25 protein-coding genes, 2 tRNA genes and 1 pseudogene are annotated in these 44,530 nt (G+C 55.4%); 11 read left to right on the top strand and 17 right to left on the bottom strand.

The window, feature by feature from the left end:
• Window positions 1-310 precede the first annotated feature (310 nt).
• Window positions 311-1,000 (top strand): thiol:disulfide interchange protein DsbA/DsbL, encoded by a 690-nt coding sequence (locus tag CSQ89_RS06200; protein ID WP_099405315.1) that lies wholly within the window; start codon window positions 311-313, stop codon window positions 998-1,000.
• A gap of 190 nt (window positions 1,001-1,190) precedes the next feature.
• Here the strand turns inward: CSQ89_RS06200 and CSQ89_RS06205 are convergent, their stop codons facing one another.
• From CSQ89_RS06205 to CSQ89_RS06230, 6 genes are read right to left on the bottom strand one after another with little or no spacing between them, the layout of a single operon-like run.
• The gene (locus CSQ89_RS06205) at window positions 1,191-1,526 is read right to left on the bottom strand and encodes a Na+/H+ antiporter subunit G (protein WP_233202974.1); all 336 of its coding nucleotides are present in this window, start codon (window positions 1,524-1,526) and stop codon (window positions 1,191-1,193) included.
• Entirely contained in the window at window positions 1,523-1,792 is a 270-nt protein-coding gene (locus CSQ89_RS06210; protein ID WP_099405316.1) for a K+/H+ antiporter subunit F, read from the bottom strand. Before CSQ89_RS06210 ends, CSQ89_RS06205 begins: the two co-directional genes overlap by 4 nt.
• Window positions 1,786-2,274 carry a Na+/H+ antiporter subunit E gene (locus CSQ89_RS06215; RefSeq protein ID WP_099405317.1) on the bottom strand — a complete coding sequence of 163 codons (489 nt, stop codon included), beginning with the start codon at window positions 2,272-2,274 and terminating at the stop codon, window positions 1,786-1,788. The genes CSQ89_RS06210 and CSQ89_RS06215 overlap by 7 nt, the downstream gene beginning before the upstream one ends.
• Window positions 2,271-3,857 (bottom strand): monovalent cation/H+ antiporter subunit D, encoded by a 1,587-nt coding sequence (locus tag CSQ89_RS06220; protein WP_099405318.1) that lies wholly within the window; start codon window positions 3,855-3,857, stop codon window positions 2,271-2,273. The genes CSQ89_RS06215 and CSQ89_RS06220 overlap by 4 nt, the downstream gene beginning before the upstream one ends.
• Window positions 3,854-4,195, bottom strand: a complete 342-nt coding sequence (locus CSQ89_RS06225) for a Na+/H+ antiporter subunit C (protein ID WP_099405319.1) — start codon at window positions 4,193-4,195, stop codon at window positions 3,854-3,856. The genes CSQ89_RS06220 and CSQ89_RS06225 overlap by 4 nt, the downstream gene beginning before the upstream one ends.
• A complete protein-coding gene (locus CSQ89_RS06230; RefSeq protein ID WP_099405320.1) occupies window positions 4,186-7,008 on the bottom strand; it encodes a monovalent cation/H+ antiporter subunit A in 2,823 nt (940 codons plus the stop codon). The genes CSQ89_RS06225 and CSQ89_RS06230 overlap by 10 nt, the downstream gene beginning before the upstream one ends.
• A gap of 445 nt (window positions 7,009-7,453) precedes the next feature.
• On the opposite strand from CSQ89_RS06230, the gene CSQ89_RS06240 reads away from it, so the two are divergent.
• Window positions 7,454-7,873: a VOC family protein gene (locus CSQ89_RS06240; RefSeq protein ID WP_099405322.1), complete on the top strand. Its 420-nt coding sequence runs from the start codon at window positions 7,454-7,456 to the stop codon at window positions 7,871-7,873.
• 102 nt (window positions 7,874-7,975) lie between these two features.
• Here CSQ89_RS06240 and CSQ89_RS06245 read toward each other — a convergent pair whose 3' ends face one another.
• A complete protein-coding gene (locus CSQ89_RS06245; RefSeq protein ID WP_099405323.1) occupies window positions 7,976-18,190 on the bottom strand; it encodes a retention module-containing protein in 10,215 nt (3,404 codons plus the stop codon).
• Between the two features lie 725 nt (window positions 18,191-18,915).
• Between CSQ89_RS06245 and CSQ89_RS06250 the strand changes: the two genes are divergently transcribed.
• The 3 genes from CSQ89_RS06250 to CSQ89_RS22400 all read left to right on the top strand — a co-directional run bounded on the left by CSQ89_RS06250 (window position 18,916) and on the right by CSQ89_RS22400 (window position 20,892).
• Window positions 18,916-18,991 (top strand) — tRNA-Lys (locus CSQ89_RS06250).
• A gap of 23 nt (window positions 18,992-19,014) precedes the next feature.
• A tRNA-Lys gene (locus CSQ89_RS06255) sits at window positions 19,015-19,090 on the top strand.
• A gap of 1,631 nt (window positions 19,091-20,721) precedes the next feature.
• Window positions 20,722-20,892, top strand: a complete 171-nt coding sequence (locus CSQ89_RS22400) for a hypothetical protein (RefSeq protein WP_158228914.1) — start codon at window positions 20,722-20,724, stop codon at window positions 20,890-20,892.
• A gap of 296 nt (window positions 20,893-21,188) precedes the next feature.
• Here CSQ89_RS22400 and CSQ89_RS06270 read toward each other — a convergent pair whose 3' ends face one another.
• The 7 genes from CSQ89_RS06270 to CSQ89_RS06300 all read right to left on the bottom strand — a co-directional run bounded on the left by CSQ89_RS06270 (window position 21,189) and on the right by CSQ89_RS06300 (window position 33,090).
• The gene (locus CSQ89_RS06270; RefSeq protein WP_099405325.1) at window positions 21,189-22,547 is read right to left on the bottom strand and encodes an efflux transporter outer membrane subunit; all 1,359 of its coding nucleotides are present in this window, start codon (window positions 22,545-22,547) and stop codon (window positions 21,189-21,191) included.
• Entirely contained in the window at window positions 22,544-24,484 is a 1,941-nt protein-coding gene (locus CSQ89_RS06275; RefSeq protein WP_099405326.1) for a MacB family efflux pump subunit, read from the bottom strand. The genes CSQ89_RS06270 and CSQ89_RS06275 overlap by 4 nt, the downstream gene beginning before the upstream one ends.
• Entirely contained in the window at window positions 24,484-25,623 is a 1,140-nt protein-coding gene (gene macA, locus CSQ89_RS06280) for a macrolide transporter subunit MacA (RefSeq protein ID WP_099405327.1), read from the bottom strand. The genes CSQ89_RS06275 and macA overlap by 1 nt, the downstream gene beginning before the upstream one ends.
• A 263-nt stretch (window positions 25,624-25,886) precedes the next feature.
• Window positions 25,887-26,573, bottom strand: coding sequence for a TVP38/TMEM64 family protein (locus CSQ89_RS06285; RefSeq protein ID WP_158228915.1), 687 nt, complete (start codon window positions 26,571-26,573; stop codon window positions 25,887-25,889).
• A complete protein-coding gene (locus tag CSQ89_RS06290; protein ID WP_099405329.1) occupies window positions 26,557-30,402 on the bottom strand; it encodes a non-ribosomal peptide synthetase in 3,846 nt (1,281 codons plus the stop codon). The genes CSQ89_RS06285 and CSQ89_RS06290 overlap by 17 nt, the downstream gene beginning before the upstream one ends.
• Window positions 30,375-32,198 carry a cyclic nucleotide-binding and patatin-like phospholipase domain-containing protein gene (locus CSQ89_RS06295; RefSeq protein WP_139022860.1) on the bottom strand — a complete coding sequence of 608 codons (1,824 nt, stop codon included), beginning with the start codon at window positions 32,196-32,198 and terminating at the stop codon, window positions 30,375-30,377. The genes CSQ89_RS06290 and CSQ89_RS06295 overlap by 28 nt, the downstream gene beginning before the upstream one ends.
• A gap of 124 nt (window positions 32,199-32,322) precedes the next feature.
• Window positions 32,323-33,090 carry a glycosyltransferase family 2 protein gene (locus tag CSQ89_RS06300; protein WP_186293305.1) on the bottom strand — a complete coding sequence of 256 codons (768 nt, stop codon included), beginning with the start codon at window positions 33,088-33,090 and terminating at the stop codon, window positions 32,323-32,325.
• 80 nt (window positions 33,091-33,170) lie between these two features.
• On the opposite strand from CSQ89_RS06300, the gene waaC reads away from it, so the two are divergent.
• Window positions 33,171-34,136, top strand: a complete 966-nt coding sequence (waaC, locus tag CSQ89_RS06305) for a lipopolysaccharide heptosyltransferase I (protein WP_099405332.1) — start codon at window positions 33,171-33,173, stop codon at window positions 34,134-34,136.
• Window positions 34,137-34,143: 7 nt separating this feature from the next.
• Entirely contained in the window at window positions 34,144-35,403 is a 1,260-nt protein-coding gene (waaA, locus tag CSQ89_RS06310) for a lipid IV(A) 3-deoxy-D-manno-octulosonic acid transferase (RefSeq protein WP_099405340.1), read from the top strand.
• A gap of 32 nt (window positions 35,404-35,435) precedes the next feature.
• Here the strand turns inward: waaA and CSQ89_RS06315 are convergent, their stop codons facing one another.
• A complete protein-coding gene (locus CSQ89_RS06315; protein ID WP_099405333.1) occupies window positions 35,436-35,879 on the bottom strand; it encodes a DciA family protein in 444 nt (147 codons plus the stop codon).
• A gap of 62 nt (window positions 35,880-35,941) precedes the next feature.
• Here CSQ89_RS06315 and CSQ89_RS06320 point away from each other — a divergent pair, with 62 nt between their 5' ends.
• Entirely contained in the window at window positions 35,942-36,865 is a 924-nt protein-coding gene (locus CSQ89_RS06320) for a M23 family metallopeptidase (protein ID WP_158228916.1), read from the top strand.
• 144 nt (window positions 36,866-37,009) lie between these two features.
• Window positions 37,010-39,721, top strand: coding sequence for a preprotein translocase subunit SecA (gene secA, locus CSQ89_RS06325; RefSeq protein WP_099405335.1), 2,712 nt, complete (start codon window positions 37,010-37,012; stop codon window positions 39,719-39,721).
• A 137-nt stretch (window positions 39,722-39,858) separates the two neighbouring features.
• Here secA and CSQ89_RS06330 read toward each other — a convergent pair whose 3' ends face one another.
• Complete coding sequence (locus CSQ89_RS06330) at window positions 39,859-40,464, bottom strand: response regulator transcription factor (RefSeq protein ID WP_099405336.1); 606 nt, start codon at window positions 40,462-40,464, stop codon at window positions 39,859-39,861.
• 17 nt (window positions 40,465-40,481) lie between these two features.
• Window positions 40,482-42,809: a PAS domain-containing sensor histidine kinase gene (locus CSQ89_RS06335; protein ID WP_099405337.1), complete on the bottom strand. Its 2,328-nt coding sequence runs from the start codon at window positions 42,807-42,809 to the stop codon at window positions 40,482-40,484.
• A 161-nt stretch (window positions 42,810-42,970) separates the two neighbouring features.
• Here CSQ89_RS06335 and CSQ89_RS06340 point away from each other — a divergent pair, with 161 nt between their 5' ends.
• Window positions 42,971-43,966: a DctP family TRAP transporter solute-binding subunit gene (locus tag CSQ89_RS06340; RefSeq protein ID WP_099405338.1), complete on the top strand. Its 996-nt coding sequence runs from the start codon at window positions 42,971-42,973 to the stop codon at window positions 43,964-43,966.
• 437 nt (window positions 43,967-44,403) lie between these two features.
• Window positions 44,404-44,530, top strand: a pseudogene (locus CSQ89_RS06345) (IS701 family transposase); the annotation flags it as partial.

A 44,530-nucleotide genomic window follows, 5' to 3' on the forward strand; every position in this document is an offset into this window, starting at 1 on the left:
CCTACCATCGCCGACAAGCCCGTTGCTGTCGCCGCGCCAAACGTGCTCAGCAAATAGTCGGTGTACAAATCGAGTTCTTTGTTCTTCATGGCGACAGGTTATCGTATGCACTGCGTAACATCAGTTAAGAACCTGTTTATGATCTGTCGCGAGCAGCTGTCAGCAGGGTGAAGCGCAGCGCAGAAACCGGAATGTACTTTTGTACATGAGGCTTTCGAGCAGCACATGAGCCCTGATCACAGCTGCGCAGTAAGATCGTAAACAGGTTCTAAGCCATCAGTAGCGTCCATTCTTTCTTACAGGAGTCACTATGCGGATTGCCAAGCTTTTCACCCGTCTTATCGCTACCGGCCTGGCGCTGGTTGCATTCAACAGCTACGCCGAACCGCGCGCCGGCGTTGACTTCGACTACATGCCCAAAGCCATGTCAACAGAGGCACCTGGCAAAATCGAAGTGCTTGAATTCTTTTGGTACGGCTGTCCACATTGCTACCATCTGGAGCCTATGGTGGCGGCTTGGGCCAAAACCCTACCCAAGGATGTTGTATTACGGCGTGAACATGTAATGTGGGATGGGCGTAGTGACATGGCAGGCCACGCAAAAGTATTCAATGCGCTGAAGTCTATCAAGCAATCCGATGCCGTCACCCCCGCTGTTTTCAAGGCGATACAGGCGGACCGTATAGAACTGCGTGACGAAAAGGTCTTGTTTGATTGGGTTGCCAAACAGGGTGTGAACCGTCCACAGTTTGAAGCTGCCTACAAGGGCTTTGGTGCACAGGCGCAGCTTGCGCGCGCCACCCAGCTGACACGCGACTACGGTATTGATGGCGTGCCGACCTTCATCATCAACGGCAAGTACAAGACATCGCCCTCCAAGACGGATGGCGACGAGAAACGCTTTTTCAAGATCATGGATGAGCTGATCGCCAAGGAACGCGGTGCCACCAGTGCCCCGAAAGAAGCAGCCGCGAAGAAAGAACCCGCGGTGAAGAAATAAACACGCCTTTCACCTATTAAGAACCTGTTTACGATCTGTCGCGAGCAGTCGTCAGCGGGGTGAAGCGCAGCGCAGAAACCGGAATGTACTTGGGTACATGAGGCTTTCGAGCAGCACATGAGCCCTGATCACGGCTGCGCAGCAAGATTGTAAACAGGTCATGAAAAAAGCGCCCAACCGGGCGCTTTTTTCATGACCTGGGTTCATCCGGCTCGGGCGGCCGCAGATCAGGTGACTGTCGCATCGCGGCTTTAACCAACATATGGGCCGATACCGGCGCAGTCAGAAACAGAAACATTGTAATCAACAGTTCATGCAGGCTGATCGTCCCCTGTAGCGAAAAATACAACATTGATGCAATCAATACGCAGCCGACACCCAGGGTGCTGGCCTTAGTGGGCCCATGCAAACGGCGCAAGAAGTCGGATAGTTTGAACAACCCCCATGAGCCGATCAAGGCGAAGGCTGCACCCAGCAGTAGTAATAGGCTGATCGCGATATCGAGCCAGGTTGGCATGGCATTCATTCAGCAATATCCCCACGGTTAAGGAACTTGGCCATGACCACGGTGCCGACAAACCCCAGCATGGCAATCATCAAGGCGGCTTCGAAGTAGAGTGTGGTCTGGAAATAGATACCGAGCAGAATCAGCAGCGCGAGGGCATTCACCGATAGCGTATCAAGCGCCAGAATGCGGTCTGCAAGGTTGGGGCCACGCAGCAGCCGACCAAAGCAGAGCAGCAACGCAAGGCAGAAAATCCCGATGACAAAGGGCAGAACCGTGCTCAGCATCCGAATATCTCCAATAAGGGGCCTTCGTAACGGGCCTGGATGCAGGCAATCAGCATGGCCTCATCTTCCACATGCAGAGCATGCACCAGCAAATGGTGACGGTCTTCCGTCAAATCAGCCGACAACGTACCTGGCGTCATGGTGATGATGCTGGCCAGGGCAACGATACCGTGCGGATCTCGAATCTTCAGCGGCACCCAGACAAAACGCGAACATAGCTTGCTTTCACGCCCCAGAATCTGCCGTGCAACGGTGAGGTTGGACAAAATCACGTCCCACAACACAATACCCAACAGCCGCAACAACACACGCGGCTTGCGCAGACGTGGACGATCGGGCTGGTAGCGCTGGGTAAAGTAGGGAATAAGCATCGCAAACACAAAGCCCAATGCCAGCTGTCCCGCCGAAATACTGCCATTGAGCAGCAACCACACAACAAACAGCACCAGACTCAGCACTGGGGCTGGAAAAAATCGTTTCATTGCGCACCCCCTTTGCTCAATCCCGCCTCGCGCATTTCCTTACGCACATCAAAACGTGCAGGTACTGGCTGCTTGCTCATTACCGCTTCGATATAAAGATACGGACCAAACAACTGGGTTGCGGCAGCCTGGCAATAGCGATTAAAAGGACCGGCCAACACGCCGGTAGCCACCGCTACCCCTATCAACAACCATAGTGCCAATTGGGCGCTGAAAGCATGCAGGGGGCCACTACTACATGGCACCGAAGCATCGTCCGATGCCCAGAACAAGACACTTCCCGCCCGCGCCAACGCAAGAATACTAAGCAAGCTACCCATCAGCACCGCAGCCCAAATCCATCCAACCGACTCATGCGACAAAGCAGCCCGCAGCAATAGTGCCTTACCCAGGAAACCGGACAATGGCGGCAAACCAGCAGCCACCAAAGCACAGATGAAAAACGGTAACCCAAGTCGATGGCGGCCAAAATCAAACGCAGCCGGCTGCAAAACGTCGCCATTCACACCACGCGCCGATACGACTTGATCCAGCAACAGAAACAGCGCCGCACACGCCAACGTACTGCCGGGTAAATAGTAGAGGCCAGCAGCTAACGCCGCAGGGTTACCCACGCCAATCGCCAATAACAACGTCCCCGCCGAAGCAATCAGCAAATACGCGATCAACCCGCGCAGCTGGCGCGCCGCCAACGCACCCAGTGCACCCAACAAGAGCGAAACCATGGCCAGCGGCACCAGCCAGGGTTGTGCCACTTCGGCCAACGCACCCGCAGATACGCCAAAAATTAGTGTAAATACCCGCGCAATCGCATATACCCCGACCTTGGTCATGATGGCGAACAACGCCGCCACCGACGCAGTGGCACTGCCATAGGTATCGGGCAGCCAGAAATACAGAGGCAACAACGCCGCCTTGACCGCAAACACCACCAATAGCAGTAAGGCGGCCGACTGCGCCAGCAGCACATTTTCCGGCCCCAGCTGCAGCACGCGCAGCGCCAAATCGGCCATATTCAAGGTGCCAGTCAATCCATACAACAGGGAGACCGCAATCAGAAAGAGCGCCGATGCCGCCAGATTGAAACTCACATAATGAATCGATGCCTTCAAGCGCGCTGCACCAGCACCATGCAGCAGCAAGCCATAAGACGAAATCAGCAGCACTTCGAAGAACACAAAGAGATTGAACAAATCACCCGTCAGAAAAGCGCCATTGAGGCCCATCAGCTGAAAGTGCACCAAACTGTGGAAATGCGCGCCGCGCTGCTCATCTCTGCCCCGCGCATGCAACAGGCAAGCCAACGCCAGTACGCTGGTCAGCCCCACCAGCAAGGCGCTAAGGCGATCAAGCACCAGTACGATGCCAAACGGAGCATGCCAATTGGACAGCAGGTAGGCATTGATGCGGCCGCTGCCAGCTTCGGCAAACAACCCCGCCGATATCACCACCAACAACAGCATGGACAGCAGGCTCAGGTTAGGCACCCAGCTGCGCCACTGCCGCTCAATGTAGAGCAGCAAACTACCGCTCAGCAGAGGCAGTACAACCGGCGCGATAATCCAGTGAGGCCAACTACTCATTGCGGCTCCTGGGCATCGACATGGTCCGAACCGGTTTCGGCGCGCGTCCGCAGCGCTATCACCAACATAACGGCCGTCATAGCGAAGCTGATCACGATAGCCGTCAACACCAGGGCTTGCGGCAAGGGGTCGGCATAGTGTTGCAACGTGGGGAGGAACTTGCCATCCATGATGGGCGCAGCGCCCACCGTGGCCCTGCCCATCAAGAAGATGAACAGGTTGACGGCATAGGACAGCAACGTCAGGCCGACAATGACATCAAACACCCGTGCACGCAGCAGCAGATAGATGCCACCGCCGGTCAAGGTTCCCACAGCCAGGGCGAGCATCATTTCCATAATGGTTTCTCCGCACCAGCAGTCAGCCGGGCAATGGCAGCCAACATCAACATCGTGGCGCCGGTAACAGTCAACATCACACCCAGGTCGAAAAACATGGCGCTGGTAATGGGCACATGGCCGAAAAGGGGTATCAGTGGGTAGTCATAGCTACTGGTAAGGAAAGGCGCTCCCAGCAGCCAGCTGCCCATACCTGTCATCCCCGCTATCAGCAAGCCTGCTGCAATCCAGGGGCGGAAATCACCCGAACTGCGCATAGCCATCCAGCGCTGCCCGTTGGCGACATATTGCAGGATGAGAGCAATAGCCAGTACCAAACCGGCTACAAAACCACCCCCCGGCTGGTTATGCCCACGCATATAGATGTAAAGCGCCACCAGCACCGCCAGCGGCAGCAACATTCTTGCCACCATGGCCAACATCAGGGGATGCTTGTCGCGGGTCGGCTCACCCGGCTGAGGGGTGTAATCCACCGGCACAAAATCCCGCAGCAAGGCAGAGATAATCAACGCAGCAATGCCCAGCACCGTGATTTCGCCCAAGGTATCGTAACCACGAAAGTCCACGATGATCACATTCACCGCATTCGCCCCACCACCCAACGCCGGGGCATTTTGCAGGTAGAACGGCGCGATCGAATCAAAAGGACGGGTCAAGACGGCATACACAATGCCGGTTACACCCAACCCGGCTGCACTGGCAACCAATCCGTCACGCCACTTACGCCAAGCCTGCCCCTCGGGTTTACTGTCCTTGGGTAGCCAATTGAGTGCCAACATCATCAGAATCGTCGTCACCACCTCTACCGAAAGCTGGGTCATGGCAAGGTCCGGTGCGGAGAAATAAACAAAGGTCAACGTAACCGTAAGGCCCACTGCGCCCAGCAAAATCAAAGTAAGCAGGCGTTGGCCAAAATGCAGCACAACCGACACCGTACAAACCATGCCAATCAGCCAAACTGCAACGAAAGCCGGGCTGACAGGCGTTGCCGATGGCATGTGGCCCATAGGTAACCAACCGTTCAAAAGATAAGGCGCCAAGCCCGCCAAAATCGTGATAACCACAAAGCACAACAGATAGCGCTGCAAACTACCGTTTTGCAAGACCGCCGTCAGCCATCGCGCTCCTCGCACCAACGCATTGATGCCTCGCTCAAACCCACCCCGTCCATTCACCCTGCCCAGCATGGGTGTGCGTTCGAGGGTGTGGAGGTTCACCCGGCTCTGCCAAAGGAAGTACAACGCCACGCCGCCGAACAACGCGATGGCGCTTAGCATCAAGGGAAGGTTGAAACCATGCCACAACGCAAGGGAATAGTCGGGCAATGCCGCATAAGGCCCTCCATGCAGGGTGGCTTGCGCACCGATCGCCAACAAGGGGCCAATGGTCAGGGCAGGCAGTACCCCTACCACAAGGCACACCAGGACCAGCAACTCCACGGGCAAGCGCATACCCCATGCCGGCTCGTGTGGCTGGGTCTTCGCGACTACCGTAGACCGAGGATTATTGAAAAAGGTGTCGTGCACAAAACGTACGCTATACGCCACGCTGCATAACGCGCCCAGCGTCGCCCCGATTGGCAAGGCCCACTGCGCCAGGGTAGGCAAATCGGGCCGAATGGTCTGGGCGAGGAACATTTCCTTGGAAAGAAAGCCATTGAACAACGGCACACCTGCCATGGCGGCGCTGGCCAGCATGGTGAGCGTCCCCGTGATCGGCATGAAGCGCATCAAGTGATTCAAATTACGCATGTCTCGCGTGCCGGTCTCGTGGTCGACAATGCCGGCAGACATAAACAGGCTGGCCTTGAAACAGGCATGGTTAAGGATATGGAACACTGCGGCAACGATGGCCAGCGGCTGGTCCAGCCCCAACAACAATGTGATCAACCCCAGGTGGCTGATGGTGGAATAAGCCAGCAGCCCTTTCAAATCGTGCTTGAACAGCGCAACGTAAGCGCCGATCAGCATGGTGGCCAATCCTGTCGTCGAGACGATCCAGAACCAGGGCTCGGAATGCCCCAAGGCCGGGTAAAGCCGAGCAAGCAGAAACACACCCGCCTTCACCATGGTGGCGGAGTGCAGATAAGCCGACACCGGCGTTGGCGCAGCCATCGCGTTAGGCAGCCAGAAATGGAAAGGGAACTGTGCACTCTTGGTGAAAGCGCCCAGAAGGACCAGCAGTAGCGCCGGTAGATACAAGGGATGGGCACGAATCTGCTCGCCCGACGCCAGCACGGCATCCAGCGAATAGCTACCTACGATATGCCCCAACAATAACGCCCCGCCCAGCAGTGCCAAGCCCCCCGCGCCGGTTATCGTCAGCGCCATCCGCGCACCGGATCGTGCAGCCGGCTCCTTTTGCCAATAACCAATCAGCAAGAAGGAGCTAAGACTGGTGAGCTCCCAAAAGACCACCAGCAAGATCAGGTTGTCGGCAATCACCATGCCCAGCATGGCGCCCATGAACAACAAAAGAAACAAGAAGAAGCGTGCCGGCGGGTCGCTCTTGCTCAGATAGTGCGCGGCATAGAGTACGACCAACGCACCGATGCCGGTAATCAACAAGGCAAACAGCCAAGCCAGCCCATCCATTCGGAAACCCAGTTCCAACCCCAATTGCGGCACCCACGGCACAGACCAGCGCAGCACATCGCCACCAAATACGGTGGGTGCAGTACTCAATAACAGCGCCAATGCCCCCAACGCCGTACCACCCGCCAGCCATGCGGCGTTACGGCGCGCCACATTGGGCACAAAGCTCATCAGCGCGGCTCCAATAAAGGGCAGCGCTGCCAATAGCAGCAGGTTCATTCGGGTTCCTTGGCAAGCAAACGGGGTAACAAGATGGCGAGTGTGAATAGACAAGACAATCTGCCCGGCTCATCCAACCGGGTATCTAACTTAACAAGAGCATCGCCCTGCTCCAAGCCCGGGCAAACCATAACAACGAAAGCCTGTAGACGGGTTTTCATCTTTGCTGACAGAGTGAACTCTACTTTGTAGTCTTCTATTTCTTTAGTCAAAAGCGCAGCAGATTCTTTTCACGGGAGCGAAAAATATCATTTTATTCATAAAGATAAACACCCTCCCGTTGCATCCCCACACTCAAACGAGCGGGTAACATTCACTCGATAGAACCACATAACTTAAAGACCCGGGGTGCCTCAAGGTTAGAATCAACACTCGTGCTTTTTCAGCGATTTATGCGCTGAAATGAATAGGCTTGATTCATCTACGACGTTTAAGGTGCTGAAAAATGAAATATCTCCACACAATGGTACGGGTAACCAATCTGGATGAATCCATAAAATTCTATCGGGATGCGCTTGGGCTAGAGATAATCAAGCAAAAAGACTATGAATCAGGTCGATTCTCGTTGATCTACCTTGCCGCGCCAGGCGATGAAGATGCGCAAGTCGAACTGACCCACAACTGGGACCCGGAAGTCTATACCGGCGGCCGCAACTTCGGGCACCTCGCCTACGCAGTGGAAAACATATACGAAGCCTGTCAGCGCCTGATGGCCCACGGTGTTGTCATCAACCGACCACCACGCGATGGGTATATGGCCTTCGTGCGTTCGCCAGACAATATTTCGGTAGAGCTGCTTCAGACAGGCGACCCTTTGCCCAAAACAGAGCCTTGGGCTTCCATGCCCAATATTGGCAGCTGGTAACACACCGTCAAAAAAAATCCGGCTTAACCTTGCCGGATTTCTTTTTCAAAGTCTGCTGCGCATTAGCAATACTGCGCTAAAAACGCCCGCACAACAGCCTGCCTAATCGGTAATCAGCCGATTATTACGTAGCAAGTCCTGAATAATGGCGTTGTCGTTCAACAACCGAGCACCCGCGTCATTGACCGTCAGATCAACACTTTGCAACACGATGGATTGGTTTTCCTTGCTGCTGTCGTACACCCCGTTAGCAAAACCACCATCACTGCTGACATGCACAACCGTACGACCATTGCTGTATTCAAAATGCAGGTAATTGCTAAGGTTACCGGCGCTCTCACCCAAATGGTCTTCACCCTGCAACAGATCGCGCAGGTCTAGTTTGTCACCCTCAGCCTTTCTGAAATCCATCACCAAGTCTGTTGCGCCGGTTACCAAGTTAATCCCGGGCAATACACCAAAGTCGTTACCCCTACCTGCCGGTGTAGCGCCTGCACTGGATGCCTGGTCACCCAAGGTCCACGCAAAAACATCCGCACCAACATCACCACGCAGCACATCGTTGCCAGCGCCACCTTCCAACCTGTCATTCCCAGCACCGCCTCGCAAGCCATCCATACCTTTGCCGCCATACAGATAGTCATCATCCCGGCCGCCATACAACAAGTCGTAACCATCACCACCAATCAATGCGTCATTTCCACCACCACCATTGACGATATTCGCCCAACGACTACCTTCCGGCACCCAGGCTGGGGCGAACAAGAACGACCCATTGTTCTGCAGCAACTTTCCTTCACCATCATCCGTTGCAATCAATGCATGGTTCCGGATCTCGATAAAGGCATGGCCGCTGTCGGTGCTGCTACCGGCATACACCACATCGTTGCCTTCACCTGCCTCCACATAATCATCGCCAGCACCGGCATCGATTACCTGTACACCATCAGCTGAATTCGGAACGAAGAACCTAAATCGGTCTTGTGCAGGGTTTGCCCCCAATGCAGCTCCTGCCAAGTTCAAAGTGAAGGCGTTATTGCTGATACCTGACGGTGAATCATTCTCACCATAATGGTCACGTATCACATCATTGCCATTCGAACCCCAAAGCACGACCTGGTCATCAATTCCCTTGATATTGATCGTCAACACAGCCGTACTGGTCATGCCGGCTGCGTCGGTGATCGTGTATTTGATCCGGTCACTGATCGTTTCACCAGCTCGCAATGCATGCGCCCGCGCGTTATCTTTGTCGAGGGTATAGGTATAGGCACCATCGGCATTGATACGAATCGTGCCATAGCTGGTAGCGATATCTTTACTCAAATCAGCACTTCGACCATTAACCAATTTGGCTGTCAGCACTTCACCGTCCACATCCGAGTCATTGCTAAGCAGATTCCCCTGCACCTTATAAAGGACCGAATTCTCCACCACGGTTGCTGAATCATCCCTCGCTTCCGGGGCGTCGTTTACGCCCGCCACGCCAATGGCAATGGTGGTGGTATTGACCTTGCTCACCCCCGTCGCGGTCTCAGTGCTACGGCCTTCCAATTCCAGGTTGTAGGTGCCATTGAAGTTGACAGGTGCCGTCAACTTCAATGTGGCCAGATTCCACCTTGTGATATCAACACTGGTGCCGCCTGTCGTCGCGGTGAAGGTATGGGTGCCATCTGTCAGCACCGTTCCTAACAAGAGGTTCTTAGCAATCAAGGCACCCAGCGTTTCCGAGCCATCGGTATCGATCAATCCATATTGCAACGCACCCAGCTTGATGGACGAATCTTCCATGCCCTGATTCACTTGCGGGTAATAGCCCCCCACCCTGTCCGCGCCCAATACCGGGTCATTGTGCAGCCCACCTACCGTATTCAACTGCCCCAAAGAGCTATACAACCTGAAATTGGTGGTATTCAGCTCCTGGGCTGTGCCGCCATCCACACTCAGGGAAGGTCGAAAGGCGCCAACCCCGCTGCCGTTGTAAACCGCCCAATCAATAGTGTAGTAACCACTTACCGTGGGTCGTAATTCGCTGCCAGCGATATTGCCCCAGCTATCATACGGTCGCGCCAGTATTTCCGTGCCGCCAACCCGCAACAACCCCGTGTCGTCCTGATAAGCACTGAAGGTGTAGCTCTTGCCCGCTTCCAGATAGATCAGTCCAGAGATACGGCAAGCACCATCGGCAGGAATTACGGCGCTTTTCGGGGTAGCCGAAATAGTGCTAGTCCCTGTTTGTGCTGCGTTCAACAAATCCAATAGCCGCTGCACTTCGGGAACCGTGTCGACATCAGCTGGACTCACATTGGCCAGCGAGTTGTACTGGCTAACAGTCAAACCATTGCCAGCAGGCGGTGCACCACTATTGCCGGCCCCCACCGCCCCACCAGTCAAGCTTGCCCCATCGGCAACCGGCGCAATATCAACACGCATCGTTGCACTGGCCGAATCCACACTACCGTCGTTGGCAACATAGGTGAACCGTGCATAGTCCGCCTGCTTGTTCCCAACACCGCTGCCGCCAAAGCTATCCGCCCCCGACTCATTCGCATCAGGCATAAAACGAACTCTGCCCGCATCAAACATGGTATTAGACAAACTCTTGCCGGCCGTCACCGCAAGCCAGTTTGTCCCATCGGTCGAGTACTGCAGCAGGCCATCACTCGGCACGCTCGTGACTTTGATCAACAGATTGGCCGCCGCCGTATCCCTATCCGCCACATTGAAATGGGCCCAGCTGAGCACAAGCGGCGTATCTTCCGTGCCACTCACCATGCCGCCACCCGCCGTCGGCGCATCATTCACCGCAGTCACATCGATGGATATCTTATTAGGTACCGTGTCATAGGCATTGGCTTGGTCTTGTACCGAAAAAGTGAAGTTGGCATAGTTGCTGCCGTTGCCATTCGCCGCCGGTGTAAAGACCAGATTACCTAGCTGCGCCACCGCAATGACCTGGCCAGCCGTCACCGAGACGTTATTCAAGGTTAACGCGCCGGCTGTCGGTAGCGTATCAATCCGCACCGCTTTCAGGCTATCGCCAGCATCCACATCTTGGAAACCAAAGTCCCCGGCGGCGAAGGTTTTGCTGCCATCTTCTTGGATGACGACGAGCTTATCTGCACCGGTCGGTGCGTCGTTGACCGCGGTGACATTGATAGTGATCGTCTGCGGTACCGGATCAAAGGCATTCGCCTGGTCCTGTACCGAGAAGGTAAAGCTGGCGTAATCGTTACCGTTGCCATTCGCCGCCGGCGTAAACACCAGCTTGTCCAACTCCGCCGCCGCGATCACCTGCTTTGACGTTACCGCCACGCCATTCAAGGTGAGCACGCCGGCAATCGGCAGTGCGTCGATTCGTACTGCCTTCAAGCTATCGCCAGCATCCACATCACTAAAGCCAAAGTCCGCTGCGGTGAACGCTTTGCTGCCATCTTCCAGAATCGTGACAGACTTGTCCGCACCAGTCGGCGCATCATTCACCGCAGTCACATCGATGGATATCTTATTGGGTAGCGTATCAAAGGCATTGGCCTGGTCCTGTACCGAGAACGTGAACTTGGCGTAATCGTTGCCGTTGCCATTCGCCGCCGGCGTAAACACCAGCTTGCCCAACTCCGCCGCTGCGATCACCTGCTTTAACCTTACCGCCACGCCATTCAAGGTGAGCACGCCGGCAATCGGCAGTGCGTCGATTCGTACTGCCTTCAAGCTATCGCCAGCATCCACATCACTAAAGCCAAAGTCCGCTGCGGTGAACGCTTTGCTGCCATCTTCCAGAATCGTGACAGACTTGTCCGCACCAGTCGGCGCATCATTCACCGCAGTCACATCGATGGATATCTTATTGGGTAGCGTATCAAAGGCATTGGCCTGGTCCTGTACCGAGAAGGTAAAGCTGGCGTAATCGTTGCCGTTGCCATTCGCCGCCGGCGTAAACACCAGATTACCTAGCTGCGCTACCGCAATGACCTGGCCAGCCGTCACCGATACGTTATTCAAGGTGAGCACGCCGGCAGTCGGCAGTGAGTCGATTCGTACCGCCTTCAAGCTATCGCCAGCATCCACATCTTGGAAACCAAAGTCCCTTGCCGCGAATGTCCTGCTGCCATCTTCCAGAATCGTGACAGACTTGTCCGCGCCAGTCGGTGCGTCGTTGACCGGTGTCACATGGATAGAAATCGTGTTTGGCACCGGATCAAAGGCATTCGCCTGGTCCTGTACCGAGAAGGTAAAACTGGCGTAATCGTTGCCGTTGCCATTCGCCACCGGTGTAAAGACCAGATTACCTAGCTGCGCCACCGCAATGACCTGGCCAGCCGTCACCGATACGTTATTCAAGGTGAGCACGCCGGCAGTCGGCAGTGAGTCGATTCGTACCGCCTTCAAGCTATCGCCAGCATCCACATCTTGGAAACCAAAGTCCCTTGCCGCGAAGGTCCTGCTGCCATCTTCCAGAATCGTGACAGACTTGTCCGCGCCAGTCGGTGCGTCGTTGACCGGTGTCACATGGATAGAAATCGTGTTTGGCACCGTATCAAAGGCATTGGCCTGGTCTTGTACCGAGAAGGTAAAGCTGGCGTAATCGTTGCCGTTGCCATTCGACGCCGGCGTAAACACCAGCTTGTCCAACTCCGCCGCCGCGATCACCTGGCCAGCCGTCACGGCCATGCCGTCCAAGGTCAAGCTACCCGCAGCCGGTAGCGTATCAATCCGTACTGCCTTCAAGCTATCGCCAGCATCCACATCTTGGAAACCAAAGTCCCTTGCCGCGAAGGTCCTGCTGCCATCCTCCAGAATCGTGACAGACTTGTCCGCACCAGTCGGCGTGTCATTGACCGGTGTCACATGGATAGAAATCGCGTTTGGCACCGTATCAAAAGCTTTGCTTTGGTCTTGGACCGAAAACGTAAACTTGGCGTAATCGTTGCCGTTGCCATTGTCAGCCGGAATGAACACCAGCCTGGCCAAATCCGAAGCGACAATTACCTGCCCTGCTGCAACTAATGCGCCCCCCAACTGCAAACGGCCCACCATCGGCACTGCAATAATTTTAACCGCCCTTAAGCTGTCACCTGCATCCACATCACTAAAGCCAAAGTCTGCTGCGGTGAAGGTCTGGCGGCTATCCTCCAGAATCGTTACGGACTTGTCCGCACCAGTCGGAGCGTCGTTCATACCCTGGATTTTCACTTCAATGGCCTGCGATGCCGTGCCATCAATACTTCGAACTGTCAGCGTCTCAGTTACGGTGTTAGTGCTACCTAGCGATTGGATGGCGCGGTTGTCCGCGGTGTAGCCCCAATCACCGGTTGTGGCGTTGAAAGTAAAGCTGCCGTAGGTGCCCGCCAGACTGGTTGGCGGCTGGAACACGTCTTCGCCGTTATCCACATCAACTACGGTCAACTTGCCCTTCGCCGATAGCTGACCATCTTCCGTGATACCCCCGGTATCAGTGCCACTGATACTGGCGTGATCGTTGCTGCCCGTCACCGTGACATCAATCACACGCGTGGCGCTACCATCCAGGCTAGTAACCGTCAGGGTGTCGTGAACCACTTGTCCCTGCGTCAAACCCTGTGTTGCTGCCTTGCTGTTATCCAAGGCATAAGTCCAGGCACCGGTGCCGCTATTGAAGGTAAAGGTGCCATAGCTACCATTGAGGCTACTTGGCGTTTGGAAGGTATTCTGACCATTGTCGCTATCGCTGATCGTCAGCGTGCCACTGGTTGTGGCGGTGCCTGTACTGGCGTTACCGACGCCGCCTGCTTCCACCACATTGCCGCTGGCGCTGCCAGCAATCGTCGGCACGTCGTTGGTGCCCATGATAGTCACGACAACTTGATGCGGCGTGCCATCCGCAGACAGAACGGTAAAGACCTCTTGCTTGGTCTCACCTGCCTTGAGATATTGCACGGCGCTATTGGCGACGTTGTAGGTCCAGCTGCCGCTGCTGGTGATGTTCAAACTACCCAGTGCACCCGCGCTAGCAGTGACACTTGTGGTCTGGAAGCTGGATTGGCCTGCATCTGCGTCGTTGACAGTGAGCGTGCCGCTGTCGGTCAATGTCGGCGAGGCTGCGTCTTCCGTGACGGCACCGACGGCATCTCCGATGATTACTGGGACATCATTGGTACCGGTAATGGTAATTTCAACACTGGACTGCGTACCGTCCACACTTTCCACCATAAAGATTTTGGTGATCGATTGCCCTTCCACCAGATCTTGTACCGCCTTGGCCGTATTGTTGAGCACGAACTGCCAGTTGCCATCCTTATTCACGCTGAACGTGCCGTAGGTATCAACCTCTGTTCTCGGCTTCAGCGCTGCTTCTCCTTGGTCAGCATCAACAACGGTCAACTTGCCACTGCTCATCAAGACGCTGTCCTCTATGACAGCTCCTGCGACTTGGTCGCCCACACCCTTGCCGATCACCGCACCATCATTCATTCCTGTAATCGTAACCACAATGTCTTGGGTCGCCGTGCCATCCAAACTATGTACCACCAGCGTATCCGTCACCTGCTGCTTATCACCCAGGAATTGGATCTTGCTGTTATCCGCGGTGTAGCTCCATTCGCCAGTCAGGGGGTTGAAGGTAAAGGTGCCGTAGGTACCTGCCAGACTGGTTGGTGTCTGGAATACCGCTTCCCCATTGTCCACATCGCTCACCGCCAATACGCCTGATGTCGACAATGCCCCATCTTCCAACACATCACCGGTAGTGACGCCGTGGATACTGGCGTTGTCGTTGCTGCCCGTCACCGTGACATCAATCACTTGCGTGGCGCTGCCATCCAGGCTAGTAACCGTCAGGGTGTCGTGAACGACTTGTCCCTGCGTCAAACCTTGCGTTGCGGCCTTGTTGTTATCCAAGGCATAAGTCCAGGCACCGGCACTGCCGTTGAAGGTAAAGGTGCCGTAGCTGCCATTGAGGCTGCTTGGCGTTTGGAAGGTGTTTTGACCACTGTCGCTATCGTTAATCGTCAGCGTGCCACTGGCTGTGGCGGTGCCTGCACTGGCGTTGCTGATGCCGCCCGCTTCCACCACATTGCCGCTGGCGCTGCCGCCAATCACAGGCTTGTCGTTGGTACCAGTAATCGTGACAACGATTTGATGTGGCGTGCCATCTGCCGTCAGCACCGTAAAGGTTTCCTGCTTGGCCTCACCAGCCTTGAGATATTGCACGGCGCTATTGGCGACGTTGTAGGTCCAGCTGCCGCTGCTGGTGATGTTCAAACTACCCAGTGCACCCGCGCTAGCAGTGACACTTGTGGTCTGGAAGCTGGATTGGCCTGCATCTGCGTCACTGATACTGAGCGTGCCGCTGTCGGTAAGCTGGCCGGTTCCGTTTACCGCGATGTCTTCTGTGACTGCACCAGCAGCTTTACCCGTAATCACTGCATCATCATTCAACCCCGCTACATTAATTGTTACTGTCGTAGTCGTGCCATCCAACAAGGTAACGCTGAAAACCTCGACCTTGCTGTCCAAACCACTGAGGCTTTGCACCACCGTGCTGGTATTCGCTAGGCTGTAGGTCCATTGACCATTCGGTGCAATATTCAGGCTGCCATAGGTACCTGCCAGTGTTTCAGCCACAAAGGCGGCTCCACCTGTAGCTAAAAGCGTCCCTGTGCTGGTAAGCGTGGTGTCTTCCTGCACCACGCCACTACCGACCGTGGCACTTTCTGCAGTCCCGACGATGACAACGGTGACACTGGATGGCGTGCCATCCAGGCTTTCTACGGCGAAGGTCTGGGTAACCGTTTGCCCCCCCGCCAGGCTTTGGACTTCGATAGCGGCATTGTTGAGCGTGAATTGCCAGTTACCGGTCTTGTCCACCGTGAAGGTGCCATATGCGTTGGTGATGCTGGCTGGTTTCAGCTCCGCTTGGCCGCTATCCACATCGCTTACCGTCAGCTTGCCACTGCTTACCAGCGTAGTGTCTTCCGTCACCGAACCGGTGTTCTTGTCGCCCACACCTGCACCGATCACGGCACCGTCATTGGTGCCGTTGATGGTAATGGTGACGCTGGATGGGGTACCGTCCAGGCTTTCTACGGCAAAGGTCTGGGTGACCGTTTGACCCGCCGTCAGACGCTGGACTTCGGTAGCGGCATTGTTGAGCGTGAAGTTCCAGTTACCGGTCTTGTCCACCGTGAAGGTGCCGTAGGCATTGGTGATGCTGGCTGGCTTCAACTCCGCCTGACCCTGGTCTGCATCGGTTACCGTCAGCTTGCCACTGCTTACCAGCGTGGTGTCTTCCGTTACCGAACCGGTGTTCTTGTCACCCACACCTGCACCGATTACGGCACCGTCATTGGTACCGTTGATGGTAATGGTGACACTGGATGGCGTGCCATCCAGGCTTTCTACGGCGAAGGTCTGGGTGACCGTTTGCCCTGCCGCCAGAAGCTGGACTTCGGTGGCGGTATTGTTGAGCGTGAAGTTCCAGTTACCGGTCTTGTCCACCGTGAAGATGCCATAAGCATTGGTGATGCTGGCTGGCTTCAACTCCGCCTGACCCTGGTCTGCATCGGTCACCGTCAGCTTGCCACTGCTTACCAGCGTGGTGTCTTCCGTTACCGAACCGGTGTTCTTGTCACCCGCGCCCGCGCCAATCACTGCGCCGTCGTTGGTACCGTTGATGGTAATGGTGACACTGGATGGCGTGCCATCCAGGCTTTCTACTGCGAAGATCTGGGTGACCGTTTGCCCTGCCGTCAGACTTTGGACTTCGGTAGCGGCATTGTTGAGCGTGAAGTTCCAGTTGCCGGTCTTGTCCACCGTGAAGGTGCCGTAGGCATTGGTGATGTTGGCTGGCTTCAACTCCCCTTGGCCGCTATCCGCGTCGGTCACTGTCAGTTTGCCACTGCTGACCAGCGTGGTGTCTTCCGTCACCGAACCGGTGTTCTTGTCGCCCACACCTGCACCGATCACGGCACCGTCATTGGTACCAGTAATGGTGATCGTGATGCTGGACGTATTGCCATCACTTAGAGAGATGGTAAACGCCTCATGGCGTACCTCGCCTTCTCCCAGCAACTCTGCACGGTTATCTAGTACATAGGCCCACTTGCCTGCTGCGTCGATGGTCAAGCTGCCATATTGACCCGTTGAGTTCGCCGCCACAAACGCCAGACTCGGGTTATCCACATCGGTGGCCGTCAGGTTGCCTGTCGCACTCAGCTGGATATTCTCAATCACGCTACCGCTACCGTGGCTAATCACGGGTAAGTCATCAACCGGGGTCACATTGATATCAATCGTCGCGGTGGTCGTGCCACCTTGGCCATCCGATACCGTGACCGTGAAGCTGTCCGTACCGTGGTAGTCCAGAGCTGGGGTATAGGTCCAGTTGCCGTCGCGATCGACTGTCACGGTACCGTGATCTGGGTCGCTGCCTTTGCTATAAGTCAGCGCATTGCCGTCGACATCTGTCGCCACGACCTTGCCGGATACCGGTTGGTCTTCCGTAGTAGCGACTTGGGAATGGTTTGTTACGGGCGCCGTATTGGTATTGACCGGAGTAACCGTAATGCGGACTGTGGCGGTGCTGGTGTGGCCCAGGTTATCGGCTATGGTGTAGTGAATCGTATCGGTGCCGACAAAGTGGCGTGCGGGGGTATAGCGCAAGGTGCCATCGTTGTTGACCGTCACCGTCCCATTTGCCGCGATCGGTTGGCCGGCAATGATCATCACACTCCCACCAGTACTGCTGTCGTTACCCATGACGTTGATGTTGATCTGGCTATCCTCGCTCACCGTGGCGGTATCGTCATAAGCCTTCAGTTCTGTAACAAACCGAGCAGGTGCAACTTCGGCAAGCTCGGAAATCACCATGGCCGCACCTACACGTGGCGATATCGGTGGCAAAGTTGCTGTGCTGCTGCCCTCACTAAGTCGTAGCAGCCGGACAAATCCGTGCGCATCATTCCCTTCCCCGCCAGCAAGGCCTGCTGCCGTCGGGTCGACTTCAAGGGAAATATCCCGCCCTTCGTTCAATGCCTGGATGATCTTGTCGACATCGGCTCTCAGTTCGCTCAATGCGGCCTCACTGGCATCGACCGGGGCTTGCCCAAGCAAATTGGCGTCAATCAACAAGGTACGCTCGGCAGCGACATGCAGGGATTGGCCTTCCGGCAAACCCAACTCCAATAGGGCGCCAGCAGCGGTAATGATCTGCTCGCCTTCTTGCACCGCTTCGCCAACTTTCAGCTGGCGTTGATCACCTTTACCGTCGATAGCCCAAGCCTGACCTTGCAGTTGAACCACAACACAACGCGCTTGCGCGTGAACTTGATCGGCGGCCATAAACGACTCCTGCAAAGGCAATGACTTGAAAGACCGCAGATGCTAGCAAGCACTATCAGGCGTCGATACTGTCCTTCAGTACAGGCGGTTACGTCGCCCACGTCATCAAGCCTGTATTCAATCTGGATATAATTTATGTCTAAATAAGTAGTTATAAACAGGTTGCCATTGCAGATTGACCACACTTGGTTTTCTATTAAGGGGGTAAATATCAATTACATTGATTCTGTTTAATTCAGAATAATCAAATACCTACGCCAATATTGAATAGTGACTGCCACCAACCAACCATGATTTCCATAAATTGCTGCTCCCACCAGCTATTATTCCGACGGCATTGAAAATACTCCCGTTGGGCAAGCTGTTTCGCTCAAATTTAAACCACTAACTAACTTCATTAATACGGGAAATCCCCCTGCTTATGAGTGTGCGCAATTCGCTACGCAGCGCGCTGACCATCAGGGTGGCCGATACGCTCAGATCAGATTTCTATCTAAACCTCATCACGAATTTGCATTCATTGAATACAAACGCTTCGTCATATAAAAGAAACTGCTGCTTCTCATTGCAGGCTGACTACCTACAGGCGGGAAATGCATTTAACTTGGAATGTCATGTGAGCAGCAAACAAAGGGCAAATGGGTCTTCCCCAGCCACGTCATCATCCTTGCCGAACAAAGTAGTTGACGCAAAAAAAAACGTCGATATAATGCGCGGCTCCTTTCGGGTCGTTAGCTCAGTTGGTAGAGCAGCGGACTTTTAATCCGTTGGTCGCAGGTTCGAGTCCCGCACGACCCACCAAAGGAACTTCAGCGGTAAATCTTGGGGCGTTAGCTCAGTTGGTAGAGCAGCGGACTCTTAATCCGTAGGTCGTCAGTTCGAATCTGACACGCCCCACCAAGTATCTACGCGGCTCCCAGCTTGTTTTCAGGCTCGGAGCCGCGTTCTATAAAAACACCCTCTGTTCTACAATTATTCCGCTGCTGTGCTTTTATCTACGTCAGAACATAGATACTGGGGCCGTTGTCCCCGCCTCGGTTACAGACAAGTAGCAGCCTTCACACGCCAGTCTCGATACTGAAGGCTGACGCCTTTCGGGCCTTATCAAGCCAGTAATCAGAACAATTCATAAGTCAGCACTCTGCCGTCGCTGAGTTGTACCTACTGCGCACGGGCTGTCAGTGGCGATTCCTGCCGCAAACCTTCCCCAAGTAGCAAAGTGTTTATGCCCACTGGGGCAAATTGGGCCTGCAAGACTAGCCTGCTACGTGTGCATAGTCTGTTGGTTGCAGTTTATCGACCGCAGAAAATAGGGCTTACAGCTTTATCTTTTGGACGCTCATGAGGAGGATTTGGTCCGAACTTGCCGGAACTCAAATCGTGCCCCAGCTGTCGGAATAGCTCTGCGGGGAGTATCTGTGTAGCGGCATTGCATAATCACGCGTCATCAGTGGACGCCACCAAGGACGTCGATACGGTACTAGGGGATTCGCCAAGTGAAAGACATTGGCTGCCTTACCTACACTTGTCTCCCGCCAATACAGTGTATTGGCACAGCTAAACGGTGGGAGATGTCATGCATGAACTGAATCTATCTGAACGAGAGCAAGTAAGCGGAGGAAAATCCACTGGCACCATATTTTGCTCGATCTACAGATGTAGGGTTGTAAATACCAAGCGAAATGGCGCTATGGCGCAGTCAGGCAGTTCATCAAAACCAGGACAGGAAACCCGCCCCCTAAAAATTCCTGTTTAGAACCTAACCATCGCGGCCACTTCTCGCTCTAGCGCGCTCGCGTCGCCTATCTGTTCCAATACCGCCAAACGCCGCCAGCCAGGTCTTTGCTTTCACATAGATTTCTATATTTAAGCTTAGCGACTTCACTGAGGAGAGCCTGATTGGCTGCGTCCGTTGCGGCGCGCAATTCACGCTGATTTACGTGTCTCAATCCTGCTGGCTGCCGCGGCGATAAGGGCCTCACGTCCTTCTACGGGGCGGCAGCTTATCAACAGTCGAGAATAAGACTTGCAGCCTTAGTTTCTGGTCACGCATGAAGGATTTCTTGGGGGACTAGGGAAATTCCCACCATGCCTCATAAAAGCTAATAGATCCGCAGGTGGCGCTTGCATGGGCGCTAGTCACAACAGGATGGCTTACAGCGTATCGGGACAGATGCCCCATTGAAGCTCTCAATTTGCCGCACCTACACTCACGCCCCGTCAATAGCACCCTGTTGACGCGGTCTAAACAAGCAGAGCAAACAGAAAGAGATTCAATGCAAGTACTTAACCACCAGGACCTTGAACAAGTAGGCGGCGGAACGTTTGCTTATGAGAGAGTGATGAGCGCATCTTGTGACGAAGTCGTAAAAACCATAGGGCAAACAGAGTTACCCAATGAGCTGAAACAGTGGGTACTGACAGACATAACGCAAAAGCTCAATCTTTCTTGTCCCCAAGCTACTTTCACTGTAACTAATTCCGCAGCTTAAATAAGTCGCAGCGGCAGAAATCGTATTTAGGAGCGCAAAATGCAAGAACTAGACTTGATGGACATTGATTATGTTTCCGGTGGCATGTTCAGCGATACCGGATTCGGTGCAGCCGATGGCTTTCCACTGATGGATTTGTCTTTCACTACTTCAGAATGGGACATTGCTGCCTTTCCTAACGCCACGATCGCCTGTACCCATGCATGGTGATCACGCAACATAAATGCATACACCCGTACCCTCGGTAAAGATGCAGGCTTCAGTATGTTGTTGCCATCTCAAGCTTGCCCTCGGTGCTGTGTTTCGCGTTTGGGCCCACTTCCAACGTAGGGACCACAATAGCACTATGTATTTGGGTAGGCACACCGGTTAAGTTCATCGTACTTTGACGAAAAACTGACCTACGATGGCGGTCAACTGGTTACCTTGCTTCAAACCAGTTAGCCGCCTTTTAAATTGTTAACTGCCCAGGGTCTGTTGATGTTTCACTGCACCATAACCGGCTATCAATCCTGCGGTGCGCCCCCCACGGCCTTGAATAACTCTGCCAGATTTTTGAACTGGTCCAAATGATGCGTCAGCAATGTCTGCTCGGCTTGTCGCCGTTTGGCTTGCGCTTCCAAGACGGTTTTCAGCTCTGTATCCCCTGCTTTGTAACGACTCAACGCCAGAGTTTGATCAAGTCTGGCCAGTGTCACTATCTGTTCCCCTGCATCGGTATCGCGCTGTAGTTGTTGCCGACTCTGCAGGCTGTCATCCACTTCAACCAAGGCTTGGTAAAGCTGGCTGCGGAAATCCACCTCGGCTAGTTGATAGGATGCGCGTTGCTTGGCGACTTCAAGCTTGCGTTTATTTAACTCCAGGAAAGGCAGGCTTAGTGAAGCACCCAATGTAGCGACAGGATTTTGGAACAATCTGGAAAGCACGGTACTTGTCGTGCCCAGCTCCCCCGTCAGCGACATAGTTGGATAAAAACTGGCGCGCGCAACGTCTATTCCAGCCAACTCTGCTTTTAAACGTGCTTCTTTCGCCATGACATCGGGACGGCGCGACAAAATCTCCGCCGGCAACCCCGCGCTGATGGAGGGAAACACAGGCTGTAAGGACAATGGCAGAACTTGCAGCTGAAGCGAACCGACAGGTCTATCAAGCAGCAATGCCAACTTATTACGCTGCGTCGTAATCTTTGTCGATACTTGCCGCAGGGTTTTCTCAGCATTCAATAGCGCCAGCTCAGCCTGCACCACATCACTACGGCTGGCCTCACCATATTGCAGGCGGCTTTGGGCCAGGCCTAGCAATTGGCGCTGTTCTTCCAACGCCTGTTCAGACATTGACTGCTCTGTAAGCAGTGCGGCGAGTGTCCAGTATTGGGAAGCCGTATCGGCTTCCAACTTCAGCCGGGCCGCTTGTTCGTCGTAGCGGGTTGCTTCCCAAGTGAGTTGGGACTTTCGCAAGGTGGCATCCACCTTCCCCCAGAGGTCGGCTTCGTAGCTTATGCCAAGCTTGCTACTTGTGGATTTTGACCCGACACCCTGGTTGTTCAAGGCATAGGTTCTATTGCCAGAAAGGCTGGTGGAAACAACAGGTCCTGCTTTGTTTTCCTCAATCCCGGCATCCAGTTCTGCCTGCCGTAGTTTGATTGCAGCCTTGATCACATCCGGATTGCGCAAGCGGGCCTGGGTAATCAGATCGAACAAAACAGGATCATCAAAGCTTTTCCACCAATCATCCGCACGCTTGGGCAACGACTCATTGGACGTCACCGACCATTGCTCCGGCAGCGCCAATGCCGGACGGTGATAGGGAGAGTTCATGCATCCGGTAACCAGACCGGCACATAGCAATACATATAGCGACTTCATTCTCGTGCCAATGCCTCGATAGGGTTGAGCCTTGCGGCATTGCGCGCCGGCAAGTAGCCAAACAGCACACCAATCAATGTCGAACAGCCGAACGCCAGCAATACAGCCTCTAGGGGCAGGCTCAACCTCAAACTGCTGAAGAATACTGAAACCAGGGCACAAACCCCTGCCGCCAACAACACCCCTAACAAGCCGCCCACCAGACAAACCAGTACAGCCTCGATCAGGAACTGCTGCATCACATCGCTTTGCCGTGCGCCTACCGCCACGCGGATACCGATCTCCCGCGTACGCTCTGTCACCGACACCAGCATGATGTTCATCACACCAATTCCCCCAACAAGCAGGGAAATCACCGCAATGAGCGTCAGCAACAACGCCAACATGCGGATTGAGCGTTCCATCGACTTCAATATCTTGTCCATGTTGTACGTCATGAAGTCCTTCGTGCCATGGCGTTTTGTCAGCAGCTCAATAATCGCTTGCTCTGCCAGCGCTGGAGACTGCCCTTCTTTAATCCGGACGGTAATACCATCAAAGTGATTGCGCCCCAGCAATCTGCTACCTGTAGCTGTATAGGGTGCCCACACTTGTAGTTGGTTGCCAGGACGCCCCCGCTCCTGCTCAGCCACACCAATGACATGGGCCGGCATAGTATCGACCAGTACAATGCGGCCTATCGGATCTGTATCGCCAAACAGCTTGCGTCGCGTGTTGTCGTCGATCACCAACACCGGACGCCGCTCGCGGACGTCCTCGGCATTGAATAGGCGTCCCTGTGCCAGTTTGAGGCCACGTACCTGGAAGAACTGTTCACCCACGCTCTGCAAAGTGGCATTGACGTCCACGTTTCCGGCTCGAAGCCGCAAAGTGAGAAAGGTACTGGGTGTAACGCTATCTACATAGGATTCCGCAGCCAGTGCAGCCAAGTCTCCCTGGCTTAAGCTTTGAATGCTTGCAGCCGTGTCATCGCCAAAGTCACGGCCCCTGTAGATATCGATGGTAGTGGTGCCGATGGACCGGAAACTGTCCATCACATAATTACGTGCACCTTCTCCAAGCGCGACGATAGTCACCACTGCGGCAATACCGATGACAATGCCGAGCATAGTCAATGCACTGCGCAGACGGTTAGCCAGCATGGCGCGCAATGCCATCGCGAATGCTTCGCTGAATCGTCCCCACCAAGCAAAGGCAGGGCGTTCTACCGGCGTAGTCCGCTTCTCTGCGGTATCTAATCTGCTTTCTTCCGCCCGCCGTGAATCGCTGAGTATTCGCCCATCCTGAATCTCCACCGTGCGTGGTACCTGTGCAGCAATACCCGGATCATGCGTGACGATAATGATGGTGTGCCCCGCAGCATTCAATTCCTTGAGAATTGCCATCACCTCGCGGCCGCTTTGGCGATCCAACGCACCGGTGGGTTCATCCGCCAGGATCACCTCTCCACCATTGATCAATGCACGTGCGATGGATACGCGCTGCTGCTGCCCACCAGAGAGCTGGCTAGGTCTATACACATGCTTGTCACTCAGGCCCAATCGTTCGAGCAACGCATTGGCACGCAGCGTACGTTCTTCTTTTTTATCCCCAGCATAGATAGCGGGCATGATCACGTTGCCCTGGGCACTCAGATTGGGCAATAGGTGATAGCGTTGAAAGATAAAACCAAAATGTTCTCGTCTCAGCTTCGCCAACGCATCACTGTCCAGAACGCTGACATCCTGACCCGCAACCCGGTATTGTCCTGATGTCGGTGAATCCAGACACCCAAGAATATTCATCAAGGTGGATTTGCCCGAGCCGGAAACCCCCATGATGGCGAGCATTTCGCCATGCTCTACGGTCAGATTGATATCATCCAGTACCGTGACTTCACCGCCACCAGAAGGAAAACGGCGGCAGACATGGGACAACTGTAAGAGTGGCGTAGTCATCAGAAGCCTACCGAACCCGAACCATCCTCGCCCGGCTTATGGCTGACACGTGTAACCACCTGCTCCCCAAGCCTCAGGCCTTCGAGTACCTCAGCACGTGTTGCGGTCTTTAAACCAATACGTACCTGCCGGGTATCAAGCTGTCCATCCGCTTTGCGCACCTGTACCGGATATCGTCCATCCTTTTCCACAGGGCCAAGCACAGATAGCGGGATAGCCAACACTTGACGGGCTTCGCGTTCCAAGATGCCTACCTGTGCCGTCATGTCCACCCGCAAATGCTGGTCCAGATTGGGGACATCAAACAGCGTGTTATAAAACATGGCATTGTTGATTTTCTCGGGCTTGGGCTCAATGCTGCGTACCTGCCCCTTGATACGCTTTTCAGTGTCGCCCAGCAGGGTGAAATAGGCTTCCATACCGGGTTTTACACGGATGATGTCGGCTTCGGACACTTGGGCGCGCACCCGGATGGTTGAAAGATCTGCCAGCTTGAGGATGACCGGCGCCTGCTGCGCAGCGATGATCGTTTGCCCCTCCTGGGTTTCAATGCTGAGCACTTCGCCATCCATGGGCGCGAGAATGCGGGTAAAGCCCAAATCTATCTTTGCTTTATCTCGTTCGGATTGCGCCCTTCGGATTTGCGCTTCCAGGCCGAGCAGTGTCGCTTGCTGCTTCTTGACCTCTGCCAAGGCGGCTTCCAGCGATTTTTGCGTTGTGGATTCATCGCGCATCATCGCCTGTTGACGTGTCAGCTCCTGCTTGGCCTGTTGCAAGCCTGCCCGCGTAACGTCACGCTGCGCCAATTGATAATCCAGATTAGCCTGTGTACCTTTGAGCCCGTTCTGTGCGTGCTCCGGATCGATCTCCGCAAGCAGTTGGCCTTTTTTCACGGTACTGCCAGCTTCGACATATAACTTCTTAAGCTGGCCATTTACCTGGGCACCCACGTCCACCTGTTTGATGGCTTTCAATACCCCACTCGCCAGCACCTCCTGCTTCAAGTCTTCTTTTGTAACAGGGGTTGTCAGATGCTGGGGCGGTTCAGACCTACCAAAGAAAACCTTCCAGCCCAAAAATCCCAGCGCCACCACAATGGGCAAATAGATAAAAACTCGCTTGCGATTGGCAAATTTCATTTAACTCAAGCCGTTTTAAGCAAATGAATTTTGTCGTAAGCAATGCTAAATAGTTGCAAGAAGTAAGGGATTTGGAAGGGGACAGGCCTTATATATCGTCAGGGTAAACAGGTCTGAATCCAGCCTGGGCAGCGTTAAGCCGCCACTTGGTGAATATTGCCGCCAACAATCAGTCTTACCGCGAACGCACCTGGGGCCTTTCGCTTTTTGGCATTGACCAATCCAAGCAAAGACTCAGGCTGCGCTTCTATTAAAGAAGCGCGTTACCCATCACGCCACCAGCGGCGGAGTATTGCCGTACCGGCAACGACCAATGCGACAAACAGTACTGCCAACAGCACCGTCAGCCAGACAGGCTGGTTGGCTGCGCGTAGGATTTGTTCGGAAAACAGGGCGCTGATCAGCAACAGCGGCAATATCCCGACCGCGTTGCCAAGCAGAAAATCACGTAGACGAATGGCGCTGGCGCCAGCAACCAGATTGATTACCGCGTAAGGCGCAACGGGCACCATGCGGATGGCAATGACACTGATGACCCCGCGCCGGGCAAGCTGTTGGCTGATGTGGTTCAACTTCGGGCCCGCCAGTTGGGCAACCGCAGCCTGCCCCAACCATCGCCCGCACATAAAGCTGACCCAAGCCCCCAAGGTGGCCCCAAGCCACGCATAGACAGCACCAAACACGGGTCCAAAAGCCAGGGCAGTCACCACCGCCAAGACGCTGAGCGGCACCGCCAGCGCACAGGCCAAGGCAAAACACAGCACGGTCACCACCGGCCCAAGCTGATCGCCCCAATGCTGCACCTGCACAGACAACGTCGTCAGGCTGAGCCAGTGCCGAGCCGGCGTCCATTGCAAACCAATACCCAGCAGCAGCAAGACGGCAAGCAATAACAGAAAAACACGGCGGCGGCGGCGCAGCCCAGGCAGCGCATCAGGCGCTTCCGCCATGTTCCGCTCCTTCTTCTTTTTGAACCGCGAGCAAGACATTCGCCAGCGCCTGTACGTTGGCCGGGTCGAACATCGAGCCATGCAGGCCAGGCACCTCGCAGCTGCTGAATTGTCCTTGCAAGAGGCTATACCAGGGGCGGAACAGCGCGTGCTCCCAGTTTGCCAAGCCCGACGATTTCACCAACAGAATACGGCCGAGGAATGCAGTTGGGTGATACTCCCCCAATGCCATGATTTGGGAAACCAAGCCAGCATCGCCGAACATTGCGCCAAGGCGACGTCCATTCATGCTCAATTCCTGCACGTAAAGATTGCGTGTCAACCATCCCAACAAGCGCCAGAAGCGGGGCTTACGCAGCAGGGAACGCGGATAGACTGTGTCTATCAGTACGATGGCGCGCACAACCAAGCCGCGCTGCTGCAATACACGTGCCGTTTCCAGGGCAGTAATGCCACCCACCGAAAAACCCGCCAGCGTAATACTGGTTCTACCACTCGCGGCAATCCGCGCGGCATAGATTTCCGCCAGATCCTTTACACTCTTGAATGTATTGGCCGGCGGCGGTTGCAGCATGGAGAGGTTACAGCCAGAGCCCAGCGCATGCGCCAGATACCGAAAACGCAGTAAATCGCCATGGCCCGATGCGGCAAGGTAAATCCCCCCCTCTCCAGGTTGGCCCGACAGGGGCAGCAGAATACTGGCGGGGCTGAATTCATCGAGCAACGCCAGCGCCATATCAGCCACGCTCGGGTGCTCTGTCAGCAAGAGCAGCGAGGCATGCTTGCCGGTCAGCTTATCGATGCCACTCAATATATCGATTGCCGCGAGCGAATCGCCCCCCAGTTCGAAAAAACTGTCTTCCACCGAAATATCCTGGCGGTGCAACGCCGCCTGCCACAGCGGTAGCAAATCACGCTCAAGCCGGCTGGCAGGCCCTCGCCCACACGGCCGTATCTGCTCGGAAGGCAGTACACGCAGGGCTTGCTGGTCCACCTTGCCGGAACTGGTCATCGGCAATTCCGGCAGCACACTGATACGCGCGGGCAGCATATAGTCCGGCAAGCGGCTGCGTAGATGGCGTTGCAAGATATCTACCCGCAAGCCGGGCGCTGCCACCCAGGCATGCAGATAAGGTTTGTCATCCGCACCGTGCAACAGACAGATAGCCTGCACCACCCCCGGCATGGTCAGCAAAGCGTGCTCAATCTCTCCCAGCTCGATGCGATAGCCGCGAAGCTTGATCTGGCGGTCAGTACGGCCAAGGAAGTGCAGGTCGCCATCGCTGCTGAGCCAGCCACGATCCCCTGTGCGATAGATGCGCTCGCCGGGAAGGAACGGATCGGGCAGGAAGACGGCCCGATCCAGATCCGGCCGGTGTAGATAACCCCGTGCCAATGTCTTGCCGCCAATATAAATTTCACCCGCACAGGCAAAGGGGAGTAGTTGCTGCTGCGAATCGAGTACATAGATCCGCGTATCGTCAACCGGCCGCCCTACTGGCAGCGCGGCTTCGCTACTACGCCGTTCGCACTCCCACGCGGTCGCAAAAATACAGGCTTCGGTGGGGCCATAGACATTGAACAAACGCCCCTGGGTTTGGGTGAGAAAGCGCTCAGCCAAGGCCGGGCTCAACACCTCCCCCCCGCAGCAGGCCACACGCAGACGCAGGCCCTGCCGGCTCACCGCCGCATTCAGAAAACGCTGCAACGTGGAGGGCACAAACGCCATGATGGTCACACCATGGCGTATGGCAAACCCCGCAATCGCTTCTGGCGTAAGCCGGCCGGGCGGGGGCAATGCCACGCTGGCGCCATGCACCAAGGGCAAAATCAGCTCGATCAGCGCAGGGTCGAAGGTCAGCTGGGTAGCCTGCGCGGCACAATCGTTACTAGTAATGGCATAGTTGCGCGCCAACCAAGCCAAACGACGCGATAACGCTGCATGTTCAACCATCACCCCTTTGGGGCGGCCGGTTGAACCGGAGGTAAACAACACATAGGCCAAGTCACCGGGCGCAACCACGGGCCAATCGATTTTCACCGTCACCGCAGTTGGTGGAACAGTGGTGTCCACCACCTGTGCATGCAACGTCTTCAGCCGCGGTAGCGCTTCCGCATCCACCAATACCGCCAATGCCTGGCTCTCCTCCAGCACAGCTGCGAGGCGGGCATCGGGGGCATCCACGTCCAGTGGTAAGAACGCTGCCCCTGACTTGGCAATGGCCAGGATGGCAATCACCGCTTCGACAGATCGCCGCATGCACACAGCAATAACGACATCCGCACCCGCACCCAACTGGCGTAACTGCGCGGCTCGGGCCTGGGCGCGTTGATTCAACCCGGCATAGTCGAGTCGATGCCCCTCCCAAACCACGGCGCAAGCATCGGGCAGCAATGCCGCGTGGTGCTCAAACAACGCAATGAAGGGTCGTATCGTTGCATGGTGGGCCTGCTCGTGGTGCAAACCATCGAGCAACGCCCAGCGCTCTTCCGCCGGCAGGTGGCTGAGAGTATGCACAGGCGCTGTCGGCGCATCAATCATCTGCGCGATCAGGTGGTAAAGCCGGCGGCCCAACAAGTCCACTTCGCCGGCGTTGAAGCACAGTGCGCTGCCTTCAAGCACCAATTCAATATCCTGGTCCTGGGCGAACTCGCATACCGTTACCCCCAACGGATACCGCGCAATGCCGGTAAAGAACTGGCGTGAGCCAACCGTCTGCGCCTCACCAAACTGGACGGTGTAGTCCTGCCGTTCAAATGACAGCAGCACATCAAACAAGCTATCGCGATTTTGCTGGATCGCATGCAAGCGTCGGCCCGTCTCACTCAGTGGGTAATGGGCATGGCGCAATGCCTGCCGCAACACGCGGTTGACGGTAAGCAACAATTGCTCTGCCGAGGCGAGGCGATCTACCGGTACACGCAAGGGCATTACACCGACATACATGCCCAGCGCTTCCCGATTACGCCGCCCTGTACGGTTCAGACAAGGTATGCCGATCACAACCTCATCCAACTGCTGCACGCGCGCAAAGTAGAGCGCCAAAGCACAGAGGAAAACGGAAAACTCGCTTTGTCCATGCTCGTTGGCGAACGCCAGGATACGGCCATATTCAGTACGGGGAAGATGCAGCACCGCCAGCTGGGCAGCAGGCAACGCATCTGACGTACTGGCCGCGTAATGGCGTTCGAGCAGCGGTGGCGGCAACTTAGGCAGGAGGCCTTGCCAGAAAACAGCATCCTGCTGGAAGTTGGCCGACCCACGATAGGTTTGCGTTTCCTCAATGAAACGGCGGTAGGCGGTAGGATCAGTGCAGGGTTCCGGGTCACCCTGCACCTGCGCCGCATAACAGGTTGCCCAATTGCGCATCAGCTGGGCGGTTCCCCAGCCATCCATGACCAGATGATGAAACTGCAGCATCAGGCAGTGTTCGGTTTCGCCATTGCTGAGCAACACAATACGCCATGGCGGCGTGCCATCAAGTGGGAATGCCTCGCGGGTCTGCGCCTGCCAGATGCGCTCTGCCTCTGCCACAAAGTCCACTACTGCCGGTAGCGTGATATGTACCAGACGGGGTTGGTATTCCGCCAACAACTGCTGGACGCCATCCGCCAGCGGCGCTAATCGAAGCGCTTCGTTCTCGGCCACCAGACGCAGGAATGCCTGCTGGAATTTGGGAAGGTCTAAATGCCCACGGACAAACACCCCGCCGCCAATGGTGAGGTGGGCGCTGGTGGGCCATGCTCGCTGGTCCAGCCATACCTCCCGCTGGGCAAGCGACAAAGGCAATGCCTGATCGGCTATTCCAGAATCGACTGTCGGTCCCACTTGGCGATCTCGGCGATGGTATAGCGATAAGCCACTTCGACGATTTCACTGGCGTGGCGATAGCCCATCAGCGGAAATTCAGCCACAGGTGGTTCCAAGTAGAAATCGGCTAGCGAAATGGTGCGCATGCGCTGGGTCAACCCGCCCATATGGCTTGCGCGGTAAAGAATGTCACCAATACCCGGTGTCGCCGCCTCGCGGTTGGACAGATGGCTCTTAATCTTGCCCCAGGCCGAGAGCCGGCGCACGCTGGGGTCAACACTGAGATGCTCTCGCACATCCACATCCACTGCGATGATCGTACCGTTACCCCGACGTTTCTCCAGCGGGGTACCCAGCCGCATACGCATGGCTTCAACGGGTACGTTGTCGAGGATCGCGCCGTCCACCAACAGGTCGCCATCGCTTAGCACCGGTGGTAACAGCCCTGCTGGTGAGTTGCTGGCCATGACCGCCCGCCAAAGCGGCCCTTGGTCCTGCACGGCGGTGCATGCGCGGCTCAGATTACACGCCGCCGCAAAGTAAGGACGCCAAAGCGTATCGATACGCGCATCGCCAAACATGGTTTGCAGATCACGCTCCATCCGCGTGTTCGACAGCATTGAAACCATCGGCAGGGTAAACCGCACACCGCCAGCCGCCAGGGCTTGGGTCCCGGCCAGAATCTCATCCAATGTCGACCCACATGCGTACTGAGCGCCGATAAGGGCCCCCATGCTGTTGCCGCCCACCAGGTCGATGGGAATGCCGGCCTCTTCCAGCGCCCGCAACACACCCAGATGTGCAAATCCACGCGCCCCGCCGCCGCCCAACACAATGCCCACCGCCCGACCGGTCAGAAACCGTCCCAGCCTTGCGAAATCCTCTTCGCATTCGCGCCGGACAAGGTAGATACGCTCCAGCTCCCGCCCTTCTCGCCAGGGAATGGGTTCGGATGGCCGTATCGTGCCTTTTGGGTGCAGCAACACAATATGCTGGCGTTTAAAGGAAAAACCCGGCTCGCTGCGTAGTCTGTGTTCCAGGTCATTCAACGCGGGACTGGCCGCGTGGCTGGTAACGAATACCACTTGGTCGGCATGGCGGACGGCATGGCGCGTCCAATCGCCCAGGTTTGCTTGCGCCTCGTAGATCAGATAGTCCGACTGGGTTTCGAGCGCATCTACCGACCCGATGCGTCGTGCAATTTGATCGGCAGACGATTCGCCATCGGTCAATGCCTCGGGCTGCAGATGGCGCACTCGTCCCAGTTTGCCCAGCGCTGCCGCCATACCTGCGCACAGTACCTGCGCCTCGTCTCCTTCTTCCAAAGGCACCACCACATACGACTGCGCCCGGCGTCGTTCCGACAGTTGTGGCGTATGGCGCAGGTAATGGTATATGGCTTGGGAAAACAGCTGATTGAACAACAGCGGGTTTCCCATGATCAGGGCTTCATATCCCGCCCGGGGCAACTCGGCCACCATGGAATCACGTAGGGCAATCACGTCGGCAGTACGCGGTTGCTGCAGAATCATCCCGGTTTCGCCCACGCATTCCCCTGGGCACAGCTCGTTGTAAAGCAGCCGATTGCCCTCCCGTGCATAGCGGGACACCCGCAACCGTCCACTGAGCACAATGATCATGCTGTCCGACGCGGCGGATTCCTTGAATACCAACTCCCCCGCATTGACATGACGCAGTTCCAGGCGCTGTGCCAGTGCGTGCAGCCATGCAGTATCGAGCGCACCAAACAGGCGACTGGCTCGCAAGATAGCCAGTACCTGATCTAATGCCGCATCAGGATCGACGTCGATCAAAACAGCACTCCCGGCAAGTTTCCCAGTCGATTTGGAATGGCTATGAAAAACAGCCACATGCTCGCATTTGCACGAGCCGCATCTAACTGTAAGACACGGTGGAAAACTTACCAGTCACACCCGACTAGCGACGCTGCTGATCCTCATGCTGGCGCCAGCGTTCCTGCAATTTGGCATATTTCACAAATGCAAAAAAACTGCCAATGGCGATATGTGCAAAGCCTGCGGCCCCGTCGCGCCAGCCACTGCGAAATAAATAAAATCGTATAAACCGCGCCAACGGCGAGCTCACCAACTTCCCCACGCCGGCACGCTTTCCCGCCTTGAAGAGTTGGTCGACCTGGATATCAGTGTATTTGTTCTGTTTGGCGATATAGCTGCCAACTTCCTCGGCGGAGTCATGCAGCAAGTCCCCCGTAACCGTCCCAATCTCACTGTCGGTACGGACAAACTCATGCACCAAGTCTTCAGTCCAATTAGCGCGGCGACGGTCGAACAAGCGAATATTCCAGTCCGGGTAACCTTCACCATGACGCAGATAACGGCCAAAGAAACTGTTACGTCGCGCAATGCGATAAGCCACAAAGGCAGGGCTGGCCAGCTCGGTACGAATGGCGGCAGCCAACTCCGGCGTGAGGCGTTCATCCGCATCCAGGCACAAAACCCAGTCATGGCTGGCCAGACTCACCGCCAACCGTTTCTGCGGGCCGAAACCGAGGAAATCTTGATGGCTGATACGCGCGCCATGGCGCTCAGCCAGCGACACCGTTGCATCGACGCTGCCCGAGTCAACCATAACGATCTCATCCACCAACCCGCGGACAGAGGCCAGGCACGGCTCAAGCTGGGAGGCGGCATTCTTGGTGATCAAGACAAGGCTGAGTTTTTGCATGTTGCTCAAGAGAAGATTGAAAGGGTCGATTTCTGCGCGCGAATTTTAGCCGAGGAAGCCCCTCCCCTTATAATCGCGCCATGCCAAAGATACTGCTGATACGTTTGTCGTCCATGGGCGATGTCATCCACAACTTCCCCGCAGTGACCGAACTACGTGGACACTTTCCCAACGCCAAGATTCACTGGGTGGTGGAAGAAGCTTTTGTCGGCTTGGCCGGCTTGCATCCGGGTGTAGACCAGATTGTGCCCTTTGCACTAAGACGCTGGCGCAAAAAGCTCTTGAATGCGGGCAATCGCGCCGAAATGCGCGCCTTTCGTACGACAATAGAAAAAGGGCGGTACGACCTTGCCATCGACACGCAAGGACTGCTTAAGAGCGCGCTGGTTGGCAAACTCAGCGGCGCGGCTTTGGTTGGATATTCCCGCCGTTCCGTGCGCGAGCCGTTGGCCTGCCTGTTTTACGATCGAAGATTCGATATCCCAGCTGTTCATGTCATCGAGCGCAATCGCCTCATTACCGGCCGGGCGCTGGGTTACACACCCAGCGGCCAGCTGAACTACGGCATACAGCCCCCAGCCATCACGCTGGATTGGCAACCTAAGCAACCCTATGTGGTTTGCCTTACCGCCACCTCAAGCGATGCCAAGCTATGGGATGAAACCAACTGGATAACCCTATGCCAATGGCTGCTGCTCGCACACGGTCTGCAACCGGTCTTCCCGTGGGGTAATGAAGTGGAACATGCACGCGCAATGCGGCTGGCTGCCGCCTTACCCGGCAGCCTGGTGACGCCACGCTTTTCTTTGGTGGAAGGTGCACGTCTCTTGGCCGATGCCCAGATTGCCATTGGCGTCGATACCGGTTTGATGCACCTTGCCGCGGCGGTGGATATCCCTACGGTAGGAATTTTCTGCGATTCCGACCCGCACAATACCGGCGCAATCGCACGCACCTTCTCGCAAAACCTTGGGGGCATACAACAACCGCCCAGTGAAGCCGCAGTGCGCGAAGTAGTGATGGCGGCCTTGGCAGCGAAGCGCTGATATGGCGATGCTGTGGCGCGTTTTATATAGCTTGGCCTGGTATCTGGTACTGCCTTGGGCGTTTTTCTACTTATGGCGGCGTGGCGCCAAGCAGCCTGCCTATCGCCATGATTGGCGTGAGCGTCTGGGGTACTATCCCTCGCGCCCCACTGCGCCTGTGATATGGCTGCACGCCGTATCGGTAGGGGAAACGCGCGCGGCGGCCGTGCTGGTGCAAGCATTGCAACAACGTCATCCCGACCACCACATTGTGCTGACCCAGATGACTCCCACCGGCCGTGATACAGCCCGTCAGTTGTTTGGGGACCATCCCAACGTCAGCTTTGCCTATCTACCCTACGATCTTCCCGATGCGGTGCACCGCTTCCTGCGGCATTTCCGCCCTCGCTTTGGCATATTGATGGAAATGGAAATCTGGCCAAATCTGATTCACGGCGCAGCCTCCGCCAACGTAGCGCTTTACCTACTCAACGCGCGCCTATCCGAGAAGTCATTGCGTGGTTACTTGAAGACACGGTGTCTCGTTGGCCCAGCCATGCTGAAACTGGCCGGCATCGCAGCCCAAGGGGAAGACGATGCACGACGAATACGCCAGCTAGCAGCGCTCAACCCCATCGTCAGTGGCAATATCAAGTTTGATATGACGGTAGACCCAAGCCTGCTCGCCCTGGGCCAACAATGGCGACAACAATTCGGCCAGCGCCCAGTCTGGATCGCGGCAAGTACCCGAGAAGGCGAAGAAGCATTGCTGCTAGATGCGCTGGCCCAGGTAAAACTACCAGACAACAGCTTGTTGCTATTGGTGCCACGCCATCCCCAGCGCTTCGATGAAGTCGCCACGCTGTTGGCGCAGCGCGGCTGGACAACACAGAAACGCAGCGCTTGGTCTGGCGACACCCCCTTGCCCACGGAAATCACCGTACTACTGGGGGATAGCCTGGGTGAGCTTGCAGCCTACTACGCCGCAGCTGATGTGGCTTTCGTGGGCGGCAGCCTGCTGCCCTTTGGTTGCCATAGCGTGATTGAACCCTGCGCTCAGGGTATTCCGGTGCTCATCGGGCCCTCTAGCTTCAACTTTGCCGATGCAGTGCGCGAGGCTGTGGCGCTAGGCGCTATCATTCAATGCCATACCGCAACGGTTGTTGTGCAAGAGGTTGCCCACCTCCTCTCAGACACCGATACGCGCCAACAGATGCGTGCAGCAGGACTCGCCTTTGTCGGCAAGCATCAAGGGGCCGTGCAACGTGCCATGGCATTACTACCGTAATTCGTGGAATAAAGCGTTGCTGCAAAAACAGCCTATTTAAGCGATGAATTACGTCGTTTTGCCACCATGGCTGCCAAAGCGTCACGTAATGGCGAAGGAGGGAAAGTCCGGGCTGCCTCATCCAGTGCGCACAACGCCGCCTCGCTAAGCGCCAGATTTGGTTTTGCTTTTTTCTGCTGATGCGGTAACAGTTCGACTTGTACCCGCCAGCGGATTGCGTTAATTTTCATGCCTGCATCATTAAGCTGCACGACCAAACGTGCTTCCATTTGCTTGAATTTGGCCAACAACGCAGGACTGCGCGTTGCCACCTGTAGGCAATCCCCCTCTAAGCTAACTACACTGCTCAAGCCGGCCAACTCTGCTGGCACCGCAGCTTGCCATAGGCTTTCCAACTGACGTTGCGCTGCAGCCAAGCGTTGCAGGCGCGCCAATTCGGGTGAGCTTAGTAGGGGTCGAAAGGTGTTGTCACGCATATGGGGTGGGCAATTGCTGGCCAGTTAGATTCTGCCAGTGCATGAAAGGACTCGCACAAAGCATGAATATCATTTTAGTTTCCAATCGCCTATCGCGGGCAATTACGCTGGGGCCTCGTCACCTTTGGTTATTTGGCGCTTTTGTTGCGCTTGCGATTCTGGGGTCTCTAACGCTGGCAAGCTGGGCCACTTACTCTCTCACGCGTTCATTTGGCGTCAACCTGCCCGTCTTACCCGGCACTTCTATTTCCCAACAACATCAGATCGACCTGCTGGCCGTCAAGCTTGGACAGATGCAAGCACAGCTACTGCGCCTGGACGGCCTGACCCACCGGGTAGCAGACCAAACCGGTATCGACCCGAAGCCCTTTCAGAGCAGTACGGATGCGCCGCAAGGTGGGGCAACATCGTCGCTGCCCGAAAAACTCATGAGCCTGCCGGAATTGATGGCAAGTATCTCAGAAGCCGACAAACAAATTGAAACCAGTCTCGACCATTTTGGTCTGGTCGATGTCATCCTGACCCAACGCAAACTCAATACCTTCCAGGCACCAGCCAATCTACCTACCTTATCGGGACTCCGTTCCTCGGTGTTTGGCTGGCGTATCGACCCCTTCAATGGCCGCCAGACTTTCCATGAGGGCATAGACTTTGTTGGCGACATTGGCACACCCATTTTTGCAGCCGCTGGCGGTAAGGTGCTACGGGCGGAGTACCATAACGAATATGGTAATATCGTCGAAGTAGAGCATGGCAATGGTATAACTAGTCGCTACGCCCACACTTCCCGCTTGCTGGTGAAGGAGGGCGATATGGTAAAAACCGGGGATCGGATTGCCCTATTGGGTAATACCGGTCGCTCTACCGGGCCACATCTACATTTCGAGATCCGTTACAAGGGTATTCCACAAAACCCCTTGTTCTTCTTGAATGTGGCAAAGCGGCCCGACGCAGCAACGGCGGCACTTACGCCGGCAGGTGATTGAAATTGCCGCATCCAGCACCATATGCGTGGCTGATTCGGCAATGATTGGATATCACGGCGGATCGGTGGTTTCGATCCGCCTTGTTTTTGCGCATTGGCGCACTACTTCGACAAGCACCAGGGCGCATGCCCACCTGGATACACGATGATCCCTTCTCTCCTCAAAAAAGTGTTCGGCAGCCGCAATGACCGGTTGCTCAAGCAATACGGCGCCGCAGTTCGGCAAGTCAACGACCTGGAAAGCAGCATGCAAGCCTTGTCGGACACCGACTTGCAAGCCAAGACCGGGGAGTTTAAGCAGCGCGTAACGAAGGGTGAAACCCTGGAAACCATCTTGCCGGAAGCCTTCGCGGTGTGCCGCGAAGCCTCCAAACGCGTCATGAACATGCGCCACTTCGATGTGCAGCTGATTGGCGGCATGGTGCTGAACGACGGCAAGATTGCAGAAATGCGCACCGGGGAAGGTAAAACCCTGGTTGCCACGCTGCCTGCGTATCTGAATGCGCTGAGCGGCAAGGGTGTTCACGTCGTAACGGTCAACGACTACCTTGCCCAACGTGATGCGGCCACCATGGCCAAGCTGTATAACTTCCTGGGCCTGACTGTCGGCGTCAACCTGAGCCAAATGCAGCACGATGCCAAGCAGGAAGCTTACGCGGCCGATATCACCTACGGGACCAACAACGAATTCGGTTTCGATTACCTGCGTGACAACATGGTCTTCGCGACCAACGAACGGGTGCAGCGTGGCCTCAACTTCGCCGTCGTCGATGAAGTTGATTCGATCCTAATCGACGAGGCCCGCACTCCGCTGATCATCTCGGGCCAAGCAGACGACAATCTTGATGTCTACGCCCGCATGAATCTCATCGCCCCCAAGCTGGTGCCGCAAAAAACCGAGGAAGGCGAAGGCGATTATTGGGTGGACGAGAAAGCCCACCAAGTCGTGCTATCCGAAGCGGGCCATGAACATGCCGAGCAATTACTGGCTGACGCGGGCTTGTTCGCCCCTGGCGACAGCCTCTATTCCACCAGCAATATCGGCCTGATGCACCATCTGTACGCCTCGTTGCGTGCCTATGCCCTGTTCCATAAAGACCAGCACTATGTGGTGCAGGATGACGAGATCGTCATCGTCGATGAATTCACTGGTCGGATGATGCCGGGCCGGCGCTGGTCGGAAGGCTTGCACCAAGCCGTTGAAGCCAAGGAAGGCGTCACGATTAACAAGGAAAACCAGACCCTTGCGTCGATCACCTTTCAGAACTACTTCCGTATGTATGGCAAGTTGTCCGGCATGACGGGTACAGCCGATACCGAGGCGTACGAATTCCAGCAGATCTACGGCCTGGAAACCGTCATTATCCCAACCAATCGCCCCATGGTCCGCAAGGACATGAACGATCAGGTCTTCCGCACAGCAGCCGAGAAATTCAACGCCATCGTGCTCGATATCAAGGGTTGCCAGGATCGGGGTCAACCCGTGCTGGTGGGTACAACCTCCATCGAGAATTCCGAGTTGCTGTCGGATCAACTCAAGGCGGCGGGTTACGAGCATAACGTGCTAAACGCCAAGCAGCATGCCCGTGAAGCTGACATCGTCATCCAGGCTGGCCGCCCCAGCATGATCACCATCGCAACCAACATGGCGGGCCGTGGTACCGATATCGTCCTTGGCGGCAATATCGAGCCCCAGGTGAAAACGATTGAAAACGATGAGGCGCTGTCCGAAACGGAAAAGCGCTTGAAAATCGACAAGCTACGGGCCGAATGGCAGATTTTGCACGACAAGGTGTTGGCTGCTGGTGGGTTGCACATTATCGGCACCGAGCGACATGAAAGCCGCCGTATCGACAACCAGTTGCGTGGCCGTTCCGGCCGCCAGGGCGATGCCGGCTCAAGCCGCTTCTATCTGAGCATGGAAGACACGCTGTTACGTATTTTTGCAGCCGAACGCATCGGCGCATTGATGCAGCGCTTGAACCTGCCGGAAGGTGAAGCGATCGAATCGGGCCTGCTCTCCCGCGCTATCGAAAATGCACAGCGTAAGGTGGAAGGCCGTAACTTCGATATCCGCAAACAGCTGTTGGAATATGATGATGTTTCAAACGAGCAGCGCAAGGCAATCTACGCTCAGCGCAATGAACTGCTTGATTCTACTGACGTGGCCGAAACCATCAGTAATCTACGCCTGGGTGTCATGGGTGACTTGGTCGATCAATACCTCCCACCCGGCAGCATGGAAGAGCAATGGGACACGGCAGGGCTTGAAAAAGCCTTGTCTGAATTCCAATTATCGGTACCGGTAGCGCAATGGCTGAAGGAAGACACCACACTGGAGATTGATAAGGTTCGCCAGCGCGTCATTGATGCGGGAGAGGCAGAATACGCCGCCAAGACAGAACGCGTAGGCGTCGATGTCATGCGTCACTTCGAACGCGCCCTCATGCTGCAAATTCTGGACCAGCAATGGCGTGAACACTTGTCGGCGCTGGATCATCTGCGCCAGGGCATCCACCTGCGTAGCTACGGCCAGAAAAACCCCAAGCAAGAATACAAGCGTGAGGCCTTTGAGTTATTCGAAGGCTTGCTGATGCGTATCCGCCGCGATGTCGTCCAACTGGTGATGACTGTGCAGATCCGCTCGGAAGAAGATGTCGCCGCGCTGGAGCAACACGAAGAGCCTGCCGCAGTGCAATACCATCATGCAGACTATGACGAAGCCCTGGCAAAGGTGAGCCCTGAACCGGTTGCAACCCAACCACAATTGCGTCAGTTCGACAAGATTGGCCGCAATGACCTCTGCCCCTGCGGATCGGGCCAGAAGTACAAGCACTGCCACGGTAAGCTCACTTAAACACGGTGGACTTATACCAAAGTAAAAAGCCGCTCACAGAGCGGCTTTTTACTTTCTGGCGTTGGCAAGAACAGATGCTTGACAAAGACTGGTAAGACGGCTTTTTAAAATTACCCATCAAGTCACATTGGCGATACCTAGCCCATCTCCTTAAGCAAATTGGCAAGCTCAACTGCCGATTTAACACCCATCTTCTCCAGTACACGCGCACGGTGTACTTCTACGGTCTTCATGCTGATATCCAGGGTATCGGCAATCTGCTTGTTCAACTTGCCTTCCAGGAATAAAGCCATCACTTCACGCTCACGCGGGGTCAGCTCAGCAAGACGGCGCTCTATTTGGCGTTGACGTTCATACGATTTCCGACGATCACCATCCAGTGCCAGACAATTTTCCACCAAACTAACCAAGGCGTTGTCATCAAAGGGTTTCTCGATAAAATCCACCGCCCCCTGCTTAAGTGCCGCCACGGCCTGTGGTACGTCGCCATGGCCCGTAAGAAAGACAGTGGGCGGGCAATAGCCACGGGTACTCAGCGTTTGAAACAACTCCAAACCGCCCATGCCAGGCATCCGCAAATCCAGTACTAAGCAGCCAAAACGGCTGGCATCCCGGTCTGCCAGCAAGGCAGCCGCCGATTCAAAGGAAGCGAGTTGATGGCCCCGCGATGCAAACAACCATTTCAAGGCGTCACGGACTGCAGCATCATCATCTACTAGAGCGATGCGAGGGTCAGACAACATATTCGATTTCCTTAAGTTTATTTAGCGGGCTCAGGTGGTTGCTCGGCTAATGAAGCCGGCTTGAACGCGAGCACACGGGCCGGATTGATCGGTAAACTGACCACAAAACGACTACCGCCTTGAGAGCGCGCCTCCACCCAAAGCCGGCCCTGATGATGTTCAACGATGGTACGACAAATATTTAATCCCATGCCCATCCCTTCCGCTTTCGTGGTGTAGAAAGGCATGAACAACTTTTCCACATCTTCCGGCGCAATACCGGGGCCAAGGTCTGCTACAGAAATATCCAACCATCCGTCACGGCTCTGTGTCTCTAAGGTTAGGATGCGGCGAGGCTGTGCGCCATCAGCCATCGCTTCGATTGCGTTCTTGCATAGATTGAACAATACCTGTTCAAGCATCACGCGATCAGCAAACAACTGTGTATCGTCAGCCTGACGTTTCTCGACCAAACGAACACCGTGCCGGTTTAACGGCGCCGCCAGCAATGACAATACCGTATCAACCAAATCTCCTACGCGACACGGAGAACGCTTGGGTTCGCGCTTTTGTACGAACTCGCGGATACCACGGATGATGGCGCCGGCACGACGCGATTGTTCAACAATCTTCTCCAGCGCATTATCCAATTCAGCAGGCGTAAGTTGACCACCACTGACCAGATTTCGACATGCGGTGCTGTAGCTGGAAATTGCCGCCAAAGGTTGGTTCAGTTCATGGGCCAGACTGGATGCGATCTCACCCATGGCAATCAGGCGAGCGGTCTGTTGCAGCTTTTCTGCCTGCAAGCGTTCCCGCTCATCCGCCTGCTTATGCTCGGTTACATCGGTAGCGATATCGAGCCAGACCGGTGACTGATCAACCCAGATGGTCTCACGACGATGGTTGTGATACCAGCGTCCCAGGATCGGATCGCACCATTCGTTTTCTGGATCGGTTTCACGCAGCGGTAACGCGCAGAATGGGCCATCAGCCTCCGCCAGATTGAACGCCTCGTTAAAGGCACGATTGGAAAGCAGCAACTCGTGGCTTTTACGGTCGGTTACGGCCACAGCGGCATCCAGTCCATTCAACACCGTCACAAAGCGCACATGCGACGCTTTCAGTGCCTCACGCTCACGATTCAACTCCGTGACGTCCGTCATTGATGACACCCAACCGGTGTGTTGCCCCTCCCCATCTATCAATGAGCTGGCATAGAGACGCACATCAAAACGTTCACCATTGCGGCGCATAAAGCGCATGGTGACGCCATTGACTGGGCATTCACCCCGCAAGATCGCCTGGAACACCGTTTCGCAATGGACGCGCGTCTCATTCGGCCAAAAAGGAAAGGGCGGACGACAGCCCAATAGCCACTCCGCCTCAAAGCCCACCATCCGGCAAAAAGCGCGATTCACATGCAGCGTGCGCCCTTCCTCATCAGTTGCCAGAATGCCCGAAACAAGCGAGTCCTCCATCGCCCTGCGCATATTCATCTCACGCTGCAAGGCCCGCTCGGCACTAAGCCGCTCCTGCATATGCCGCTTCAGCACCCATAACGACCACAACATCAATGCCGATAAACCAGCCAAGACTCCATACAGCGCTTGCTGCCAAAACGGCCATCCAATTTGATACACAACCGCGCGCAATCGCAGGCCATAACCTGGCGGATCGAAAGCAATGTCGTAGCTATTTAACCCTGCAGCATCGATTGTTTGATCGGGGCGGGCAGCCAACGTATTTCCTTCAATATCGAGGAAAGCCAGTTGGTAGCGCTGCGCTATCCACCAGGGGACATAAGTATTCAAAAGCCCCCGCAGCGAAATCAGGGCAATAAAAGCACCCGTGGTACGATTTCCCTGCACCGCCGGAAAAGCCATCGCCACCACCTGGCCCGCGCCGGGGTAATTAAATGCCGGCGAGCTGGCCGGCAAACCGATGCGGGCTGCTCTCTGCATGGGTTCGAGCGCAGCCGGCACTTGGTGGATAGGGGCAAGCGCCTGCGCCGGGTAGCTCCATACCGCATCGCCGAACTCATCGGCAAAGGCGATGGCAACCACCTCCGGACTATTGGTCATAATCGCAGCGGCGCGACCATAGAAACTACCTTCGCTGAGGTCACCGCGCACCTGATCATGCGCCAAACCTTCCAACTGACTTTGCCTACTGAGTAGCTCTGTACGCAACACTTGCTCCTGCCACAACACATCTTCAATCAATGCATCGCGTTGAGCATCTCGCTCATTACTACGTACAAACCACAGCAATGCCACACCGACAGCCAAAAAGGAGATAAGCGCCAAGTTGGGCATGGCCCAAAGCCAGCGGGCTGGACGAGGAAGATTGGAGTGACGTTTCATCAGCAGAACCCTATTCTAGCCAGCCGATTATGCCGCCTGGGGCTTTCCCGCATAGGGCAATTCCCCAATATAAGCGGCCACCCGTTCACCGAGATTATCTTCACAAAATATCGCATTGCACCGTAGCACAAAGGCCGTTTGGGTTATCTAAGGAAGAGAAAATGCGCTGGATCAGCCTACTGTTTATCGCCATTTTGGCGCTGCCACCCCGGGCGCAAGCGACTGATCCAATCATCATCAAGTTTAGCCATACAGTAGCGTCTGATTCGCCCAAAGGCCGGGCGGCCATCAAGTTCAAAGAACTAGCGGAAGCGATGACCCAGAGCAGGGTCAAGGTCTTGGTCTACCCCAACGGCCAACTACACCAAGACCGGCAGGAACTGGAGGCGCTGCAGATGAATGCCGTCCAGATGCTCGCCCCCGCGCTGGCGAAACTGGCGCCGCTGGGTATTCGTGAATTCGAGCTTTTCGACCTGCCTTATCTTTTCCCTGACGAAACCGTGCTGCATCAAGTAATGGACGGGCCCATCGGCCAGGGCCTGCTGCAAAGGCTGGAAGAGAAGGGTCTGCTTGGATTAGCCTACTGGGACAGTGGTTTCAAGCATTTCTCAGCCAATCGGCCTTTGCGTACATTGGAAGACTTTCGTGGCTTGCGAATGCGCATTCAACCCTCACGGGTCCTGGATGCACAAATGCGCGCCCTAAATGCCATCCCGCAGGCTACCAGTCAAGCTGAGATTTATGGTGCCCTGGAACGTGGGGTGGTGGATGGCACTGAGAACCACTCTGCGCAGTTTGACAATCAACAACTGATTAAGGTGCAAAAACATCTCACCTTATCGCGCCACGGTTTTGTAGGGTATGTGGTGTTGGTCAATCAACGTGTCTGGTCTGACCTGCCGGGCAATATTCGCCTAGCACTGGAGCAAGCCCTTCGCCTCGCGACCCAATATGAACGACAGATAGCCGTCGAACATAATCACCAGTCATTGGCGCGTATTCGTGCTTCAGGCAAAACCGAGATCTATACCCTTCCGCAAAGTGAGCGCGAACGGTTACGCAAACAGATGCTGCCTGTGCACCGCCAATTCATGAAAGTGATAGGGCCCGATCTGATTGAAGCCGCCTACCGTATTGCTGCTGAGAGTGTGTTTTAAAAGTCTCAAACCGTTCTCATGTATTGGATTTTGACATGGCTAAAAAAGTAGCGGCAGAAGAAAGCGGCAGTACCCGACCGATTTAAGCGACAAGTGCTGGGAACGGTTTGAGACTTTTAAAACACGCTCTGAGAAGTCATAGAAAAAAATACTGCTATTGAATAGCTATACTAGTTTCATTGTATAAGTGGCATAAGCAATGATTGATTATCCGCGACTAAGAACCTGTCTAAAGTCTCGCGAGCTAGGGCAAGATAAGGCGAAGACAGCCAAGGAAGCGGAGTTTACAAGTGGTAAATGAGCATTCCGAGGGTGTTTTCAACGCCATATTGTCGACGCACAGCAGACTTTAAACAGGTTCTAAGAGAGCACCAGCTAGGTTGATAACCGCCTAATTAATCACTGATGTTACGCAGTGCATACGCTAACCTGTCGCAATGAAGAACAAAGAACTCGATTTGTACACCGACTATTTGCTGAGCACGTTTGGCGCGGCGACAGCAACGGGCTTGTCGGCGATGGTAGGTGGTGCAGTGAGCCACGACCAGGTGACGCGTTTTTTGT

This window comes from Chitinimonas sp. BJB300 (assembly GCF_002735695.1).
Taxonomy (GTDB): domain Bacteria; phylum Pseudomonadota; class Gammaproteobacteria; order Burkholderiales; family Chitinimonadaceae; genus Chitinimonas.

Excerpts from the sequence above, each read along its gene's own strand:
- CSQ89_RS06300 (WP_186293305.1), bottom strand. The coding sequence starts at position 33,090 with ATGCAAAAACTCAGCCTTGTCTTGATCACCAAGAATGCCGCCTCCCAG.
- CSQ89_RS06320 (WP_158228916.1), top strand. The coding sequence starts at position 35,942 with ATGAATATCATTTTAGTTTCCAATCGCCTATCGCGGGCAATTACGCTG.
- CSQ89_RS06230 (WP_099405320.1), bottom strand. The coding sequence starts at position 7,008 with ATGAACCTGCTGCTATTGGCAGCGCTGCCCTTTATTGGAGCCGCGCTG.
- CSQ89_RS06315 (WP_099405333.1), bottom strand. The coding sequence starts at position 35,879 with ATGCGTGACAACACCTTTCGACCCCTACTAAGCTCACCCGAATTGGCG.
- CSQ89_RS06270 (WP_099405325.1), bottom strand. The coding sequence starts at position 22,547 with ATGAAGTCGCTATATGTATTGCTATGTGCCGGTCTGGTTACCGGATGC.
- CSQ89_RS06335 (WP_099405337.1), bottom strand. The coding sequence starts at position 42,809 with ATGAAACGTCACTCCAATCTTCCTCGTCCAGCCCGCTGGCTTTGGGCC.
- CSQ89_RS06205 (WP_233202974.1), bottom strand. The coding sequence starts at position 1,526 with ATGAATGCCATGCCAACCTGGCTCGATATCGCGATCAGCCTATTACTA.
- CSQ89_RS06245 (WP_099405323.1), bottom strand. The coding sequence starts at position 18,190 with ATGGCCGCCGATCAAGTTCACGCGCAAGCGCGTTGTGTTGTGGTTCAA.
- CSQ89_RS06215 (WP_099405317.1), bottom strand. The coding sequence starts at position 2,274 with ATGAAACGATTTTTTCCAGCCCCAGTGCTGAGTCTGGTGCTGTTTGTT.
- CSQ89_RS06285 (WP_158228915.1), bottom strand. The coding sequence starts at position 26,573 with ATGGCGGAAGCGCCTGATGCGCTGCCTGGGCTGCGCCGCCGCCGCCGT.
- CSQ89_RS06210 (WP_099405316.1), bottom strand. The coding sequence starts at position 1,792 with ATGCTGAGCACGGTTCTGCCCTTTGTCATCGGGATTTTCTGCCTTGCG.
- CSQ89_RS22400 (WP_158228914.1), top strand. The coding sequence starts at position 20,722 with ATGCAAGAACTAGACTTGATGGACATTGATTATGTTTCCGGTGGCATG.
- waaA (WP_099405340.1), top strand. The coding sequence starts at position 34,144 with ATGCTGTGGCGCGTTTTATATAGCTTGGCCTGGTATCTGGTACTGCCT.
- CSQ89_RS06330 (WP_099405336.1), bottom strand. The coding sequence starts at position 40,464 with ATGTTGTCTGACCCTCGCATCGCTCTAGTAGATGATGATGCTGCAGTC.
- CSQ89_RS06220 (WP_099405318.1), bottom strand. The coding sequence starts at position 3,857 with ATGAGTAGTTGGCCTCACTGGATTATCGCGCCGGTTGTACTGCCTCTG.
- macA (WP_099405327.1), bottom strand. The coding sequence starts at position 25,623 with ATGAAATTTGCCAATCGCAAGCGAGTTTTTATCTATTTGCCCATTGTG.
- CSQ89_RS06240 (WP_099405322.1), top strand. The coding sequence starts at position 7,454 with ATGAAATATCTCCACACAATGGTACGGGTAACCAATCTGGATGAATCC.
- CSQ89_RS06275 (WP_099405326.1), bottom strand. The coding sequence starts at position 24,484 with ATGACTACGCCACTCTTACAGTTGTCCCATGTCTGCCGCCGTTTTCCT.
- CSQ89_RS06200 (WP_099405315.1), top strand. The coding sequence starts at position 311 with ATGCGGATTGCCAAGCTTTTCACCCGTCTTATCGCTACCGGCCTGGCG.
- waaC (WP_099405332.1), top strand. The coding sequence starts at position 33,171 with ATGCCAAAGATACTGCTGATACGTTTGTCGTCCATGGGCGATGTCATC.
- secA (WP_099405335.1), top strand. The coding sequence starts at position 37,010 with ATGATCCCTTCTCTCCTCAAAAAAGTGTTCGGCAGCCGCAATGACCGG.
- CSQ89_RS06340 (WP_099405338.1), top strand. The coding sequence starts at position 42,971 with ATGCGCTGGATCAGCCTACTGTTTATCGCCATTTTGGCGCTGCCACCC.
- CSQ89_RS06225 (WP_099405319.1), bottom strand. The coding sequence starts at position 4,195 with ATGGAAATGATGCTCGCCCTGGCTGTGGGAACCTTGACCGGCGGTGGC.